Origin of the sequence: Caballeronia sp. LjRoot29, from assembly GCF_964252755.1 — a bacterium.
Classification (GTDB): Bacteria; Pseudomonadota; Gammaproteobacteria; order Burkholderiales; family Burkholderiaceae; genus Caballeronia.
Genome location: NZ_CAXUPU020000011.1, coordinates 57,672 through 115,342 on the forward strand (window position 1 = coordinate 57,672; position 57,671 = coordinate 115,342).

The following is a 57,671-nucleotide window of genomic DNA, read 5'->3' on the forward strand; positions in this document are numbered from 1 at the left end:
AAGCCGGTTATGTAGGCGAAGACGTTGAAAACATTATTCAGAAGCTGCTGCAGAATTGTAATTACGAAGTCGACAAGGCTCAGCGCGGCATCGTTTACATCGATGAAATCGACAAGATCAGCCGTAAGTCGGATAACCCGTCCATCACGCGCGACGTGTCGGGCGAGGGTGTTCAGCAAGCGCTGTTGAAGCTGGTCGAAGGCACCATGGCTTCGGTTCCGCCACAGGGTGGCCGCAAGCACCCGAACCAGGACTTCATCCAGGTCGACACCACCAATATTCTCTTCATCTGCGGCGGCGCGTTCGACGGCCTTGAAAAGGTCATCATCGATCGTACGGAAAAGACCGGCATCGGTTTTGGCGCGAGCGTGAAGAGCAAGAAGGATCGTGACGCGGGTGAAGTGCTGCGTGAAGTGGAACCGGAGGACTTGATCAAGTTTGGTCTGATTCCTGAGCTGATCGGCCGTCTGCCCGTGGTGGCGACGCTCGGCAAGCTCGATGAAGACGCGCTGATCAAGATCCTGACCGAGCCGAAGAATGCGCTGGTGAAGCAGTATCACAAGCTGTTCAACATGGAACGTGTGGACCTGGAGATTCGTCCGGGCGCCTTGAAGGCCATTGCGTTGAAAGCAATCCGTCGCAAGACGGGTGCGCGCGGTCTGCGGTCCATCTTGGAACAAGCGCTGCTGGATGTGATGTACGAACTGCCGGCAATGAAGGGTGTGAGCAAGGTTATCGTAGATGACAATACAATTGATGGCGACGGCAAGCCGCTCTTGATCTACGAAGACACGCCGAAGGTAGCAGGTTCTAACTGAGTTGGGCTGTGTGTCGGCGAAAAGCCGTTCATGGCAACGTGAACGGTTTTTTGTTTATTTTTCGGATATCTTGTGGACGTTACTGACACGTTACTGAGGCGAATTTTTTCGATTCATTGATCTTTTCCCACACGCTTAAGGCTTGCAATCCATTTTGACGGCCTTATTTACGACTGAACTGATTCCACTACTGGGGAAATGAAAATGTCAGGAACCCAACTCCTCCCGCAGGAACGTATTACTCTCCCGCTGCTTCCGCTGCGTGACGTAGTCGTTTTCCCGCACATGGTAATTCCGCTTTTTGTCGGACGACCCAAATCGATCAAGGCACTCGAAGCCGCGATGGAAGGTGGCAAGCACATCATGCTTGTCGCCCAGAAGACCGCTGCGAAAGACGAGCCGACCGAAAAAGACATGTACGAAGTGGGATGTATCGCAAACATCCTGCAAATGCTGAAGCTGCCGGACGGTACCGTGAAGGTGCTGGTCGAAGGCTTGCAACGTGCCAAGACGCTCACGATCGAAGAACAGGAAACTCAGTTTTCCTGCGACGTGATGCCGCTCGAACCCGACCACGCCGACAGCGCTGAAACCGAAGCGCTGCGCCGCGCGATTGTGTCGCAGTTCGATCAGTACGTGAAACTCAACAAGAAGATCCCTCCTGAGATCCTGACGTCGCTGTCGGGTATCGACGAAGCGGGTCGTCTGGCCGACACCATCGCGGCGCATTTGCCGTTGAAGCTCGACCAGAAGCAGCACATTCTCGAAATGTTCCCGGTTGTGGAACGCCTTGAGCATCTGCTTGCGCAACTCGAAGCCGAAATTGACATTCTTCAGGTCGAAAAGCGTATCCGTGGACGCGTGAAGCGTCAGATGGAAAAGAGCCAGCGCGAGTATTACCTGAACGAACAGGTCAAGGCGATCCAGAAGGAACTGGGCGAAGGCGAGGAAGGTGCGGATCTCGAAGAACTCGAGAAGCGCATCACGAACGCACGCATGCCCAAGGAAGCCAAGAAGAAGGCCGACGCGGAGTTGAAGAAGCTCAAGCTGATGTCGCCTATGTCGGCTGAAGCCACTGTTGTGCGCAATTACATTGACACGCTGATCGGCTTGCCGTGGCGCAAGAAGAGCAAGGTCAACAATGACCTCTCGAATGCGGAACGCGTGCTCGACGAAGATCACTTTGGCCTCGAGAAGGTCAAGGAACGGATTCTCGAGTATCTTGCGGTCCAACAACGGGTTGAAAAGGTCAAGGCGCCTATCCTGTGCCTCGTCGGGCCTCCGGGCGTCGGCAAGACCTCGCTGGGCCAGTCGATCGCACGCGCAACGAACCGCAAGTTCGTACGCATGGCGCTTGGCGGCGTGCATGACGAGTCCGAGATTCGCGGTCACCGTCGCACGTATATTGGGTCGATGCCCGGCAAGATCTTGCAGAGCCTGTCGAAGATCGGCGTGCGCAATCCGCTTTTCCTGCTCGACGAAGTCGACAAGATGGGCATGGATTTCCGCGGCGACCCGGCGTCTGCCTTGCTTGAAGTGCTCGATCCGGAACAGAACCATACCTTCGCCGATCACTACATTGAAGTGGACTTCGACTTGTCGGACGTGATGTTCGTGGCGACGTCGAACTCGCTGAACATTCCGCCGCCGTTGCTCGACCGGATGGAAGTGATTCGCCTCTCGGGTTACACCGAGGACGAGAAGGTCAACATCGCGCAGAAGTATTTGTTGCCCAAGCAGATCCGCAACAACGGCCTCAAGGCTGGCGAAATGGATCTGACCGAAGAAGCGATCCGCGACATCATTCGTTATTACACGCGTGAAGCCGGCGTTCGTTCGCTTGAGCGTGAAATGTCGAAGATCTGCCGCAAGGTCGTGAAGATGCTTCTGCTGAAAAAGGCGGAAGGCGCGGTTCGGATCGACGGCAGCAATATCGACACGTTCCTTGGCGTGCGCAAGACCGACTTTGGTCTGGCCGCGAAGGAGAACCAGGTCGGTCAGGTGACGGGTCTCGCGTGGACGGAAGTGGGCGGCGACTTGCTGACCATCGAAGCTGCTGTGATGCCGGGTAAGGGCAACATCATCCGCACGGGTTCGCTCGGCGACGTGATGAAGGAGTCGGTCGAGGCAGCGCGTTCAGTGGTGCGTTCGCGTTCGCGTCGTCTGGGTGTGTCGGATGAGGCGTTCGAGAAGAAGGACATCCACATCCACGTGCCCGAAGGCGCGACGCCGAAGGACGGTCCGTCTGCCGGTATCGCCATGACGACGGCGCTGGTATCCGTGCTGACCGGTATTCCGGTTCGTGCAGACGTTGCAATGACTGGCGAAATCACGTTGCGCGGCGAAGTGTTGCCTATCGGCGGATTGAAGGAGAAGTTGCTGGCGGCACATCGCGGCGGCATCAAGCTCGTCCTGATCCCGGAAGAGAACACGAAGGATCTGGCTGAGATTCCTGACAACGTGAAGAACTCGATCGAAATCGTTCCGGTTCGCTGGATCGACAAGGTGCTCGAGCTTGCGCTCGAACGTGTTCCTGCAGCTTTGCCGGAAGAAGAAGCCAAGCCGGCGACGCCCGCTGTCGCGGATAAGAAGGACACGCCAGCCGCTGGTGAGTTCGTGAAGCATTAAGCAACGCCCGGCGCCCGTCGAGGCGCGGCCCGGAAGGGTTGCGCCGGAGTCGAGCCGAAGTCGTGCAAAGCAAAACCCGCGTGGTCAGTGCGAACTGACCACGCGGGTTTTTTTATTTGGGCTTTGATTGGTGCTTTTTGCCGCTGTATCGAACGCACGCTCCCCAGCGTGTTTGCGCGTCAACGGTCAGGCAAAGGCGGCCTAATCAGGCTCAATCCCGGTTGACACCAGTCTTTCGGCTACTTCTAATGACCGCCGCACTTGGGGCTTCAGGGCCCGTGCTCTAGCAGCCTGTCGTGAATCAACTCTTTGCAGCGTCGCCCAACCACAAACCATTATTCGGGGGATCACAATGAACAAGACGGACCTGATCGACCATATTGCGCAGCAAGCTGATATCTCTAAAGCGGCGGCCGGCCGCGCACTCGAAGCCGTGATTGGCGGGGTCAAGACGACACTGAAGAAGGGCGGCTCGGTGACGCTCGTCGGCTTCGGCACATTCGCTGTGGGCAAGCGGACCGCACGCATTGGCCGTAATCCCCGTACGGGCGATGAAATCAAGATTGCAGCCGCGAAGGTTCCGAAATTTCGCCCTGGCAAAGCGCTAAAAGATGCGCTAAACTAGCGGACTCGCTGGATACGGACCGGTTTGAACAGTTCGGGTCTGGCGGAGCAGGTCACATACTCAGTTGCGTAACGAGCGAGTGTGAGGATCGCTCCAAAAGATCATCCAAGCAGATTGCATAAGATCGCGAAACGGGTGATTAGCTCAGTTGGTAGAGCGGCGCCCTTACAAGGCGTAGGTCGGCGGTTCGAGCCCGTCATCACCCACCAAACCGTCTCGTTGGTATGGTCCGAAGCAGTCTGAAGACACGCAGAGTAGTATCCGAAAACCCGCAAAGCTATTGGCTCTGCGGGTTTTTTATTGCCAAGTCGAATGAATAAGAACTTGACAGTGTGCGCCATTATCCGTATTGTCCGACAACCTGATAAAGAGATGAGCCCATGCTCGAGCTGGAACGCCCCGATTCGCTGGTCAAACGTGTCGTCGACGCCATTCGCGCGGAGATCGAATCGGGACGTCTGGCCGCAGAGGCACGCTTGCCGACGGAGCATCAACTGGCGGAGCGTCTCAACGTGAGCCGCTCGGTGATCCGCGAGGCAGTGGCGCAGTTGAAGTCAGACGGTGTGCTGGTGGCGCGGCGCGGTGCGGGTTCGTATATCTCGCAGACACCGGCAGGCACGGTGTTTCGTTTGCCGAGCGAGGCCGGACGCAAGCCCGACCTTGCACAACTGTTCGAGATGCGGTTGTGGATCGAGACGCAGGCGGCTACGAGTGCGGCTCAGCGCCGCTCGACAGGCGATCTCAAGCGCATGAGCGACGCGATCCGTGAGATGCAGAAAAAGCGCAACGATTTCGACTCGGCTGCTGCTGCCGACGTGGCGTTTCATCGTGCGATCGCTGCTGCAACGAAGAACGATTACTTCGTTGCATTCCACGATTTCCTGCGCGGCCAGCTTGCAGCGACACGTCGGAAAGCGTGGGAAAACTCGGCGTATCACGCGGGCGGCTCGACCGACGCGCAGCAAGAACACGGCGAGCTGTACGACGCGATTTCGCGTCGTGACCATCGCGCCGCAGCCGCAGCGGCAGAAAAGCATTTGCGAGCCGCGGCCAAGCGGCTGGGAATCGAGTTGCCCCCGACAGATTGAACCGGATGCTGCGATTCCGGATCCGCCTTCAGAGGTTGGTCCGAAATCGCAGCATCGTTTTTTTTGGCAAAAGTTAGTCTGACAACCTGATAAGTAAAAGACGGTTTTATCGATCGGCGACCTACACGAAAACATGACTTACGACTTCTGCATCATCGGTGGCGGCATTGTTGGGTTGGCGACTGCCATGGAACTGCTGCAACGCGAACCCGCCGCCTCGCTGCTCCTGCTGGAAAAAGAAGCGGCACTCGCCAAACATCAGACGGGGCACAACAGCGGCGTGATTCATGCCGGCATCTATTACCAGCCCGGAAGTCTCAAGGCCGAACTTTGCAAGCGCGGCGCACAAGCAACCAAGGACTTCTGCGTAGAACACGGTATCAACTTCGAGGTGTGCGGGAAGCTGCTGGTGGCGTCCAATCCGCTCGAAGTGCAGCGCATGGAGGCGCTTTTCGCGCGCTCGCAGCAAAACGGGCTGCGAGTCGAGCGTCTCGATGCAGCCGAGCTGCAGCGACGCGAGCCGAACATCGCAGGCGTGGGTGGCCTTTTCGTCGATACCACCGGCATCGTCGATTACCGCGCCGTGTGCGAGGCCATGGCACGCGTCATTCAGCGGTGGGGCGGAGTGATCCGCTTGTCGACCAAGGTGACATCGATCAAGGAGACCGGCGATCTCGTGAAGATCGGCGCAGAGGACGGCGAGTGGCAAGCGAAGAAACTGGTCGTCTGCGGCGGCCTTCAGTCGGACCGGCTGGCGCGAATGGCGGGTGTCTCCATCGATCATCAGATAGTGCCGTTTCGCGGCGAATACTTCCGGCTGCCGGCCTCAAAGAACAAGGTGGTCAGCCATCTGATCTATCCGATTCCCGACCCGGACCTGCCGTTTCTCGGCGTGCACCTGACCCGCATGATCGACGGCAGCGTGACGGTCGGCCCGAACGCCGTGCTTGGTTTTGGACGCGAGAGTTACCCGAAGCTGTCGGCTAATTTGCGCGACATTGCCGAGTTCACACGCTTCCCGGGCTTCTGGAAAACGATCTGGCGCAACCTGCGCTCGGGCACGACCGAGATGCGCAACTCGCTCTTCAAACGCGGGTATCTCGAACAATGCAGGAAGTATTGCCCGTCCTTGACGCTCGAGGACCTGCTGCCCTGTGAGGCCGGTATTCGCGCCCAGGCGGTGATGCGCGACGGCACGCTCGTGCATGACTTTCTCTTCGCCGATACCCCGCGCATGGTGCACGTCTGCAACGCACCATCGCCGGCTGCAACTTCCGCCATTCCGATTGGCTCGATGATCGCCGATCGGATTCTCAAGGCTGCCTGAACTCCCTGCCGGCCGTTTAAACCACGATGCACCCATGACGCACCCATGCGTCGACGATAACAACCAGGAGACTCAGTAGTGAACCCGCAACGCTTTATCCCCACCCGCCTTTCCGCTCCCAACGGCGCTCGCACTCGTGCCATGCGCACATCGCTCGTGCTGGCTGCTGCCAGTAGTGCTGCAAGTGTTGCTCATGCCCAGGGCAGCGTGACGCTGTACGGCATCATCGACGAAGGCATCAACTACACGAGCAATGTGCAGACAAGCGCCGGGCACGGCCACAACCTGTACAACCTTTCCAGCGGCATCCTGAGCGGCAGCCGCTGGGGTTTGAAGGGCAGCGAGGATCTCGGCGGCGGCATGAAAGCCATCTTCCAGCTGGAAAACGGTTTCGACGTCAACAACGGCAAGCTGGGGCAGGGCAATCTGGAGTTCGGGCGGCAAGCCTATATGGGCGTGTCCACGCCCTACGGCGTGGTGACGCTCGGGCGCCAGTACGACCCCGTGGTGGACTACATCCATCCGCTAATGCCGAGTGCCATGTTCTCGGGCAGCATCGGCGCGCATCCCGCCGACCTCGACAACCTCAACAACGCAAACCGCGTCAACAACTCGGTCAAGTACCGGAGCGCGAGCTATGCAGGCTTCTCTGCAGAAGGCCTCTACAGCTTCGGCGGCGTGCCGGGCGGCATGGGACAAAACCACATCTATTCGTTGGGCGTGGGTTATGGGAGAGGGCCGCTGACCATCGGTCTTGGTTATCTCAATGCCCGCAATCCGAATGCATCGTTCTTCGGCACTGCCGTTGGCGCAACCGCCGCGAGCAACAACTTCGGAACATCGCCGGTCATCAGCGGTTATGCGTCGGCACAGAGCGAGCAGATCGTTGCGGCAGGCGCGACTTATACGATAGGCGCGGCGACCATCGGCGGGATTTATTCGAACACGAAGTTCAAGAGTCTGAGCGGCGTGGTGTCTGCGCTCAATGTCACGGGCGCGTCGGGTACGCAGACGTTCAACAGCGGCGAAGTGAGTCTTCAGTACCAGCTGACGCCCGCGCTGCTCGTGGCGGCTGCCTACAACTACACAGACGGCAGCGGTGCCAACAACGCGCGTTACCAGCAGGGCTCGCTTGCAGCTGATTACTTACTCAGCAAACGAACCGACTTCTACGTCATTGGCGTGATGCAGCACGCGTCGGGCACCGACTCGACCGGCCGCGCCGCGCGAGCATCGCTCAATGGCCTCACGGCGTCGTCATCGGATCAGCAAATCGCGATCCGCTTTGCGATCCGCCATAAGTTCTGAGCTCGATCGCTTCTCCGAATTTCCTCTCGACAGGACGTTAACGTGACTACTTCTACTCCTCTAACCGCGTTGAATCGCGCCAGCCTGCTCAAGGTCAGCACGGCGACGCTTACCACGGCGCTCTTCAAACGCGGTCTTCGCAATGTCTGCGTGCAGGGCATATTGCCGTTCAATCCGGCCGCGTCCCGCATGGTCGGCGAAGCCTACACCATGCGCTATATCCCGGCGCGGGAAGACCTCGACCATATCGGCGTGTTCGCCGATCGCACTCATCCGCAACGCCGCGGGGTGGAAGAGATTCCGGCCGGCCACGTGATGGTCATCGATTCGCGCAAGGACCCGCGGGCTGCATCGGCGGGCGGCATCCTGATTACGCGCATGATGGTCCGCGGCGCGGCTGGTGTGGTGAGCGACGGCGGTTTTCGTGATTTTCCCGACCTGCAGAAGCTTGATTTTCCGGTCTACGCCATGCGGCCTTCCGCACCGACCAACCTGATCCATCATCACGCGGTGGACCTTAACGTGCCGATCGCGTGCGGCGACGTCGCGGTGTATCCGAGCGACATTATCGTCGGCGACGCGGAGGGTGTGGTCGTCATCCCGGCGGAGATTGCCAACGAGATCGCTGAAGAAGCCGCGAGCATGACCGAATTCGAGGACTGGGTCGAGACGCAGGTCCGCGGCGGGCGTTGTACCTTCGGACTCTATCCGCCCGATGCCGCGACTCGCGCCGAGTTCGAGGCATGGCAAGCCGAGTGCGCTGGACGGGGAGCGGCATCGTGAACGCGAAAACGCGGGTGCGCGTGCTGTATCTTGCACGCGGCACGGAGGATCTGTACAACACGGTCCGCGGTTATCTGCCGGCGGACTTCGAACTGGTGACGCTGGCTGGCGATACGCCGGAGGAGGTTTATCGCCATCTGCCAGAGTGCGAAGTAATTGTGGTGGCGACACGGCGTCTGGATGCCGCGATGATCGCCGCGGCGACGCAGTTGCGGCTGGTCGTGCATCAGGGCGTGGGTTATCACGATACCGTCGATGCCCCCGCGCTGCGCGAACGCGGCGTGGCGCTGGCAATCACACCCGACGGCACCGCGACGACCGTGGCCGAGCACGCGGTCATGCTCATGCTCGCGGCCTGCCGTCATCTCGCCTTCGCGGACTCGGAACTGAGGGCTGGGCGTTTCCATGTCAATGCGCTGCGCCTGAAGTCGCAGACGCTGGCGGGCAGGAAGATCGGTTACATCGGCATGGGACGCATCGGCCGTGCGACGGCGCTGCGTCTTCGCGAGTGGGGCACGAGCGGGTTGTACGTGGACCCGCTCGCGCTCCCGGGCACGAGCGAAGCGGAACTCGGAGTGCGGCGCGTGACACTCCACGAACTCCTTGCGCAAGCCGATATCGTGAGTCTGCATGTACCGCTGACACAGGACACCCGAACCATGATCGATGCGCGCGCCTTCGCGCGAATGAAGGCGGGCGCGGTGCTCGTGAACACGGCGCGCGGCCCGGTTGTCGATCAGGCGGCGCTCGTGTCCGCGCTCGACAGCGGCCATCTCGGCGCAGCAGGTTTCGACGTGTTCGAGCAGGAGCCGGTGACAGCGAACCATCCGCTTGCACGCTTCGAGAACGTCGTGCTGACACCGCATATCGCGGCCGCCACGCGCGATACCTTCGACGCAAAGATGAGCGGTGTTTTCGAAAGAATCCGGCGCTTCTATGCGGACGAACCGATGCAGGATCAGGTGTTTTAAAACTAGCCACAGGATCGCGCGAAAAGCGGCCGGCATGGAGACAAAAGTGATTAACCCGAGTATTGAAGCACAACTATTCAAACGCGTTTCGTGGCGGCTCGTGCCACTGCTGGTCGCGATTTATCTGGTCGCTTATATCGACCGGGCGAACATCGGTTTTGCGAAACTGCAGATGCTGAGCAGCCTCAAGATGAGCGAGACGTCGTATGGTTTCGCGTCATCATTGTTCTTTATCGGCTATCTGATTTTCGAGGTGCCGAGTAATCTTGCGATGCATCGCTACGGCGCGCGCCGCTGGATCGCCCGGATCATGCTGACCTGGGGCGTGGCGACGCTCGCGCTCGCATGGACACCGTCGCCGCTCGCGTTCCAGATCCTGCGCTTCATTCTCGGCGCAGCCGAAGCGGGGCTTTATCCGGGCATCATTTTGTATCTCGGCATGTGGTTTCCCGAGCGCCAGCGCACGGGCATTGTGGGCTTGCTGACCCTTGGAAGCAGCATGGGCAACATGCTTGGTTCGCTGATCGGCGGCATCTCGCTCGCCATGCACGGTCTCGCCGGCTTGCAAGGCTGGCAATGGGTGTTCCTCACCACGGGCGCACCGGCCGTATTGCTGACCTTCGTCACGCTGCTTTGCCTGCCTGACAATCCGCGATCGGCGCGTTTCTTGTCGAGTGGCGAGAAGCAGATGATCGAAGACACGCTGCGACGCGATCCGCCACCGCCACCGCGCGCGGCCACGGGCAAATGGTCCATCGCCGCGCTCGTCACGGTGGCGCTCTTCAGCGTTGGCTACGGCACGATCTCGATCGCCATCTACGGCATTGCGTACTGGCTGCCGACGCTCGTGCGTGGTTTCGGCGTGACCAGCACGGAGAACGGCTTGCTTAACATGATCCCGTGGCTCATCACGTCGCTGGTCCTGTTCTGGCTGCCGCGCCGCTTGCGTCACGTACGCGCCGTTCTTGTCGCCAGCATGTGCGCCGCGCTGCTAGGAATCCTGTGCTTCGTCATGAGTGTCGCGCCGATGTCGAACACATTGCGCTTCGCGGCGCTCTCGCTCGGTGCGCCGTGTCTTTATCTGATGATCCCGTGTTTCTGGTCGTTGCCGCCGCGGTTGCTGCCTGAGTCGTTCATGAAGGGCGCGGGCGGTGCTGCGGCGCTCGCCGTGATCGCGGCCGGATCGAGCGTTGGCGGTTTCATCGCGCAGAACCTGATGCCGTGGGTGGGCAAGGTGACCGGGAGCGCAGCCGCACCCATGCTCGTGCCCGCGGGCAGCCTGCTGTTCCTGGGCGGCGGCGCGGTCGTAGTCTGGATCGTGCTGGGTCTCGGACGCGGGCGAGGCGCGGGCCCGGTGACGGCAATTTAACAATACTCCTTATCATTTTTTAGAGCTGAGCAGCTATGACGGACACCATTCCACGCGTCGATGCAAACGTCGCAAGGCAGCAAATCGAAGTGATCCTGCAGGCCTGGGGCATGACGCGCTCGGCGTTCACGCTATCGGCGGATATCCTCATCGATTCGGACCTGAAGGGCATCGATTCCCATGGTATTTCGATGCTGATGTTCTACGACCAGCTTTTTCGCGCCGGTCAGATCGACATGCAGGCGAGCGCGGGCATCGTGCGTGAGACCGCGACGACCGCGTTAGTCGATGGTCAGGCGTCCATGGGCCATCCAACCTCGCACGTGGCGATGGAACTCGCGATCCAGAAGGCGCTCGCAAGCGATATCGGCGCGGTCTCCGTGTTTAATTCGCAGCATTTCGGCGCGGCCGGTTATTACGCGGAGATGGCGGCGAAACGCGGTCTCATGGCTATAGTCGCGTGTTCGACGCGGCTCGCGACCGTGGTGCCGACGTATGGCGCGCAACCCATGCTCGGCACCAACCCGTTCGCGTTCGCCGTGCCGGCGGGGCGCCATCCGGCGGTGATAGTGGATATGTCGACGAGCGTGGTTGCATCGAACAAGGTGAAGGTCTACGCGCTGCAGGGCAAGCCGTTGCCACCGGGCTGGGCGCTCGATGCAAACGGCGCTCCGCTCACCGATTCCGCTGAAGCATTCCGTCTGTTGTTCGGTCGTCTCGGTGGCGGCCTTGCGCCGCTCGGCGGCGACGGCATGGTGTTGGGCGGCCACAAGGGCTACGGGCTAGGACTGATGGCGCAATTGTTCGGCAGCACGCTCGCTGGCGGCTCATTCTCACCGATTCGCAACAAGACGCAGGCGAGCAACGAGCCCGACAACATCGGTCACTTCTTCCTCGCGATGAACCCCGCCGCCTTCCGGCCGTTCGATGAATACCAGTCCGATGTCGATGATGTCATCGATGCGTTACGAAGCTGCACGCCCGCGGACCCCGCGCGGCCGGTGCGGATCCCGGGCGATCCGGAGCGCCTTGCGCGCGATGAGCGCAGCAAGCTGGGCATACCGATGCCCGACAGTTTGCGTAGCCAGCTCCACGAGGTCGCGACCAGGGCAGGGGCGCCTTTTCTGCTGGGGGACCGAGGCTGTGCTTAACGAAGCGATGCAAGCTTAAGTACATTAAAGGAGGAGACAACGTCATGCAGGGACAAGAACACAGGGCGCAATACCGGTGGATACCGGTCATCCTGCTATTCGTCATCGGTGCTGTGAACATACTGGATCGCAGCACGCTTGCCATCGGCAACTCGCATATTCGCGCAGACCTGAAACTATCTGCTGGCGAGATGGGCTTGCTGCTTTCGGCGTTCTCGTGGGCGTACGCGTTCTCGCAACTGCCCCTGGGAGCGCTGCTTGACCGGACCGGGGCACGCCGCGTTCTTGGCATCGGGTTGTTCATCTGGTCGATTGCGCAGGTTTTCGGCGGACTGAGCACGTCGTTCAGGAATTTCGTGGTGTCGCGGATTTTGTTGGGGGTGGCGGAGTCCCCCACTTATCCGGCGGGCGCAAAGGTGATCGCCGAGTATTTCCCACGGCAGCGGCGAGGCAAACCCACGGCGGTTTTCCTCGCTTCGACCACGCTTGCTCCCGCCATCACGCCACCGCTGCTCACCTGGCTCATGCTCGCTTTCGGCTGGCGTCAGATGTTCGTGATCATGGGCGTGACCGGGATCCTGGTGTCGCTGCTGTGGATGCTTTATTGCCGCAGCAAGGCCGGGATTCCTCCGGCGGAAGCGGCTCACGATGCGTCCTTGTCCGACGCTGAAGCTGCGGACGAGGCGTCCTCAGCCAAGCTGAGTTGGGCCGACTTTCGCCATTTGTTCGCGCAGGCTACGACGTGGGGCATGATGATCGGCTTCGGCGGCGTGATCTATCTGGTCTGGTTTTATCTCACGTGGCTGCCGGGTTATCTCGAGCATGAACGTCATCTCGCGATAGGAACGACGGGCTGGGTACTTAGTATTCCCTATGTTTTTGCCTGCTTCGGCGGCCTGCTCTCCGGCTACTTGGGTGACAAACTCATGCAACGCGGGTTGACCCCGGTTAATAGCCGAAAATGGATGATCGCCATCGCACTTGTGGTGAGCGCGGGTTTTACCTTCCTGGCCGCCCGGGCCGAAAGCGCGAGCCTCGCCATCGGTTATCTCTGCGTGGTGATGTTCTTTCTCTACGTCGCGAGCAGTGGTGCATGGACGCTCGTCAATGTGGTCGTGCCGAAACGCATGATTGCGTCGGTGGGAGCGTTGCAGAACTTTGGCGGTTATTTCGGCGGTTCGTTCGCGCCGATCGTGACGGGTTATACGCTCCAATACACCAACTCGCTGAACAACGCATTTGTTGTTGCGGCGATGGTCGGCGTATTGGGCGCGGCGGCATATGTACTGCTGGTGCGCAAGCAGATAACGGGCCGCGAGACGCTCGGCGCGCCTTCCGGAACAAGCGTAATGACGTAATGCCGTAATGGCGGCTTGATCCGCCCGTCACAGCCGATTGGATCATTAACTTTGGGAGCCCAGTGTGAGTATTAATAGTACGAGCAGGACCGGTGGTCAAATCCTTGTCGATGCGCTTCGCATACACGGCGTCGAGCGGGTGTTCTGTGTGCCGGGTGAGAGTTATCTCGCGGTGCTCGATGCGTTCCATGATGCACGCGACGCCATCGACGTCACGGTGTGTCGACAGGAGGGCGGAGCGTCGTATATGGCCGAAGCGTACGGCAAGCTGACCGGCAAGCCGGGGATCTGTTTCGTGACACGCGGGCCGGGTGCGACCAATGCGTCCATCGGCGTTCACACGGCCTTCCAGGACTCCACGCCCATGCTGTTGTTCGTCGGACAGGTTGCGCGAGAGCAGACAGATCGCGAGGCGTTCCAGGAGATCGACTACCGGCAGATGTTTGGTCATGTCGCGAAGTGGGTAGTGCAGATCGATGATGCCGGCCGCATTCCTGAACTCGTCAGCCAGGCGTTTCATCGCGCCGTCAACGGGCGGCCCGGCCCCGTGGTGATTGCGTTACCGGAGGACATGCTGACCGAGGCCGTACGCGTGGCGGATGCGGGCGCCTATAAGCCGATCGTGCCAAGCCCGGACCGGGAGGATATGGCAGTGGTACGCACGCTGCTGGCGCACGCGCAGAGGCCGCTGATGATCATCGGCGGGGGTGGTTGGACTGCTCAGGCGGTTGCGGACATGCAGGCATTCGCGGAGCGTTTCGATCTTCCGGTGGCGGCGTCGTTCCGGTGCCAGGATTTGTTCGATAACACGCGTCCCAACTATGTGGGCGACCTGGGATTGGCGACGGGTCCGGACTTGTTTGCAGGCGTTCGCGGTGCCGACCTGTTGTTGGTGGTGGGTGCCCGCCTCGGCGAGTTGACGACTGCCGGCTACACGCTTGTGGATATTCCAGTGCCGAAGCAGAAGCTGGTGCATGTGCATCTGGGCATTGAAGAACTGGGCCGTGTGTATCAGCCGACCGTGGGGATCAACAGCGGCATGGCGCCATTTGCACGGGCGGCATATGCTCTCGAACCGGTCGCGCATGTGCCCTGGAAAACGCATACGGCGGCGCTGCGCGCAGCGTATGTTGTGGCACTTGAGCCGTTGCCATCGCCGGGTCCGGTGCAGATGAGCGAAGTCGTGCGATGGCTGAGCGAGCGTGTTCCTGCCGACACGATTCTGACCAACGGCGCGGGCAACTATTCCGGGTGGCTGCAGCGATATTTCCAATACAAGGGTTTTCGCACCCAGCTGGCGCCGACGAACGGTTCGATGGGATATGGGGTTCCTGCGGCCGTCGCAGCAAAGCTGACCGTGCCGGACCGTCTGGTAATCGCGTTTGCGGGGGACGGTTGTTTCCTGATGAACGGTCAGGAACTGGCGACTGCTGTTCAATACCGTGCGAACGTGATTTTCGTGGTGGTGAACAATGGCATGTACGGGACGATTCGAATGCATCAGGAGCGTGAGTATCCGGGGCGGGTGTCGGCGACAGATCTTGTCAATCCGGACTTTGTGATGTTCGCGCGTGCGTTTGGTTGCCACGGAGAGCTGGTGGAGAGCACGGCGCAGTTCGCGCCTGCGTTTGAGCGAGCGGTGGCCTCGGGCAAGCCGGCGCTGATTGAAGTGCGGGTGGACCCGGACGCCTTGACGCCGCGACTGAGTCTTAGCGAAATTCGTGCGCGGGCGCTAGCAAGCCTGAAGGGTTGAGAGGAAAAACGAGGAGCAGGTCTGCCGGGTTCGAGACAAGAAAGGCTTGGACTCGGCGATGCTACGCGTTGAGATATTCCAGACGGAGCGAGATTGAGTGGCACGGCACGCGCGGATGAAACGGGTCGATTGCGTAATCGCTTGCTCAAGATCGTCCGAAGCGCCAGACCTGGCGTGCGCCGGAAAACAGACGACATGGTGCGCTGTGTTGTCTCGGCGCTTCGGCCTCCTGGCAAGCCCGGTCATATCACTATCGTTGGATTCGACAGCACTCCGCTCGTGTTGAGCAAGATTCGGGGCGCGACACAATGCGTCAATCGGTCAGGATCCGATCATGCTGTTCTCCTCGCGCATCTGTATCCATCACTCCCATACCATTCGCCGCTCTCTGTCCTTCGTGCCGGACACCGCTCACTTCCGCGCGTCCTTATCGAACCAGGATGGGGCGCACGGTGCAATCCTCCTGTCCGCCACTTGGCGGTTGTCTCTGGCCGACCTGAACACGGTCCAGGAAACGTGACTCGAGCGTTCGAGCGAGTGTGAACTCTCCGGATTCGAGCCGTAAAACGCTTTGCGTAAATTGGCATAGTGGTAATACCAATATACCAATTGTTAACTGCTTACTACACTGCTCCCTCGTTCACAGATCACGCAAAAAACATGAAAGTATTGATCACGGACTACGACTTCCCAGATGTTGAACTTGAGAGGTCACTCTATGAAAAGGCGGGTATCGAGGTAGTCGTCGCTCAATGCCGTACCGAGCAAGATGTCATTGCAGCCGCCGAAGGCTGCCAGGGTCTTCTCGTTCAATACGCCCCAATCAACGACCGCGTTTTCGCCGCGAGGCCAGAGATCCGTATCGTCAGCCGTCTTGGTGCAGGCTTCGATACCGTCAATACCGCTGATGCTCGCAAGCATGGCGTATGGGTAGCAAATTCTCCCGACTACGGCGTAGGGGAAGTGGCAAGCCATGCGCTCGCGATGACCTTGGCGCTGGTGCGTCACGTGGTCCTGTATGACCGCGATGTCAAGGCGGGAAACTGGCACTACTCGAGCTCGGGGCGGCTTAACCGGGTCTCCGACATGACACTCGGCATTGTCGGACTTGGCCGTATCGGCAAACGTATGGCATACATTGCGCGCAACAGTTTCGCGCGTGTCATCGCCTTCGACCCCTATTTGATTGACGGCGATTTTCCCGCGTATGTAGAACGTGTCGACCTGGCGACGCTCTTTAGACAAGCCGACGCCGTGTCCGTGCACGTGCCGCTCAATGGCGAAACGACCGGCCTGGTGAACGCGGCGCTGCTCGACTTGATGAAGCCGGGAAGCTTTCTCGTCAATACCGCGCGCGGCGGGGTCGTGAACATCGACGATGTGCTGACGGCACTCGACGCCGGCAAGCTCGATGGCGCAGCGCTCGACGTGCTCCCGGTCGAACCGCCGGCAACGAACTCACGCATCGTGCAGCATCCCCGTGTGCTGGTCTCTCCCCACGCCGCCTTTTATTCGGTTGTCGCCGGCGCAGAGTTGCGGCGCAAGGCGGCACAGAACCTGATCGACTGGGCGCGCAATGGACGTCCGTCGTACGTAGTCGTGGAAGGAAGTTAGAAACAGGTCGCAACATCGCCAAACGCGAAAGAGCTGTGAATCACGCTCCATCAACTAAAAATAGGAATCCTATGAATACAAAAGAGACATCCACAAGCGTTGCGCGGGTTGTCGCCGCGCTTGCGTTTGGCATCGCGACGTCCACCGCGCATGCGCAAGTGGCGACTGGCAATACCTCGCAGGCCAAAATTGCGTTGTCCAACAACTACGCCGGCAACTCCTGGCGTCAAGCGATGCTCACGAGCTGGGACAACGCTTCGGGAGCGGCGATCAAGGCCGGGACCATTGCAGGAGCACCCGCTTTCACTACGTCGGGCAACCAGATTACCGAGCAGGCGCAGCAGGTCCAGAACCTGATCCTGCAGGGGTACAAGGCGATCGCAATCGACGCAGCGTCCCCGACTGCACTCAACGGTGTCATCAAACAGGCATGCGACGCGGGCATCGTGGTCGTGTCGTTCGACGGGATCGTGACCGAGCCGTGCGCATACCGGGTGGTCGTTGACTATAAGAAGATGGGTGAGATGCAGCTGGATTATCTCAATGAGCGGATCAAATCCAGAAATCTGCTCGAGATCCGGGGTATCGCTGGTTCATCGATCGATGAACAGATCCATGGGGGAATCGCGGCCGGGGTGCAGAAGCACAGCACGTTCAAGGTCGTTGGTTCGGTCTATGGCAACTGGACTCAAACGGTGGCGCAAAAAGAGGTGGCGGGTATTCTGCCGACGCTTCCCAAGATCGACGCCATCGTCACTCAGGGCGGCGACGGTTACGGTGCGGCGCAGGCGTTCAAGGCAGCTGGGCGACCGGTGCCGGTCATCATCATGGGCAACCGCTACGAAGAGCTCGAGTGGTGGAAGCAGCAATCGAAAGAGGGCTATCAGACGATGTCCGTTTCCATCGCACCGGGCATCTCGACTTTCGCGTTCTGGGTCGCACAGCAAGTGCTTGCAGGAAAGAAGATGCCGCACGACGTAATTGTCCCTCTGGTGATGGTCGAGCAGAACAACCTCGACGAGATGCTCAAGAAAACCCCGGCGGGCGGCGTCACGAACATCGAGTACACCCGGGACGATGTCGTGAAACTGGTCGACAGCATGCCGAAGCATTGATCGGACGGCCTGGCGAATTCCGCACCGCGCATGCGGTGCGCTCCTTCCCCGATTCCCCCGACGATTCATGAGATGAGCATGGCCGAGACGATCGTTTCACTGACAGACATTCACAAGCGCTTTGGCAGCAACCATGTGCTCGATGGTCTTGACTTCGCAGTCGAGAGCGGCGAATGCGTGGGACTGGTCGGGCACAACGGCGCCGGCAAATCAACGCTGATGAATATTCTTGCGGGCACGCTCGCAATAGACAGCGGAGAGATGCGCATCGGCGACCAGCAGGTCGCTGCGCATTCGGTGAACAATGCGCATTCGTCGGGTATTCGCTGCGTGTTCCAGGAGTTGTCGCTATGTCCCAACCTGACCGTAGCCGAAAACGTCCGCGTCCTGCACCATGGCCTGTCCGGGTGGGGCTGGCGCAGGCGCGCCACGCGCCTGATCGCGGACAAGCTCGACGAGATTTTTCCTGGCCATGGAGTCCGATCGGATGCGGTGACCAGCGACCTGACGCTCACGCAGCGTCAGATGGTCGAAATCGCGCGGGCGTTCACTGAAGTAGACGCACCGGTGAGGCTTGTACTGCTCGACGAACCGACCTCGAGCCTTGATTCGACATCGGCGGACCAGCTACTGAACTACGTACATACCGCAACCGCGCGGCAACAGTCGGTCATTCTGATCTCGCACATGCTAGGCGAGATCGTGCGCGCGGCCGATCGCAGCGTCGTGATGCGCGACGGCAATGTTGTCGCTACGTTTGGTCGGGGAGTGACCAAGAACGAGGTCGTTGCGGCGATGGGCAACGTTGCTGCCGAGACTCACGGTCGCGCTGCCACGCGTAAGAGCAACGCGGGCGAACTGCGCGTCGATCTCGCGGTCAAGGGGAAACACATTATCGCGCGCAAGGGCGAGATCATCGGGCTCGCGGGGCTTGCTGGTCACGGTCAGACAGAACTGCTACTCGAGGTGTACCAGCAGGCGCGGCGAAGATCGGCAAGCGTGAACGGCACCGTTGCTTTTGTAGCAGGGGATCGCGTGAAAGACGGTGTGTTCCCATCGTGGTCGATCGGCGCCAATCTTTCAATCGGCGCAATGCCGGGGCTGTCGCGCGCAGGGTTCATATCGCCGGAGGGGGAAGCAGCACTCGGACAAGCTTGGCGGGACCGTATTCGGATCAAGACGGCCGACATGGATCAGCCGATCCTGTCGCTATCCGGCGGTAATCAGCAGAAGGTGCTATTCGCACGGGCGCTCGCGGCCGACTCCCAAATCGTGCTGATGGACGATCCGCTGCGGGGCGTAGATCTCGGCACCAAGCTGGAGGTGTATCAGTTGATTCAGGCAGAAGCGGAGCAAGGGCGGACGTTCCTCTGGTACTCGACTGAACTCGAGGAGCTGGTCTATTGCGATCGCGTGTATGTCTTTCGCAGCGGCCACATGACCGGGTGTTTTTCTGCTGACGAGTTTTCGGAGGACAAGGTGATCAAGGCTTCATTCGATGAGGTGGCGGCATGAACGCATTGCTCCAACCCGCGCGAATGCGCGCAGCATTGCCGGTGATCTCGCTGCTGATTGTGGTGTTGCCGATCTTCTATCTACAACCGCAGACGCTGAGCTATTTCGGCATCAACATGCTGATGAATCTGGCCGTTCCGATCGTGCTCGCAACGATGGCTCAGATGTGCGTGATCACCGTCAACGACCTGGATCTGTCGATAGGCAGTTTTGTCGGCTTCGTGGCGTGCGTCGGCGCCTCGCTCCTGCAGCAGAACACTATGTCAGGCATTGCGGTGCTGGTCGGGTGCGTGCTGGTGTATGGCGTGGTCGGCATGCTGGTCGAGTGGCGCAACTTGCCCTCTATCGTCGTCACGCTGGGCATGTCGTTTGTCTGGCTTGGACTGGCTCTCCTGTTGATGCCGGCACCCGGCGGCAGCACGCCCGAGTGGTTGCAGCACCTGGTTCAGTGGCATATGCCGCTGATCCCGTTTCCGATCATGGCCGCCGTTGTCATCGCTGTCGCGACGCATTTTTTCCTGATGCGCTCAGCGTGGGGCACGCTCTTGCGTGGTGCCGGCGGTAACGGTCGCGCACTGGCTCGCGCCGGATGGTCGCTGCTCTGGGCGCGTAGCCTGATGTACGCGCTCGCGGGCGTTTTCGGCGTGCTGTCGGGGCTGACGCTAGTGGGTTTCACGACCTCGGCGGATGCCAACATTGCGCTGCGCTACACGATGATTTCTATTGCGGCGGTCATTCTCGGCGGCGGTGAATTCGTCGGGGGAAGAGTGTCGCCGTGTGGCGCGGTTATCGGAGCGCTCACGCTGACGCTCGCTGCATCGTTCCTTTCTTTTCTGGATATCTCACCGACATGGCAAATTGGAGCGCAAGGCGCAATCCTCATCGCAGTATTGTCGCTGCGGGCAGTGATCGGACGCACGCGAGCATGAGTTCGTTCACGGCGGCCCGGATGGTCCTGAGAAAACCCTGGCTCTGGTCGTATGCCGGCGCCTTGGTGGTGTGGCTCGTTACCCTCGGAGGCGTCCGGGGGCAGGGCGCCGGCGGCATCATCGCCGCAGCACTGACCTTCTCGGTATTCCTGGTCCTGGTCGGTTTCGGGCAGATGCTCGTGATCACCTCGGGCCCCGGCAACATTGACTTGTCCGTGCCCTCCACGATCACCTTCGCAGGCGTTGTCGCGATGCAGTTGATGGGCGGGCAAAACGACATGATCGTGACCGGCGCGCTGGCTGCCGTCGCTGTCGGCGTCGTGGTGGGGAGTCTTAATTACGGCCTGATCCGGTTGCTGCGGATCCCGCCGATCATCGCTACGATGTCGTCTAGCTTCCTGGTTCAGTCCATGGCTATCAGCTATGGCCGGGGGGCGCGCGCAATGCCGCCGTCCGATCTCGTCGCGTTCGCAAACGGCCGCGTGCTGGGCGTGCCCTATACGGCCATCTCAGCCGTCGCGCTGGCCATCGCGCTCGGCTACGTGACTGCCCGCAGCGTGTATGGCCGCTCTCTGTCGGCGCTCGGCCAGAACGCGGGGGCCGCGCGCCTGGCGGGCATCAGGGTCGAGCGCACGCGCTACTTCACCTATGCCTTTTGCGCCGTGCTCGCGGCCCTGACCGGATACCTGCTGGCTGCCTTCTCGGGCGGTGCAACACTCGACATGGGTGACGACTACATGCTGTCCTCGATCGCTGTGACGGTCATAGGCGGCACAGCCGTCGCGGGCGGCCGCGCAAGTGTCCCGGGCATCTGGGGGGCGGCGCTGTTCCTGTTCCTGATGGTGACCATGCTTAATGCGCTCGGCGTCGGCGCGGGTCTTCGCCTTGTCATGACGGGTGTACTGATCATCGGCATCATCATCTTCGCAAGTAATCGAAAAAACTGATAAGGAGTGCGAATGTCTGCAGAAGGCTGTGGTTACGAGATCATCGACCCGTCATTCCGTGAACTGGTCCTGCCCAATGCGTGGGTCGAGAAACTCTACGGCGGCTGCCGCTGGGCAGAGGGACCGGTGTATTTCACGGATGGTGATTTTCTCGTGTGGAGCGACATTCCGAACAACCGGATGATGCGCTGGGTGCCAGGTCTGGGCGTGTCGGTGTTTCGCCAGTTTTCGAATTACAGCAACGGCAATACGCGTGACCGGCAAGGGCGGCTTGTCTCGTGTGAGCAGGGCGGTCGGCGCGTCACGCGCACGCAACCGGACGGCACGATCGAGGTGATCGCTGACCACTATCAGGGCAAGCGGCTCAATTCTCCCAACGATGTCGTGGTCGCATCCGACGACAGCATCTGGTTCACCGATCCGACCTACGGCATTCACAGCGACTACGAAGGCTATAAGGCGCAAAGCGAAATTGGCGCCTGCTATGTGTACCGATGGGATGCGGATAGCGGCGAGTTGTCGGTTGTCGCGGACGACTTCCTGAAGCCCAACGGACTCGCTTTCTCTCCCGATGAAAGCCAGCTCTACATTGCCGACACGGGCGCTACGCACACGGAAAACGGCCCGCACCACATTCGCCTATTCGACGTGGTCGACGGAGCGACGCTCGCCAATGGGCGCGTATTCGCGGAAATCGATCCGGGACTCGCCGATGGATTTCGCCTCGATGTTCAGGGCAACGTCTGGACGTCGGCGGGCGATGGCGTGCACTGTTATTCCCCAGCGGGCAAGTTGCTCGGCAAGATCAGGATTCCTGAAGTCGTCGCGAATCTAACCTTTGGCGGACCGAAGCGGAATCAGCTTTTTATTGCTGCTACGAGTTCGATCTATGCAGTGTATGTCGGCGTAGCCGGGGCACAAAGGCCTTGACTCTTTCTCCGGCATTTTTTCTTGCAGCGAATTTCAGGTAGATTGAAGTGGAAAACATGCAAACACATAACGAGAACGCGGTGCGAGAACTCAGGATTTCCCCGGACGACCTACATGCCTACGTCAGTGCGATATGGGAGACCGCAGGCAGTGATGCAAGAGAGGCGCGGTTGGTCGCGGACCACCTGGTTCTCGCCAATCTTTCCGGTCACGATTCGCACGGCGTGGGGATGATCCCACGTTATATGCGTTCGCTGCACGAGGGAGAATTGAAACTGAACGGGCACGCACGGATTGTGCGCGACGCCGGTGCGGTCCTGACTATCGACGGTGCTTACGCGTTCGGTCAGACGGTGGCTTACGAAGCAATGGAGCACGCGATCGATCGAGCGAAAAGCTTCGGTGTCTGTGCGCTCGGTCTGAGAAACGCTCATCACATCGGCCGGATAGGACATTGGGCCGAACAGTGCGCCGCAGCCAATCTCGTCTCGTTTCATTTTGTCAACGTAGCGGGTGATCCGCTGGTTGCGCCCTTCGGTGGCAAGGATCGCCGCTTCGGCACGAACCCTTTCTGCGCCGGTTTTCCGCGCGCCGGCAAATCACCATTAGTGTTGGATTTCGCGACGGCACGCATCGCCTATGGGAAAACCCGAGTCGCGTATAACAAGGGAGTCAACGTGCCCGACGGTTGCCTGATCGATCACGAGGGACGGCCAACGAACGAGCCCCGAGTCATGCACGAACAGCCTTTTGGCTCGCTGTTGACGTTTGGCGAGCATAAGGGATCCGGGCTTGCCGCAATGTGCGAAATCTTCGCGGGCGCGCTGTCAGGCGGGTTCACGACTCACGAAAGCACGCTGGTGAAAACCAACGCTATTGTCAATAGCATGTTCTCTGTGGTCGTCGATCCTCGCGCGCTGGATGCGCCTTCGAGCGAGGCGGAGGCTGAGGCGTTCATTGGATGGGTCAAGGCGTCGCCGCTTGCCGAAGGAACCGAAAAAATCCTGGTGCCGGGTGAACCAGAAATGGCGTTGCGGGAAGAACGGCGCAAAAGGGGAATACCTGTCGACGCGACGACGTGGCTGCAGATTCGTGAAGCGGCGATCTCGGCGGGCATGTCACCAGCCATTGTCGACACATTCGCTTCGAGGGCACGTTAACTATTTGACGACGTGCCTGCGTGGCGCCGCTAGAGCGCGCCAGGTTCGTCTAAGCGGGCCGCTTTCGGGAGTTGCCCGTGTCGCCAGCCGGCGCCGCCACGGAGTCCGTGGTGGCCTCCTGCGTCAGGCTCGACGTCAGCCGTTTGAACGACACATCCATATGCTTGTGCATTGCAGCGCGCGCGGCAGTACTGTCCCTTGCGCGTAGCGCGCTCAAGATCGCCCTGTGCTCTGCGACCGCCTGGGCCCATACCGCAGTCGTATCGAAATGACTGTTTAACAAGTCAAAGAGCGGCCCCATCCGGGCATCGAACAAGCGCGCGACCAATCCGACCAGCACGCTGTTGCCCGTTGCCTCAGCAAGGCATACGTGAAACGCGCGGTCTGCCTCGAGCGGATTGACGCCCGCCGCGATCTGGGTCTCCATTGTGTTGATCGCTTCTTCCATGACATCGAACTGGGCCTTACGCCCGGTCTTCGCCGCGGTCGCCGCGACTTCACCTTCCACCATCTTGCGGGCGCGAATGAGCTCGAGCGGACCTTCTTCGCTCGACAGGTCGAGAACATCATTGTTGCGAGGCTGACGCAGTGCCCGTACGTAAATGCCTGAGCTGACGCGTACCTCGATCAGACCTTCCACTTCCAGCGCAATCAAGGCTTCTCGCAACGAAGGCCGGCTGACGCCGAGCTGTACTGCTAGATCTCGTTCCGCCGGCAGGCGAGTCCCCACTGCGAATTCCCCGTTCATGATGAGCGCGCGTAATTGATCGCTGATCTGCCGGTAAAGTCGTTGGGGTTCGATTGCCTTGATGGGCATAGGCTATTCCGTTGCTGTTACTGAATTTGGCTCGGGCACGAGCCAGTGAATGAGGGCGAGGCAGGCGGTTGAACCCCGCTTTAGCCTGCTGGCTCGCGCGATTCGGACTGTTGAATTATACCCGCCCGGAGACCCTGCGAACTCGCGGGGAAAGCTAATCAGGAGTCGACGCCAGGTGCAATGCGTCGCGCGAACGGATCGCTCGGTGTGCGTACCGTGCCCCCGGGATGTGTGCGCCGCGACTTCTCCCGGCGCCGCCCACGCGTCCTGTGACCGGCCCGGTATCTCAACAGCGTGGAGGTCTTGTTTGGGCGTTGCGAGAGATCGGTTCCGGGGCAGCGTTTGCGAGAGGCTTAACGTTGGCAGAAGCGCTGGGAGAAGCGCTGAACCCTGCCGCTAAACCTCGCTCTCAATACGGCTGCCCATCGCGTTGTTCGGAATGAACGTTTCGTTCAGGAAGTCGCGTGTGTACGAGCTTGGGGTCTTCCCTGTGAACGAAGAAAAGGCCAGCGTAAAAGCGGCCACGCTATTGAAGCCCACTTCCAGCGCCGTTTGTGTGACGGACAGACGTTTGCGCGTCATCAGTTCTATCGCGCGCGCCATGCGCAACTCTTGCAAGAAGCGGCGCCAGCTCATTCCCAGCTCGTCCTGGAAGTATCGACGTAGCGTGCGCACCGACGTGCCGGCCGCTTGCGCCGCCAGTTCGATCGTCGCCGAGTCCAGCCGCGTACGCGTATAAGCGATGGCACGCTTAAGCGCCGGCGACTCGCCAAACGGAATCCACATCATGCGCGAGCACTCGAACCAGTCCTTGCATAAGAGGCCGAGCGCCTGGAAATAGGCGTTGGCGATGGTGTCATCGGCGGCGCGTTCACGGCCCCAGCGCAGCGCATAACCGAACATCTCGCGCGCCAGCCCGCTGACCGGTGCTGCCCAGCAGCCTTCGTGCTGCCACACCGTATGTTGCGCGCCAACGTGAGTCACCACCACTACGGCATCGGCACTGGTGTAAAGCCGGTATGGCCGGCTATGTGGAATAAAAACCATATGCGCGGGCAGCAGCAACCACTCACCGTGCGGCCCTTCAAGTTTCAGGCGCCCCTGCTCGACATACAAAATCTTGTTCTTCGGATCGCCGCGCGAGCCGATAACCGCCTTGCCCGGTTCCACGCGTTCGACACATTCCGGCAGCGGATCGCCGCATCGAAACGGGTTGACAGGATCGTCCTCCGGCAGGGTCCAGTCGATCAATTCGTCGCTCTCTTTCATGGTGTCTCGCTCCGTTCTTCCGGCTTTTACGTCGTATCCGCGCTGGCCGATTTTCGATGTTGAGCTGGCCGGTTTTCGATGGGCGGCCGCGAATGCCTCGTCCAATAATAGTAAAAACAAAAAAACTGTGTGACAAACACTAAATTCGGCCAACGGGCTAACGATGGAGTGAGACATGTCTGCAACGATGCAACACGCGGCCGAGCCACGTGCAGCACCGCGTATCCCGGTGCTCGAAGTTCGCGGTGTCGGCAAGCGCTTCAACGGCGTGAGCGCGCTCGAGGACGTCAGCTTCGACGTCGCCGCCGGCGAAATCGTCGCGTTGCTTGGCGAGAACGGCGCCGGCAAATCCACGCTCATCAAGATATTGGCCGGTGTTCACGCACCGTCGAGCGGCACGCTGCTGTTTCGCGGCGCGCCGACGGATGCGCGCACCATGCGCGGCCGTGTCGCGTTCGTGCACCAGGATCTGGGGCTCGTCGACTGGATGACGGTTGCCGAGAACATTGCGCTCGCGACCACCTATGCGAAGCGGCGCGGCCTGATCTCGTGGGGCGCAGTGCGCGCGTCTGCTGAAGCGGCGCTGTCGCTGGTGGGCGGAGACATCGATCCTGAACAGCGCGTCTTCACGCTGTCGCGCGCGGAGAAGTCACTGGTGGCCATAGCGCGTGGCTTGTCGAGCCGCGCTGATCTGCTGGTGCTCGATGAACCCACGGCAAGCCTGCCCGAAAGCGAAGTGCAGCGCCTGCATCGGGTGTTGCTGGGTCTGCGCGAGCAAGGCGTTGCGATGATCTATGTATCGCACCGGCTGGACGAGGTGTTTGCGCTGTCCGATCGAATTGTGGTGCTGCGCGATGGCCGGCGCGTCGCGCAGCAGAACACGGCAGACACCGCGCCCGCTGAACTGATTCGCCATATTGTCGGACGTGAACCTGACTCGGTATTCGTGCGGCCGCCCGCGCCGGTTGCTGCGCCCATCGCGTTGTCGGTGCGCAGGTTGCATACCGAAGAAGCGGGTCCGCTTAACTTCGATGTCCGCCGCGGCGAGATCCTCGGACTGGTCGGCTTGCGCGGCGCGGGCCACGATTCGCTTGGCAAGGCGCTGTTCGGCGCGGAGCCGATCCTCTCCGGCACCGTGCTGCTCAACGGCGAGCAAGTGGACCTGTCATCGCCCGGAGCGGCTGTGGCGAACGGCTTGTGCCTGGTCGCCGGCGACCGTTACGGCGAGTCGATAGGACTTGGCCTCAGCGTCCGCGAAAACCTCTTTCTCAACCCTCGCGCCAGCGGCCGCAAGGGGCTGCATATGCGCTCGGCGGCCAGCGAAACCGTCGAAGCGCTGGCGCTGGGACGACGTGTTGCGTTGCGCCCGAACGATCCGGCGGCGTTGATCGAAACGCTCTCGGGCGGCAATCAGCAGAAGGTCGTGATTGCACGCTGGCTGCGGATTGGCGCGCATGTGCTGATTCTCGAAGACCCCACCGCAGGCGTCGATATTGGCGCGAAGGCCGAGATTTATCGGCTGCTTGGGGAAGCGGTGCGCACCGGCATGGCGGTAGTGCTGATCTCGTCGGACTTCGAGGAGACCGCCCAGATCTGCCATCGCGCACTGGTGTTCCGGACGGGCACGATTGCTCGCGAGTTGCCCGTCGACCAGCTCAGCGTGTCGGAGTTGCTGCATTGCGCGTCGCTGGATTATGGCGTGAGCCCAGCCGATGTTGTTCCACTTACTGCCTGAGGCACCCCTATGCAATCGCTCAAATCCAACGCGCTCGAACCCACGCGCCGTGAACTCGCCGGCCTCTCGCCGATCTCCCGATTCGTGCGTCTGTTGCCTGTGTTCGGCTTGCCGGTCCTCACGCTCGCACTGATCGTGCTGTTCTCGCTGATCCTGCCTGACACGTTTCCCACCTTGCTGAATGTACGTTCGATCGTCGGCGACAAGTCGATCATCGCGATCCTCGCACTCGCCGCGATGATCCCGATGGCAACCGGCCGCATCGACCTGACAGTCGGCTACGGGATTGTGCTTTGGCACATCCTCGCCATCAGCTTGCAGACGTCCTACGGGATTGACTGGCGGGTCGCGGTGGTCATTGTTCTTGCACTTGGCGCGCTGCTGGGCCTGCTCAACGGGCTGCTGGTCGAAGTCGCGCAAATCGATTCATTCATTGCCACGCTGGGAACAGGCACCGTGCTTTACGCCATTGCGATGTGGCATACCGGCGGACGTCAGGTCATTGGTACCTTGCCCGACGCTTTCACGTCAATCTTTACCACGTCATTGTTCGGACTGCCGATCGCTGCAACGTATGTGGTGGTGATCGCGGTCGCGTTATGGATCGCGGCGGACTATCTGCCGATCGGCCGCTACCTCTACGCAATCGGCGCGAACCCGCGTGCTGCCGCACTCAACGGTATTCCGGCCCGTCGCTACGTGATTCTTGCCTTTGTCAGCTCGGGCGTGCTGACGGCCTTTGCGGGGATCGTGCTCGCGGCCAAGCTGCGCATCGGCCAGGCGAGCGTCGGACTTGACTACTTGCTGCCCGCGCTGGTTGGCGCGTTCCTCGGCTCGACCACGATCAAGCCCGGGCGGGTCAATGTGTGGGGCACGGTAGTCGGTGTGTCCATCCTGGCGGTCGGCATAGCGGGGATCCAGCAGCTTGGCGGCGACTTCTACATCGAACCGCTTTTCAACGGCGCGACGTTGCTGGTTGCTATCGGCATTGCCGGGTACACCCAGCGGCGGCGCCGCAGCCCGCGCAAGTCCATTCAGACCCCTGTGCCGGGCGAAACCGATGGATCGGCGCACACGCTGCCGGGTACCGGGCGCAGCGAGTAACCACACGTACCGCACTGATAAAACTAACAGGAGACACCATGAAGCAGCGTCTTATCATCACCTTTTGTGCCGCGCTGGCCGCATCGTCCGCATTGAACGCACGCGCAGATGACACGTTCCTGGCCGAAGCGAAGGCCTACACGGCGCAGGCGACGAAGTCGGGTCAGGCGTGGAGCGGACCGACTACCGGACCTGCCGCGCAGCATGGAAAAACGATCGTGTTCGTATCGGCGGATCAACGCGACAGCGGACCACGCGGGGTGGCGGAAGGCGTCAAGGAAGCGACGAGTGCGATCGGCTGGAACTTTCGTTTGATCGATGGCCAGGGTTCGATCTCGGGACGTTCCGCCGCGATGAACCAGGCCATTGCGCTCAAGCCCGACGGTATCGTGCTTGGCAGCGTTGACGCGAGGGAGCAGGCTTCGCTGATCCACCAGGCCGTTGCGCGCGGTATCAAGGTGGTGGGCTGGCATTCGTTGCCCAAGCCCGGACCCGCCCTGAAGGATGGGTTCGTCACCAACCTCGCGACGGATCCGCTCGACGTGGCGAAGGCCTCCGTCATGTACGTGATCGCGCAGTCGAACGGCAAGGCGGGTGTGGTTATCTTCACGGACTCGACCTACGAGATCGCAACGGCCAAGTCGAACGCAATGGCGGATCTCGTCAGGAAGTGCACGGGTTGCCAGTTGCTGAAGATAGAGGATACGCCGCTGTCCGATACCGCGACGCGCATTCCGCAACTCACCTCCACCATGTTGCAGCGCTACGGCGCGAAGTGGACGTGGGCGCTGACCATCAACGACCTGCCGTTCGATTTCATGTCGCCCGCGTTGCAGCAAGCCGGCTACAAAGGTACCGGGCCGCTGCTCGGGGTCTCGGCGGGCAATGGCAGCGAGTCGGCGTTCCAGCGCATTCGCAATGGTGAATATCAGGCGGCCACCGTTGCCGAGCCGGTGTCGCTGCACGGCTGGCAGGCGGTGGACGAGCTGAACCGCGCGTTTGCCGGTACGCCGGTGAGCGGCTACACGGCGCCGGTGCACCTGGTGACGGCAACCGATATTCCCTACGACGGCGGGAGGATGAACCGCTATGACCCGGACAATCATTATCGCGATGTGTATCGACACATTTGGGGCGTTAAATAACCGACGGCGTCATCTTGTTTTCGATGACGCCAATCACATAATTTGGATTCCGTATTAAACACCATTCCCGCTATCCGGTTCATGCACCGGCGCGGGGGCCGAACACGTCGGATTTCCCGGACCCAGGTCTCATCATGACTGACATTCAATTACCCACTCCTGATTTTTCGCGAAACATGCGCCTGATTGGTCACAGCGACCAAGGAGGTCGTGCCGACGGTGTGCAACTGATGGTGCATCGCGGTTACGCCTACATTGGCCATATGTTCTCGAAGGGTTTCAGTGTCGTGGATGTGCGTGATCCGCGCCGTCCCGCCACGGTCGCTTACGTGCCGGCGCCACCGAACACATGGAACATTCACTTGCAGACGCATGACGACCTGCTGCTCGTCATCAACGCAAAGGACATGTTTGCGGCCGCGGAGTTTCAGGATGAACGTGCGTACTACGAGGGCGCACTCGGCAAGAAGGTCGGCACCGCGCAACGCTCGACCGGCAATCGAAACTGGCGCGCGGGCCTGGCTGTGTATGACATTTCGAAGGGGGATACGCCGCGTGAAATTGGCTTTATGCCGGTCGAAGGCGGGGGCATCCACCGCGTCTGGTACACGGGCGGACGCTGGGCGTACGCATCGGCGCTGCTTGACGGTTTTTCGGATTACATCTTCATCACAATCGATATGTCCGACCCGAGCCATCCGCGCGAAGCGGGGCGTTTCTGGCTCCCCGGCATGCATGTTGCCGCCGATGAAACGCCATCATGGCCGGCGACTCGGCGTTACGGCTTGCATCATCCGATCGTTCATGGCGATACCGCTTACTGCGCATGGCGGGATGCCGGACTTGTCGTGCTCGACGTCGCCGAGCGCAGCGCGCCGAAGCTGATCACACACCGCAACTGGTCGCCGCCCTTCGGCGGCGGTACCCACAACTGCCTGCCCTTGCCCGAGCGTGATCTGCTGGTCGTGCTCGACGAGGCGGTGCTCGATCATCAGGAGGACGGCGAGAAATTCATCTGGCTATTCGATGTCCGCGAGCAGTCGAATCCGGTCAGCATCTCGACTTTTCCATCGCCCAGCGAGATCGGGTACCGGCAGAAACCAGGGCACTTCGGCCCGCATAACCTGCATGAGAACCGGCCGAGCAGTTTTGTCAGTTCGCGGCTGATCTTTGCGACTTATCAGAACGCGGGAGTACGAGTATTCGACATAAGCGATCCGTACCGGCCAGTCGAAGTCGGGGCGTTCGTGCCACCGCAACCGGCACAACTGATGGATCATCGTCCAAACCGGCCTAACGTGATCCAGTCTTCCGATGTATTCGTTGATGCCGAAGGGCTGGTGTATTCGACCGACTACAACGGGGGGCTCTACATCCTTGAGTTCCAGGGTTAGGACATGACGCTGCTTGAAGCGGAATGCCGCCTGGAATTTCATCGCATTTGTCGGCGCTTATCCGGATTAGCGACTAGACTTAAAGCATCGTCGGCGCATGCTCACGCAAGAGGAATATGCGCCATTCAGTGATGATACGGACGTGCGACCAATCGAGGCACAACGATGCCGAAGACCGTTCAAACCGCTGAGCAGATTCGCGACGAACTGCAGAGGCGCATGGCTAACATTGCCGCTGACGCGCCCGGAGTTTCGCGCGTACGCATACCATTACCAGAGCGTCATCCGCCGGACGCATCCGGCCGCAACTGGAATATCGTGCCACTCAATGAGCCCGGCGCAGATTACGTCCATCATGTCCAGAAGGTGATCGAAGACATGCGTACTGAGTTCGTGCTTCCAGATTGACGCCTGGGTGCGAAACCGGAGCGGCTCATGCAAACGCACGTGTTTGAACATCGAGGCTACGAGATCGTAGTGCAGCCGGAGCAGAACGCGTACAACGCGTGGCAGGCGAAAGTGAGTGTGCGTAATGTCGATAGCACCGTGGCCGAATTCCGCCCGGAGACGGTTCAGCCGGAATGGCTGACGCAGGAGGAGGCAGTGCGCGATGGCATCGAATGGGGCACGCGTTTTGTCGATCACGCGCTGAAAGAATCGCACGACCGGATGTGATTGAACGATCAGCGGAAACCGGAAAAAACCCGCAGGATCGCGAAAGACACCGCCCTGCGATGGATTTACGATGCACGGATACGGCTAACTGTCGCTACGCCGTTACGTCGTTAGGTCGTTTCCCGGCGCCTGCCTGCCGGTGACGTGCGTGAAACCAAACACACTCCTGAACGTCTTCAAAGGTGGATGCCATGTCTGTCGTCAGGATCTATGGACGCATGGGCAGCGCTAACGGATACGTGATACGCGACTTCCTGCATCGCAGCGACATACCGTTTGAATGGATCGAACTGGGCAGCGATAAAGAAGCGAAGGAACTGGCGCACGTACAGCATCTTTCTGATTCACGCTTGCCGGTCTGCGTCTTCCATGACGGCACGCGGTTCGAATGTCCCACCATCCGGCAAATTACCGAGAAGCTCGGCTGGTTCGCGAGTCCATCCCGCGAGGCCTACGATCTGGCGATTTACGGCGCCGGACCGGCGGGATTGAGCGCGGCGGTGTACGGCGCATCGGAAGGGCTGCATACCGTACTGGTGGAGCGTTGGGCACTGGGCGGCCAGGCAGGCAGCAGTTCGAAAATCGAGAACTATCTGGGCTTCCCGGAAGGCACGAGCGGCGCGGAGCTGGCAGAACGGGCGCGCGTCCAGGCCATCAAGTTCGGCGCTGAGATCCTGCTGGCGCGCGCCGGCGTGCGCGCGGAATTTCCACCCGGCAACGGCATCGTGTATCTGGAGGACGGCACACGTATCACGGCGCGCACGTCGATCTGTGCGACGGGCGTCGCATATCGCACGCTAGGCCTGGAAGGTGAAGAGCGCTTTGTCGGCGCGGGCCTTTATTACGGCGCCGGCGCGAGTGAGGCTGCGCTGATCCATGGCGAAGACGTCTATGTGGTGGGCGGCGGCAACTCGGCGGGACAGGCCGCCATGCATTTTTCGCAGTCCGCCAACCGCGTTGATTTGCTCGTGCGTGACCCATCGCTTAAGAACACGTTGTCCCAATACCTGGTGGATCGCATCACGTCGGCGCCGAACATTGAAATGTGCCCGTGCACCGAAGTCACCGCGCTCGCAGGCAGTGATGTGTTGCAGGAAATCACGCTGACCGATGTTCACAGCGGCCGGCAACGCAAGGTCAAGACGAGTTGGCTATTCGTCTGCATTGGCGGCGTGCCGCAGACCGAATGGGCGCAGGAGGTCGGCATTGTCCGCGATGAGGGCGGCTATCTCGTGACAGGTCCCGACCTGCAGGAATATCGGTCGGACCTCGCATGGCCGCTCCAACGCGCGCCGTTGCATCTGGAGACCTGCGTGCCCGGCGTATTCGCAGCGGGCGACGTGCGTCACGGTTCGATCAAGCGTGTGGCGTCGGCAGTCGGCGAGGGTGCAATGGCTGTCGCGCTGGTGCATCGCTATCTGAATGGCGCGTGAAGGTAGGCACTGGTAAGCGCTGCCTTGATGCGTGCAGCTATCCGAGGAGTACGATCATGATCCGTGGTTGCACGCACCTGGGCGAGGCCCGCATTCTCCACACGCACATCAACTATTGCGAGGACTGCGTGAAGCTTGGCCAACCCTGGCTACATTTGAGGCTTTGTCTTTCGTGCGGGCACGTCGGCTGCTGCGATTCGTCGCCCAACCGGCATGCAAGCAAGCATTCTCACGCGACCGGCCATCCTCTGGTGCGATCAATCGAACCGGGCGAGACGTGGATCTGGTGCTATCGCGATGAGATCGTCGTAGGTGAAATCGGATTGTGACGATTGTGACGGCACGCCGCCTGCACGTGCGGGCGGCGTCGTCTTGATGCGTGCCAGCGTCACGTATGCGCCGGTTCTTGCGTCGGCGCCTCGCGGGGCGCTTCTGTGGGCGTTGCTCCCTTCTGCACACGCACAGAGCGCGTACCCGGGTCGTAGGTCATGGTGACCTTGTCACCGTCACGCACGTCGCCGCGCAGCAGCGCATCGGCTAGTTGCGATTCCACTTCCGCCCGGATCTTGCGCTTGAGCATCCGTGCGCCGAACTCCGGGTCATAGCCGATCTCCGCGAGATGTTCGCGCAGCGAATCCTCGAACGACAACTCAATGTTTTGCCCGGCCGCGGTGCGCTGCACGCGCGCGAGTTGCAGATCGACAATCCTGCGGATCTGCTCCTTGCCGAGCGCACGGAACACGACTACTTCATCCACCCGGTTCAGGAACTCGGGCCTGAAATGATGCCGCAATACTTCCATCAGGCGGTCGCGCAGCTCGGGGTAGTCGAGCTGCTTCTTGTCGGAGCGCATGTTGTCCTGGATCATCTGCGAACCAATGTTGCTCGTCGCGATGATGATCGTATTCGTGAAATCGACGAGACGTCCCTTGCCGTCGGTGAGACGGCCTTCGTCGAAGAGTTGCAGCAGCATGTTGTGCACGTCAGAATGCGCCTTCTCGATCTCGTCGAGCAGCACCACGCAATACGGGCGGCGGCGCACCCGCTCGGTCAACTGGCCGCCTTCGTCATAGCCGACATAACCTGGAGGCGCGCCCACCAGCCGCGCCACGGTATGCCGCTCCGAGTACTCGCTCATGTCAATGCGCACCAGCGCATTCTCGTCGCCGAACACCGATGCGGCGAGCGCTTTGGCGAGTTCGGTCTTGCCCACGCCAGTCGGTCCGAGAAAGAGGAAGCTCGCGGTCGGCTTACCGCCTTCGGTGAGACCGGCGCGTGAGAGCCGGACCGCCTTCGCGACGGCGCTGACCGCCTCGTCCTGACCGACCACGCGCTCCTTCAGACGGTCCTCGAGACGCAGGAGCTTCTCGCGGTCCTCGGCCGTGAGTTCGGACACCGGCACGCCGGTAAGCGACGCCACGATCTGCGCGATGTCCTCCGCGGTCACCTCTTGCGAACTGGTGCCGCGTTCTTTCTTCCACACCTCGGTCTCATCGTTGAGACGCTTCTGTTCGGAGACGAGCTTGTCTTCCAGTTGCTTCGCCTTGTCGAACTGCTTGGCGGCGCTCGCCGCGTCCTGTTCCTGGCGTGTGCGGCGGATGGTCGCCTCGATGTCATGCAGTTGCGACGGCCGGGAATTCGACGAGATGCGCACGCGGGCGGCTGCCTGGTCGAGCAGGTCGATAGCTTTGTCCGGCAGGAAGCGCGCGGCGATATAGCGGTCAGACAGCTTCGCCGCGGCCGTGATGGCCTCTTCGGTGATCTTCACCTTGTGATGCGCTTCAAGGCGGTCGCGCAGTCCGCGCAGGATTTCGATGGTTTCCGCGACGCTCGGCTCGGGCACGTTCACCGGCTGGAAGCGCCGTTCGAGCGCCGAGTCCTTCTCGATGTACTTCTGGTATTCGTTAAGCGTCGTGGCTCCCACGAGATGCAGTTCGCCGCGTGCGAGCGCCGGCTTGAACACGTTGCCGATGTCGAGCCCGCCTTCGCCGCCGCCCTGGCCGGCACCGACGATCGTATGCAGTTCATCGATGAAGATGATCAGCCGGTCCTGGTTTTCCACGATCTCGTCGAGAACCTGCTTCACGCGCTCTTCGAACTCGCCACGATACTTGGCGCCCGCCACCACGCTGTTGATATTCAACTCGACGACGCGCTTGCCGCGCAGCACTTCGGGCACCTGGTCCTGGGCGATGCGCTGCGCGAGTCCTTCGACGATCGCCGTCTTGCCCACGCCCGGTTCGCCGATCAGCACCGGGTTGTTCTTGCGGCGGCGCGCAAGAACTTCGATAGTCGTTTCGATTTCCTTGTCGCGGCCGATCACCGGATCGAGCTTGCCGCGCCGCGCGAGATCGCTGAGATCTCGCGCGTACTTGTCGAGCGTCGGGGTAGTGGAGCGGCCCTCGACAGTGCCTTCCTCGGCGCCCTTGCCGACCACCTTGACCGTCTTCTGCCGGAGCGCATGCGACGACAGGCCGTACTTGCGCAGCAACTCGCCCGCGAAGCCGTCTTCCTCTTCGACGAGCCCGACCAGGATATGTTCCGGTCCGACGTAGCTGTGACCGAGTTCCCTCGACGCGGTGAGCGCGTTCTCCAGCGCGCTTTTCGCGCGCGGCGATACGCCGATGCGTTCTTCGTCCGTCTTCCCGGCGCGGGTGCCGCGCGGTGCGTTCTGATCGATGTTCTTCTTGATCTCTTCAGGATCGAGCTTGAATTCGCGAAAGATCTCCTGAACCACGTTGTTGTCGGCGAGTGCCAGCAGCAGGTGCTCGGTATCGACTTCAGACTTGCCGAACTCGACGGCCTTTTGCGCAGCCGCCTGCAAGCGGTCCAGGCCGCTTTCGCTCAGGAACGTCTGCAGGTCGACGGCTTCACGCGCACGGCGATGCCTGCGCGGCCGGCCGCCTGTCCGGCCCTGGCCTTCCCCTGCGCTCGCGCGCGTCGTCTCCTCCGGTTGGTCGAGAGCTTGCCAGCCGCCGCGCCTGCCTTCGAGCGGCGACCGCATATCGTCGAAGAGACTTTCGAACAGACCGCCGTGAAAGAGCGATTCGAGCGGCGAGAGGCTGGACTGCCTGCGCGCCATAAACGCCATGTAGTGCTCGTCGCACAGCGTCAACAGACGGCGCTGGCCGTTCTCGGTGATCGTAATCTGTGAGGTCGCCGGTTTTCCGCAAACGCTGCAAGTGGCCATGATGTTATCCATTGGGTGGGCAGGGGAGGACAGGGAAGCTCACGCGCTGTTTCACGAGTGTCGCCGGGCGCATTGCGCTATTTGATCTCGAGTCGCCGCTTCGCCGCGGGTTCACTGGCCGCTTTGGGCAACCGCACGGTGAGCACGCCGTTCTCAAAATTTGCCTCGGCCCGTTCGAGATCGACGCCAGAGGGAAGCGGAATCGCGCGCTGGAACTGTCCGAACGCCCGCTCCACCCGGTAGCAACCCTTCTCATCGCTCTTCGATTCGATACGCTTTTCGCCAGTCAGCACCAGCATGTCTTCGACGACTTCGAGTTCCACGTCCTCGCGCGACATGCCTGGCAATTCGATGACGATGCGCAGCGCGTCGCCGTCGTCGACCACGTCGAGGCGCGGGTGAAAGCGGCTGGAACTGAAGTCGCCGAACCAGTTGCCGAGCGGACCCGTCCCGCCGAACGGATCGCGTATCAGGTCGGTGAGAAGGTGCAGGGGATCGGGCAGCGGCCAGCGCGCCGTATCGAACAATGCCGGCAACGCGGCCGCGGCCCCATCTGGAGTCGACGGCGAGGGCGCCTGCTGTGAGGCCGCGGGCGCGACGTTCGGTTTCGCGCCCGCGCCCTTTTCCTCAGGGCTCTTGCGCAGGAAACGGAAGGGATTCCACTTATCGAGGTCCAATAGCATCGCCATGCTCCTTGTTCTGGTGAGCCGCCAGAGCGGCCGGGATCTTCAGTGACTCGCGCCGCGGCGTTCGCGGCTGACGTCAGCCCTTGATTCAGCCCTTGACGTCAGCTCTTGGCATATTCGAACTCCGGCAGTTTTTTCAGTGCGTCCTTGTTTGCGCCGGTCAGGATTGCCTTCGGCGCCATCTGTTTGAACTGCTGAATGGGGATGGCGACGCGGTGCGCGGCCATCCCGAGAAAGCCGCCCACGTCGATAATCGCGGCGGAGAGCGAGCCATCGGGTGCAACGATCAGGTCGTCGACGCGGCCGATCTTTTCGTTCTTTTCGTTGTAGACGTCGGTGTGGATCATTTTCGATGCGCGCCAACCCGTTGCGACCAGTTGCGCTTCGGTGACCGTCACGCCGAGCGTCGCCTTGCCGGCAATTGGTGCGTCCTGCGCGGTCGCGCCGCCGGCCACGAAGCTGGCAGCGGATAGCGCCAGCACGATTGTCGACAGCCTTGCGGCCGATGCGGGGATAGTCTTCATGACGTTCTCCAGAATGCACAACGAGAGACGCGGGCGCAGGTGCAAGATGGGCTCAAGAATTGGGCTCACGATGGGCTCAGGAATGCAGCGGCGACTTTTGCTCGTCGCGAAGGACGGTGTCGCGGCCGTTCCGTGCGGCGAGGCTGAGGACGACCAGAAGCGCGCCGGTCACGAACGCGTAGGTGCTGATGATCCAGACGAGGGCGAGCGCTCCAGCACCCGGGAACAGCAGCACGAAGATGCCGAACAGCATCGACACGATTCCGATGACGAAGAGCAGCCACTCCGTGCGTCCACGCCTGTTCAGCCGAATCCCGGTGATGACATCGAGCACGCCGGTGACGATGGCGTTCGCGCCCATCACGGCGATCAGCACGAGCGCCGTGATGCCCGGCGCCACGGCGGCGATCAGGCCCGCGGCGATCGTGCACAGTCCGAGCAGCAACGGGATCCACCAGTCCTTGTGGATCGAACGATGTCGTATCGCTGCGCTGACCGCCGCGATGCCTCCGATGAGTGCATACGCCGCGAACATCCCGACGAGAAGCAGCAGCGTGAGGCCAGGCCACAAGAGCGCGAGGAGCCCGAACAGGATTCCCGCGGCACCGCGCAGCGTGAGCATCCACCATGCGCGTCCGAGCAGTTCGTCCATCGTTGGGCTCCTCGGTCGGATCGCCGAATTCCGGCTGATACAGCGGGCCTCATCTCCATGCGGCACGTAGAGTCAAGCCTACGTCCGCCAGGCGCGCGCTTCTTTCGAGTTCCTGCCCAAAGGTGTCGGATTTCTGTGTTTGTTGATCGCTCACCGATCCAGTCGTAAGCGCATCAACGGACCGTCGGGCGGTGGTGCGCCACGCGGAAAGCGCGGGGCGTGCAGCCCGTATATCGATGAAACACTTCGGTGAAATGCTGCTGCGTCTGAAAGCCCGCGCGTGCAGCGACATCGATCAGCGGGAGGCTTCCTTCCGACAGCATCGACTGCGCTAATCTCAACCTTTCGGTTGTCAGGTAGAAGTGCGGCGGATGCCCGGTCGCGTTCTTGAAAGCCCGTGCGAAATGCGACGGGCTCATGTGCACGAGCGCGGCGAGGTGCTCGATCTGGATGCTCTCCGCGATGTGCTCGCGTATGAAGTGTTCCACCACACTCAGCTTTGGCTGGGAGAGACTCGTACCCGCGTCGCACTTATCGGCGTTGTGTCCGTACCGGAGGGCGAGATGGAGTGCGAATACGTCGGCGAACGCGGTAAGGCACATCGGGTCCGGGCTTCCGCCGACGTGCAACGCAATGAGCGTGACGGCCGCTTCGCGCAGGAAAGGGTCCCACGCTGTGAACCAGCACGGGATATTGCACGCGGTGGTGCCTAGCGCCTTTCGAGCGGTTTCCCTGAGCTTGGACAAATTGAGCGCCACGACAAGGCCGCACGGATCGTCGTCATTGTCGAGTTCGACGCTTGCCCGTGCCGGCACGATAGCGATGAACGGCGCACTGACGCTTATATGCCGGCAGGGGCGCGCGTTGTCGCCGACATCGCTCGCATGCGCGGTGGTCCGGTCCGCCGGGATGACACACAAGATCCTTCGTGCCGACTGAACGGCACCATCCGCGCACGCCACGCCGATCGAATGGCAGTGAAGATCTTGCACATGTGGAGAACATGGTAATTGCTGCATGGGGGCGCATTGCCAGGCGTGAATGGAAGCCGCGAACTCCGAATCCTGGTATCCAGTTAATTCTAGTGTTCAGGTTTCGTCTAAGTATCTTTTGCCTTGTTATGTGGATGTGGAAGACGCTGCATACCCGACGGCGGGAATGCAGCGTCAGGCAATGCACGCGTGGCGCAGAGGCCGAACGTCGAAAATATTCTGGTTCACAATGGTCTGGTTTCGGACATATCATCGCGGGCGTTGAGCGGGTCGCGCTCGTCCGGGACCCGCACCTTGCTGGAATACTTGCGGTCAGGCGAGCGTCATACCATCCCGCCAAACCACCATTTACTTCACCGCACTGACGTCTAACCCGCTTGCATAGTCGTGCACCGCATGCCGCTGGTTCAGAATGTCGTCGCTACCCAATTGCAACGGCACGAAGTTAGTCGAACGGACGTAATCCGGACGCGGCCTCTCGACATTGGCGGGACGGTTCGCGACCGGGTTGTACACGATATACGCCTGCCAGCGGTCGTCGCCGGAAAGATTATGGCCCGACGAATGCACGATGTTGGCATCGAAGAACACGACCGTTCCTGGGGAGCCCATGACCGGCACCGCTTTGGGATGCGTCGATAAAACTTCGAGCATCGTCGGCTTCGGCACGACGTAAAAGCGGTATCCGGTCGCGTCATCGAATGCGGGTTGCAGCGAGCCGAGCTCGTGACTTCCGGGAATGAAGTACAGGCAGCCGCCCATTTCGGTCGGTTCATCGAGCATGACGAGCGCGGTGGTCATCGCCGGATTCGGCACGCCGTCGAGGTGCCACGTGCCGAAGTCCTGATGCCATTGCCATACCGAACCATCGATGGCGGTTTTCAGGTTGCACTTGGTGTGATGAATGTAAAGCGCCGGGTCGTTCAATAACTGCTGCGCCGGCTCGAGCAGACGCGGCGCGCGCGATAGCGCATGAAACACCGGCGATGCCGTCGGACTATGCGTTTCGTGCACCTTATAGATCGTCTTCGCAATGCCACCGGTTTTTTCGCGCACCAGATGATCGGTATCGATTTGCTGGATGCGCTTCAGGTCGCGCTTCATTTCCTGCACTTCCTCGCTGGACAGCAAGGACGGCAGAACGACGAAGCCATCGCGCGCATAAGCGGCCAGTTGGGCGTCACTGAGTTTCACGATGCATATCTCCTTGTTGATGTGTTTGAAGATCGATCGTAGTGGCATCGGGAAGCGATGTAAAAGATATAATAAGTTCGCTTTCAGTACCTTAAAGGTATGACATGGAGCTTCGTCATCTGCGCTATTTTCTGGCGGTCGCGCAAACCCTGAACTTCACCAAAGCGGCCGAGCGTCTGCACATGGCGCAGCCGCCGCTGAGCCGCCAGATTCGCGAACTCGAAGAAGAATTGGGCGTGGAACTGTTCGACCGGCGCGGCAAGCGCGTGGCATTATCGTCGGCAGGAATGGTGTTCGCGGATCGCGCCCAGCGCATTCTGGCATCGGCGGATGCTGCCGTGATCGACTCACAGCGCGCGGCGCGCGGAGAGATTGGACGCCTGGCGGTCGGCTTCTTCGAACATATTGCGTACACGCTGTTGCCCGCGCTCATTCGCGAGTTCCAGCAGCGTTTCCCCGATGTATCCGTCGAGTTGCGCTGGTTCACGGCCGCCGAGCAGGTCAACGCGCTCGCGCGCGGTGAAGTCGATGTCGCGTTCGTGCGCGCCGTGCCGCTCGAGACGAACCTGGCATCCACCATGATCCTCCGCGAGCCGTTCGTCATTGCCATTGCAAAGGACAATCCGCTTGCCGCGAGACACACCATTTCGATCGTCGATTGCGCGAACATGCGCGTCATCAACTATCGCAAGGATGTCGCGCCCGACTATCACGCGATGATCAATCAGCTCTGCGCGCTGGGCGGCTTCACGCCATCGCCGCTATTCGAAATGGGACAGATCTATGCATCGCTTGGACTCGTGAGCTCGGGATTCGGCATTGCGCTGGTGCCCGCTTCGGTCCAGCGAGTGCACATGGATAACGTGGTGTATCGGCCGCTTCGCGAACGCCATGCAGTGAGCGAATTGCTGCTCGCGTGGACGAATCCATCGCCGCCTGCGGTGTTGAGCGCGTTCGTGGAGCTCGCGCGCGAGATTGCCGCGCGGCCCTGAAATACGACCGCCCTCAACCTGTCCCACTAGATCCGTCCGCCGTTGCGCGCAGCCACCGCGACGGTGGTCGGCGAAGCAGCTAGCGGAACGAAGCTTCGCGTCGTGCCGTCGAGCGCATCGATGTTACCCGTCTCGATGTCGTAGACCCAGCCGTGCAGGTTCATGCGCCCCTGTTCGAGCGCGAGGGCCACCGAAGGATGCGTGCGCAGGTTCGCCAGTTGCGCGATCACGTTTTCGCGCACGAGGCCGTCGAGCTTCGCGCGCGGCGTGTCGAACTGATGCGCCGCATTGATCGCTTTCGCGGCGTCCGAGTGACGCAGCCAGTTCGCGACCGCCGGCAAATGATCCAGACACGTGCAGCGCGAAATCGCACCCATCGCTCCGCAGTCAGAGTGGCCGCAGACCACGATGTCCTGCACGCCCAGCACCGCGACTGCATATTCGACCGTGGCCGACACGCCGCCCGGTTCCGGACCGTACGACGGCACGATGTTGCCCGCGTTGCGGATCACGAACAGCTCGCCCGGCTCGCGCTGTGTGAGCAGTTCGGGCACGACGCGGCTGTCCGAGCAGGTGACGAACAGCGCCTTCGGATTTTGCGTCGTTGCTAGCTGCCTGAAAAGCTCGGCGCGTTGCGGATAGACCTCGCGCTGGAAGCGCAGAAAGCCGTCGACAATGTCACGCATGGCGTCCTCCCAATTCGATTGCCGGATGCTGGCACGACCGTTTGATACGCCGTCGCGCCGCTGTGGCCGACATTATCGCCGACATCGCGCGTTGGCTGAACTTCGATCGACAAGGATCATCGTCGTATCCCGTTCAGACACAACAGGATCGTCCTATCAGCGAAGCGGTGGAAGATACCAAAATCGTAGCCATTATCTGCGGATGGACATCGCGCTTCGGGCGCGCATTTCCGAAGGTCTTGATTGCAGCAACCCAACGAGAAGCGGCATAAACGGCTATGACATGCTAAGGATCGACGAAGTCACGGATAGCGAAGGTTTTCCCGAACGATGCGATGTCGCGGTGATAGGCGGCGGTATCGTTGGCGTCAGCACCGCGTACGAACTGGCGCGACGTGGCGTCCAGGTGACCCTGCTCGAAAAGGGCGTAATCGGCTGCGAGCAGTCGGGGCGCAACTGGGGCTGGGTGCGTCAGCAAAACCGCGACCTCTATGAGTTGCCACTGGCGATGCAGAGCCTCAAGCGCTGGAGCGAACTAAGCGAAGAACTGGGCGAGGACATTGGGTTTTGTAAAGCAGGCATCCTGTACGGCACGGAGCATCAATCTGACGTCGCGCAATGGGAATCGTGGCTTGCCCGCGCCCGGGAAGTCGGCTTTAACAGCGAAATCCTCAGTGCGCGCGAACTGGCAGCGCGCATTCCGTCCGGACGCGCAAAGTGGGCTGGAGGTCTGTGGTCAGCCTCGGACGGCCGCGCCGAGCCGTCGAAAGCAGCGCCTGCGATCGCTCGCGGCGCGCAAGGTCTCGGCGCGAAGGTGTATCAGAACTGTGCGGTACGAAGTCTCGATACGAGTGCGGGGCGTGTCTCCGGCATCTGGACGGAGCGCGGCCGCCTCGCCGCCGACACGGTCGTTCTCGCGGGAGGCGCCTGGAGCGCGCTGTTCTGCCGGCATCACGGCATTGATCTGCCCACCATCAACGTGATGGGAACGGCGTTGCGAACCGCCGAGGCGCCGGGGGTTATCGAAGGCTGTTTCTCCGGGCCTGACTTCGCGTTGAGGCGACGGCTGGACGGCGGCTATACCATCGCTGTGCCCGGACATGGACGCGTGGAACTCGCGCCGCAAAACCTGCGGCACTCGGTGAAGTTCGGCAGCATGTTCCGCAGCAAGCTGAAGAAAAAACTGAAGATTCGTGTTGGCGCCAGCTTTTTCCACGGGCCGGAGGCAAGCGCGGCCTGGCGCGACGATGACGTCTCGCCGTTCGAAGAAATACGGGTGTTGGATCCCCGGCCTGATTCCGAATGGCTCGATCGAGCCCTGCAAAACGTGGCGAGCGTGTTTCCCGAGCTGTCGGGCTTGCGGATCGCTCACGCATGGGCGGGCGCGATCGACACGACGCCGGACCTCGTCCCCGTCATCTCGAAGGTCAATGCGAAACCCGGTCTCGTCATCGCATCAGGCTTTAGCGGACACGGCTTCGGACTAGGGCCAGGCGCAGGCGTGCTCGTGAGCCGGCTGGTAATGGACGAGGCGCCGCAGTTCGACATCGGTCCCTACAAACTGGCCCGCTTTTCCGATGGAACGAAACTGAGCAGCCCCGAAATGATGTGAGTTGAGGCGGTGGGCGAGCTATCGCGGTAGCCCACTTCGGGAGATTGAACCTCCAGTACGATTACTGTATTGATCAACGGCCGTTGCAATTCTAAGAGCGTCCAATCGCGTTGCTCTAATGACAAACGGTTAGTCAGGCCCGAAGCCACATCATCAGGATGAACTGCCGCTCGGGCGGTCCAACATTAATCGGCGGCTGGATCGTCCGGGATGAGTCCGGCTCCCGCGCCCTTCTGGATTGACGTGGGTCGTTGGCTGACGTCCGCCGGAGGCATCTGAGGCTGGGAATCTCGCTGAAGCAGGGCGAGCAGCTCCGGGCGTAATCCGTCCCCTCGATGCGCAACCAACGCATGAAAAGAAAGCAATGGCAACATGATTGGACTCCTGTGGATGATATCTGCCTTCGTTGACCTTGCCGGTAGCAACTCGCTTTTCGCTTGACGGGATGCGTCCTCTGCAGTGACTTCAACTTATCGTCGCGCGCATCCAAAAAAACTCCGTTTCTTGCGGTTTAATCCCGCTGTGCGCTGTGCGCTGGACGCGTCGTAGTCGACCGCATCGTTGCGTCGGCTAGCCAGCTACGTGCCACCCCGCCCCGGGACAAGCCGCCGGTCGAAACGATTCGTGCTGCTTTTCGTCCTGCTTCCGCGGCTGCTTCCAACTGCGCCGCACAACGCCCGTCGTCGTGCACGGTGGTCCCAACGAAGATGTCGTATGCCTTTCTTGGTCCCGATAAACGGCCTCTACGAGTCGCGCACGCGCGCTCATGTTGTCTCGATTGCAAGACGCGCGACGTCAGCTACTGTATTCAGCAACTCAGCGGGGCACCCACGCGTCGCGTGCAGTCGTGCCCGATGTTTGCCTGGAGTTTTCCACTCGGCGTCGAATTCCACAGAGCTTTCCCGTTGATTTGAGCACCCGCCGGCGCTGCGATCGCCGGCGGGCGCCCCTCGACATTTATTCAACGCTCACTTCTACCCGCCGCGGTTTCGCCTCCTCTCGACGCGGGATGTTCACCTTCAACACTCCATCGGCGAGATTGGCTTCGATCTTCGACGAGTCGAAGTCTGAGCTCAGCGAAAACGCCCGCGCAAACCGCGGTTCACGAATCTCTGCATGGTGCAGGCGCAGACCGTCCGGCGTATCGATCAGTGCCTCGCCTTCGATGAAGAGCGTCCGATCCTGCACGTGTACATTCAAGCGATCGCGCGACACCCCCGGGAGATCGGCCCACAACGTAATGCCATGAGCGTCTTCATGGATATCGACGGCTGGCGCGATGGTGGGTCCCTTTCGCGCATTTTCGTCATTGAACTGCGCAAGGGAGCCGGGCTTGCGTTCTGCAAGTTGAGTTGACGTGTTCATGCTGTCCTCCTCGAATGCTTCAGCGGTTAATTACTGGATCGCGATGGTGCGCGGCCGCGAGGATTCCCGTTTGCCCACGCTGATGGCAAGGCATCCATTCGCATAGCGCGCCTTCACCTTGTCGGGATCGGCGTCGCGCGGCAACTCGATAGCACGGCGAAAGCTCCCGGCGAAGCGCTCTTGCGCATAAGCGCGGCCCTCGGCAGGGGCTTCGACGCCGGCACGCTCGCCGCTGATGGTGAGCAGTCCCTTGTCTATCGTCACTTCGATTTTGCCCGGATCAATGCCCGGAGCGAACGCAACGATCTCGACCGAATCGTCGGTGCTGCCGAGGTTGATCTGAGGGAAGGTGCTCAAACGCGTGGCCCGGATACTCGTTGGCAGGCCACCAAACACCGACGACATCTGGCGTTGCAGACGGTCGAACTCGTCGAACAGGCTGGTATTAAAAAGAAGGTCACTCATGGCTGCAATCTCCCATAGGCGGCAGGAGACGAACCGGCACACGCGCTCCAGTTCGTCTGCCAGGTTTCTGACAAACCAATCGAAACACGCAGCGCGAAAACCGCGGCTGCTTTCGAATCCAAAATAGGAAATGCCTAAAAATTTTCAAGGGGGCTGAATGAAATATTTTTGCTTCTGAATGCGACCGGTGACATGTGGCCAAAAATGGCAGCTTCCCGTGAAATTCTGCGGCTGACTACCCGACCGACTACCGGGCCGAGCGTACGGATGACATCGCAAGTCACAGCTCAGGGTTAGCGATATCGGCTTGTACTATTTTGGCGCCGAGTTCCGCCGCCGCGTTGAGCGCTTGCTCCTTTGAGTCAAAGGGCCCAATTGTGCCGGACCCGTCAAAGGGGAACAGGCGCCGGCCATCAGTTTTTCTAATGGAGCCGACAAAGCGGCCGTGATCTACTCGATAGGTCGCGTAGACCGCGAAGTCGTCAAGGTATTCGCCCGCACGCGCCGGCGTAAATGCGTTTCGCGGAGCAAATACATTTTTTGGTTTTCTTCCAGCTTGTCCCATTGGTTCCTCCCGCGGACGAACTGAGGCATACATGTGTGTAAACAAAAGTCGGAAAAATCGCAATGTGGCGACCTTGAAGCGTCATGACCTGCCCGTCTAGGCAGAGTCGCGCGCCTCGTGCGAAGCGTGCACAAAGGCGCTATTCATTGGATGGATTGTCCGGGTCGTCAGCACCTTTGTCGACGTTGTCCTTGAAGTCGGCCAAATCTTTTTTGTTCGAGCCGTTTGTGATTTCCACCTGGCCGCGAAGCTCAAGATCTTCGTTGCCAGTGAGCTTGCCCAACGTAAGATCGATTACACCTTTCACCTGTTCCTTCACACCGCTAAGCTTTTCTTTATCCATTAGTGACTCCAGTACGAAATGTACGAAACGGCCAGCCGCGTGCCGGAATACGACACGCGGCACCCTGGCTAGGTTGCTTGACCTGAGCCAAGGTCAGCGCCGGTTTTAGGATCGGCTGTCGGATCAGATGCAGTACGCGACGCCATCGCTTGCAGAACAGCCACGTCTGCCTCAGTGACACCAACGATTGCCAGTCCGTCTCCACCGTCGACCGCGGGTTGCGGGTCTTCAACGAACTTCCAGTCGCCGCCTTCATTCCACGGTCCGCGAGCATCCTCGCCCTTTGACATGTTGAAGTAGACGCTGGTGAATTCCGGGTCGCCCGGCAGCTTGCCTTGCGGGAAGTTCGGTTGAATGGAGTGCAGCGCCTTCTCAAAAGACTTTTGATGCGCGATTTCCCGCGTCATCAAAAAGCCTAGCGCGTCCTTGATACCAGGATCGTCGGTCACGTTGATGAGACGCTCATAGACAATCTTCGCCCGCGCTTCTGCAGCGATGTTGGAGCGCAGGTCGGCCGTCGGCTCGCCGATCGTGTCGATGTAAGCGGCCGTCCATGGAACACCGGCCGAATTGGTCAGAGCCGGGCCGCCACCGTACAACAAAGCCGTAGTGTGGGAGTCGTTGCCGCCACCAGTGAGCGAACGGTAAAGCTCAGCTTCGGATTCGACTGCTTCCGCGAGCTGCCCCTTCGCACCCTTGTTCAACATTGCAACGATAGAGCCAATAATTTCGAGGTGACTCAGCTCTTCCGTCGCGATGTCGAAGAGCATGTCTTTTCGGCCCGGATCGTCTTCACTGACAGCCTGCGTGAAATAGCGGCATGCCGCGGCAAGCTCGCCCTGTGGACCCCCGAACTGCTCAAGCAGCAAATTGGCAAGGCCGGGGTTCGGAGCCGCCACACGAACGGTGTATTGCAGGCGTTTGTTATGAACGAACATAAATTTCCTCCATTAAAGACGGGCTAGGTTAGAGCCAGTTGAGTGAGCAAACCAAGTAGCCCGGACAAACCGATGCGAAGAACGGACAAGGTCCGCTGTCCAGGTCTCGGGAAAGAGAGCTCCCCCGGCGACGTGGCGGAGAACCCGCCGATAAGATGAACCGCAACTCTCGCTGTGCATTCGCCGTGCCAGAGGGAGGCGTTAGCGAATGCAAGTCTCCTTTCTTGATTGGAAACACAATGTGAAGGAGCACTGCATATCCGGAGTCCGTGACGACTCGAGACCGTGTCGTTGTCCAGGGTCGTATGTTGCCGTTCGTTGCTTGTTGATCCACCGGGGGATCGACCCTGGAACGGCACCCTTTACCCGGCAGTCGAGCCTGGAGGGACGGGATTCTTGTCCTGAGCAGGCCCCAAGGCGTTTTCCGATGCCGGGTGCTTGCAGTGTTCCACCTTGTCTCGCGCAGCTTGCTCTGAGAACAATCGCGAGCTACGAGTCGTGGTATGCAATCAAACCTGCTTCAACTCGTCTAGGTCGACGACGCCAGACTGGCTCGTGAACGCCAGCGAGTGTCCGTGGCTCTGCTGCTGAGATACCCCGTTAATTCGATGATCGCCACTGTCATAGGTACGAAGCTCGCCATTCTCTTCGATCAGCAAGCGCTGTTTGTCCGGGAAAAACGCGTAGCGCACGCCGTTTTGCGAACCGCTAGCAGACGCGTGACCCAATTCGTCAGGCCACCATTTTTCCATGGCGGGCATGGGCTCCATCGGTTTCATAGGTTGCATGGGCTTCATCGGTTCCATTTCTCTCTCCTTGCAGATAAAGACGGCAGATCGCCGCCGTCCATGTCTTTACGATGAGTGCAAACGGCGTACCAGTTACCGGGAGAACACCAGGCCAGATGATGGCTCCAGGGAGAAAATCAGCTTTTGGACGCTTGCAGTGGCTCGCGGGCTGCTTGACTTGACCCTTTTTAGATTCGCAGCGCATATGCAAGCGGGCGGGGCGGTGAAGCGCCCCTGATAAGAAAACTTCATTTGCACTGCACTCCTGGCGCGCGCCCATCCCCGACCGGGTCTGGTCATCGCTACCGAATGTCAACGGGGGTATCGGCCACACATTCCTTCCGGCCCCATGCCACAGGGTTGTTCCCCGGTTGAACTTTTAGCTTGTGCCGAGGCGTGATGTCTTCTACGACATGGCTCGGCCGAGCACTCGCCGGTCACCACGGCAGCACGATTGATCGTTGTACTTTAAGAGGCCATCGACTGCCTTTCTGATCATGTGCATTCATTCGATCCCACTTAAATGGCGCGCGCAGTGGAAATCCTTGAACCCTGGCATCGGCTGGTTGATCCGTTCGATGGGCCGATACATAACGCGTCTCGTCCGAAACGGCCGCAGCCTGGAGAAGAGCGTTCGATCCTTATCGTTCTAACCGTTGGTCTGCTGGAAGGCGGTACGCTGTCCTGACGATGAGCCGGCACGGCAGGCCAGTGCTCCCAGCGTGCGCATGGCGGTCTCGATAGCAGGTGTCCACGGATGCCCGTAGTTGAGCCTGATGTAGCGCCGCAAATCTCCCGTCGCTGAAAAAATGGGTCCGGGCGCGATCGCAATGCCGTGTGCCGCAGCGGCTTCGAACAGATGTACTGAGTCGACATGCGGAGGCAATTCAACCCACAAAAAATAACCTCCGTCCGGTCTCACAAGCGACGTGCCCCGCGGGAAATAGTCGCGTATGGCTCGCAGCATCTGAGCCTGAAGACGCATGAGATCCACACGCAGCTTGCGCAAGAAACGGTCATAGCCGCCGTGTTCGAGATAGTCTGCGATGGCGAGCTGCGCCGGCACCGATGCCGACAGTGCGGCGGTCGATCGTGCGCGCGCGATCCACGGGGCAAAGCGACCCGCTGCCACCCAGCCGATCCGGTATCTTGGGGCGAGACATTTGGAGAACGAGCCGCAGTGCAACACAAGATTGTTGCGGTCAAATCGTTTGACGGGATGAGTGGGGGTCGACCCGAAATTCAGTTCGCTATACACGTCGTCCTCGATCAATGGCACGTCATGTGCAGCGAGCAATTCGATCAGCGCTTGTTTCTTGTCATCCGGCAAGGACACACCGGTTGGGTTTTGAAGCGACGTCATGAACCAACAGACGCGGATGGGATCCCGCCCAAGGGCCTCAGCCAGTACGTCGAGATCGAGCCCTTCGTGCGCGTCGACAGGTATCTCCACGACCTTCAGGTGAAGGCGCTCGATCGCGCTAAGCGCGCCATAAAAGGTCGGGTGTCCTATAGCGACGATATCGCCGGGGCGGGTGAGTGTTTGCAGGCTTAGCGTCAATGCATCGAGCGCGCCGCTCGTGATGATGATTTCGTCGATGGGTACCACCATGCCCATGGTGAGATAGCGCCGTGCGATCTGGCGGCGCAGGCATTCTTCACCAATCGGCACGGGCGCGGTATTTTCGCCGCGATCCATGTTTCGGGCCGCCCTGTTCAGCGAGCGGGCCAACCGGCCCAACGGAAAGAGCTCCGGGTTCGGCCAAGGGGAGGCAAGGGCAGCATTGTCGCAATCTTGCAGTGCCTGCATGAAGCGATGCGTCAGGCTGGAGGTTTGAGCGGCTGCGCTGTGCGCGAGGATGGGCGCCGGGCGGAGGTCTGATGGCTGCCGGCAATTGACAAAATAGCCTGAGCGGGGCCGCGCCACGACCAGGCCGCGTCGCTCCAGTGCGTAATACGCCTGGAATACCGTTGACGGACTGATGCCGTATGAACGGCTTGCCTGACGCACGGACGGCAGCCGCATGCGTGGCTTCAGCACTCCACTTTCTATCAGTCCTTCGATCTGAGACGCGAGTTCTTGATAGCGCTTCATGCCAGAAGCGGTCCTTGTATTGCTTGCGTACCTATCATGCTGCGCCTTCGTGAGTCATGCTATTTGCGCGCTTGCCAACATCGCGTGAGCAACGGGGGGTGCCGTACGCTGCAGATGCGGTACGCGGATTCTTTTGCGCCGCGTTTGTTGTGACGCCGTGCGAGCAGCCGACCGGTTGTCGGCGTCTGATTCAGGCCGTTCCCTCGAATGCCTAAACTGTCCCTTTGGTGAACAAAACCCAGACAATGCCCGTGCGTGAGGAAATTTAGAAGGATCAGTTGAGCCAAGAATCGGCGGATCAGATTATTTGTGCCGAGCGCCGGGCTTGTTTCATCAAGCTCCCCGGCCCGGGAATGGCGTGGTTGGAATCCCCCACGACAACGCGTTGCGACTGACATCGGCCTCACGCGCCGGGCGCTCGCTCTACGAATATTTCCTGATGCGCCATGCAAGGATGGCGGCGCCACCGCCGTCGGCAAGAAATGCCGCGAGACGGGCAATCTTGAGCGCTCGGCCATAAAAGAATCCCTGACCGAATTCCGCTTGTGTCGTGCGCACGGCGGCATGCTGCGCTGCCGTTTCCACGCCCTCCACTACGACCATCACATCAAGACGGTGCGCCATGCCGATAATCGATTCAAAGTAACGCGATCGCTCGTAGGGAGTGAGCTCGAAGATGCCCTGGCTTACCTTGACCATCTCGAAGTTCATTTGTGAATACGAGCGAAGATCGGTGAAAGGCGCACCGATTCCTGCGAGTGCGAATTGCACGCCTAGTGCGCGAGCACTTGTCATGACTCGCGCCAGTTGCGGTCCCATTTCCGTGACCTCGTCTTTATCGAGTTCGAGTATCACCGTGGGCTCGCTGGCACGAATCGTATTGCGGAGATCTTCCATGAACTCCACGCTTAGCAGTTGCGCCGCGGACATGTTGATGCTCACATAAAGCGACCTCGCGTCCGGGATCGCGCTTATCTCACGCGTAGCAGTCGACAGTACGAATTGCGTCAACCGCCCGACCAGACTGCTTTTCTCGAGGTATGGCATGTAGTGGTCGGGGCCCAGTGAGCCGAATGCCGAGTTGTCCCATCGCAGCAACGCCTCGGTGCCCACGCACCTGCCTTGTCTCAAGCTCACCACGGGTTGATATTCGAGATGAAACTCGTGACGCTTGAGTCCAGCTCGCGCTGCGCGTATCAGCGCCAAGTCGTAGCGGGTCCAGCGTTTGAACAGCAGCCATCCCACGGCAGCAATGAGCGCCAGCAGAAGCGGCCAGCGCAGACGACTCCAGACGCGCACCAACGCATTAGACCCGGCTGTGACGGAAGGCGTGGCGAACCCGATGCGCTCAGCCGTGGGGGCTTTGTTCTGGCTAATCGACGGGGAAGGACGGGCATTGCATGGCGGGCTCGTCGAGCAAGTGCTGTCATCCGCTGTCGACGTGTCTTCGGCGAGCTCAACTGTCCGGTCCTCTGGCCGGCCCTCTGCATGGGCGACGGCGTTCTCATTGTCGCCGGGCGACCATCCGGAGTCGGAAGAGTCAAGGGGGGACTCTAGCTTGAAGAGAAAGGTCTGCGACGGAGCGCTCCATTCGAGCCTTGCAAGCGACGGTTCGCTAGCGCTGCTTACCATGTTTTCGCTGCCCTCGTCGAACGCATCAAGCAGCGAGTCGCACACACGGGTGAGGGGAAATAGCGGACTCGCGTCAGGACCCGCAAGCGAGGCCGGAATCAGGGGAAGCGAGATTGGAAGTGCGCACGCCGCGCCAAACCGGACGGACGTCTCGACTGCGGGCGCGGGTTCGCCGAACGTCTTCGGCAGTTGGCCAATGATGCTGGAATAGCTGTGTTCGGCGTTCGTGCCGGTGTAAGACCCCGCGCCGGTGTCCGCGTGTGCGAGCGATAGCCTTGCGGCGGCCAGCAGAAGGATGACTGTCCAGCGAATGAAATCGAAACGTCGCGGCTCGACAGCGCGACGCTTCGAATGTTTCCCTACAAGACCCAACGACATGAATGTCTCTTCTTCGCAAATTACGTGGGCCTGGAACGGTCGAAGCGCGACTGCGCCTGATAAGCGCTAGCGACTCCTCCGATAAAATTCGATGATGGGAATGGAAGCGCACTTTGCCAGTGAACGGCTTTCAGCGACAGGGGCAGATTCGTCCAAAAAAGACGTATCAGACGCTTTCTGGAAAGCGCTACCGGCGAGCGTTGACAACGGGTTGCATCAGGTAGAGCCTGTCGATTAAGTCATGCAGCACGTCTTGCATGGGAGCCGAAGATGAAACGTTATGAGCGGCTGGCCTCGCAAATCGGCGACCTGATAAAGCGCGGCGACCTGCCGCCGGGCGCGCGCATCCCCGCGGTTCGCGCTGCGTGCGACGCTTATGGCGTCAGTCCATCCACCGTGTTTCGCGCGTATTACATGCTCGAAAGGCAGGGCTTGATCGTGGCGCGGCCACGCTCGGGCTATTTCGTCTCGGCGGCCGCTCCTGGCGCTCCCCTGCATGGAGCAGCCTCGACGCCGAATGAACCATCGAAATCCGTCAACATCAGTGAGCTCGTGTTCGAAGTGCTCCACTCGACCAGGGACACGCGTACCGTGGCACTCGGCTCGGCATTCATGAGTCCCGCGGTCCTTCCGATGCAACGTCTTGGAAAGTCGTGCGCATTGGTCAATCGTTCGACTGATCTCGCAAAAATGGTGGCCGCGCTGCCGCCTGGCGATGACGCATTGCGTCGTCAGATAGCACTGCGCTACCTGATGGCCGGGATGGTGGTGCATGTCGATGAAATCATCATCACGAGCGGCGCACTCGATGCGTTGACGCTGAGCCTTCAGGTTCTTACTCGCGCAGGCGATGAAATCGTCATCGAAAAGCCTACGTTTTATGCGGCGCTCCAGGCGATCCAGCGGCTTCAGCTGAAGGTGGTGGAAATCCCTGTCGACCCTGTGGAAGGTCACGACATGGAGGCGCTCGCGCAGGCGCTCGACCGCCATCCGATCCGCGCGTGCTGGTTCATGACCGCGTTTCAGAACCCGACAGGCGCGACGCTCTCCGACACAAAAAAGCAGGCGCTGGTCGCCTTGCTCGCGAAGTACGAAGTACCGCTTATCGAAGACGACGTGTACAGCGAGCTGCGTTTTGGACCGTTGCCGAACCGCCCGGCGAAATTTTTCGACCGGCGAGGACTTGTGCTGCATTGTGGATCGTTCTCGAAGAGCCTCGCACCCGGTTATCGAATCGGCTGGGCGGCGGCGGGACGATTCGCGGAACGGCTCGAGCGCGCGAAGTGGATGACGACGCTATCGGCTAGCGTCCCGGCGCAACGCGCGATAGCCGACTACCTCGAGCATGGCGGCTACGACCGGTTCCTGCGCAAGCTTCGCCGCGACCTGGCGGCTCAGCAGGCGGCCATGCTGAGTGCCATCGACCGGTATTTTCCCGCGCAAAGCATGGCGACTCACCCAGACGGCGGTTACTTCACGTGGGTAGAGCTGCCGCGCCAGGTCGATTCGCTACGCCTGTTCGAAGCGGCGCTCGAGCGGGGGATCAGCGTCGCGCCCGGGCCCATGTTTTCAGCCAGCGGTGAATTTCGTCATCACATCCGGCTGAACTACGGGTATCCGTGGTCCCCGGAAATAGAGCGCGCGATGGCCACCCTCGGCGAGCTCGCTCAGGACGAGGCGCTTGTATCCGCGAGCCTCGCCGGACCCGCACAGCCGTTCTAGCGGCCGGACGATGCGGCAGCCAAAGGCGCGTCCAGCGCGGAAATCTCCTGCATGACGAAACGTCCTTTACCTGCCTGCTTGGCGCGATACATCGCATCGTCCGCAGCCTTCAGCAGGACTTCGCTCGACAGCGTCGCGCTCGATTCGGGTACGAGGACGCCAATGCTGGCTGACAACTGGATGGCCCTTCCGTCGATTCGCATCGGCTGGCCGATCGTTTGCAAAATGACTTGTGCAATGCCCGCGATCGCGTGTTTGTCGGACCCGCTGCCGGTGAGCAGGACGGTGAATTCATCACCGGCAAGACGCGCGACCACATCGCTGTCACGCACGCAGTGGCGAATGCGCGCCGCGACTTCGACCAGCACTCTGTCGCCGGACAGATGCCCGTAGGTGTCGTTGACTGCCTTGAATCCGTCGAGATCGATGAACATCACGGCGGCGAGACAGTCGCGGCACTCGCGCAACGCAGTATCGAGTTTCGACAGGAACGCACGCCGGTTGTGGAGCCCGGTCAGGGCGTCATGAAAGGCGAGATCCCGGAGGCGATCGACCAGGGCCTGCCGCTCGGTTACGTCCTGCACAAGGAGGTAGTAGCCGCCGGCGGAGCGTCCTTGAATGTGGGTTGGGACCAGCAGTCCGCGCAACACGCGCCGGGTTCCGTTGATGGTTGCGCTGATCTCATACTCGACGCGCTCTCCCGCGAGCGCACGCTGCACGTACGGCTCGATAGTCGCCACATACTCGGGGTCGAGCACTTCACGCACGGTGCGCCCGAGGATTGCTTCGGGATCCAGCCCGAACCAGTCACGGTAAGTGGAGTTGGCAAACCGGAAGCGCCGCTCGCTATCAACGTAGGCTACCAGCACCGGCAAATTGTCTGCGAAGGCGCGCAGATCGAAGCGACGGCTGACCAGCTGCTGCGCGGTGTCCGCGAGCTGCCCATAGGAATTTCGCAGATCGTCCGAAGCCGATTGCGCGGCCTGATGAAGGCCAGCTTCACGTTCCTGTTGCTCGGCGTGGGCGTCGTGAAAGACGAACAGAAGCTCGTCGTCGGGGGATTGGGTATCACGCTGCAGTGCGATCTGCACCCGCGCACCCTTCTTGCGGCCGTCAGGCAGGCGCAGCGTGACTTCCACCATAGTCAGGCCGGCGTGATACGGTTCATCGAAGGCGGTAAGGGCGTGCTGCAGGGCGTTGCGTTCCGTTTCATCGAGGAGTTCGGGCAGCGTCGTCCCTGTCAGGCTTTCACGCGAGTTGCCGAACAGTTTGACGCAGGCCGCGTTCATGCGCCGCCACGTCCAGTCGCGTCCAATATGGGCGATTGCGACCGGGGCCTGGTAGAACGTATCGAAATAGAGCGCGTGCTGATTTCGAAGCCGCTCGATAATCTGTTGAATGGGCAGGCCCGAAGGTTCTTCCAGCTCCCGAAGCCGCAGTTCGTGTTCGATCATCCTGCCGAGATCCATCAACATCTCGCGCTGTTCGAATGAGAAGCGGCGTGGCACGCGGTCCATCACGCACAGCGTACCGATCGCGATGCCAGAGAGCGTTCGCAACGGAATGCCCGCGTAAAAGCGGATTCGCGGCGCGCCCGTCACGAGCGGGTTGGCGGTGAAGTCCGGATGGGCGCGTGCGTCGCGAACGACCAGCAGGCGATCGAAGTCAAGCGCCCGCTGGCAGAACGCGATATGACGCGGCGTGCTCTGGATGTCGAGTCCGACCGATGCCTTGAATGTCTGAGTTTGCTCGTGCAGAACCGACACCGCGGCAATCGGCATTCTCAGCGCGCGCGATGCAATGCGGGTGATCCGGTCCAGGACCTCCTCCGCGCCGCTCTCGAGCAGCCGCGTCGCACCGATGACCGATTCCCGATATCGTTCATCGGCGGCGCTCGCGGTATTTTCCGGTACGACGGGCACGCCGTTCTCCTGCGTCGCCACGAGCTGGCGCTGCATCGTTTCGGCGGATGCAAACTCCCGCAATTGTTTGATAGTCATTGGCATTCCATACCGATACCCCTGTGCCAGATCGATGCCCGACTGTCGCACGGAGCGATGTTGTTCGGCGGTCTCCACGCCTTCCACTACCACCTTCGCGCCGAGCGAGTGCACGAGGTTGGCGACCGCCTTAAGAAAAGCTGGGCGATTCTCGTCGTCGGTCACGAGGTACCGACGGTCCACCTTGACGAGATCAAAATTGAAATCGCCGAGAAGGTCCAGGTTACTAAAGCCGGTGCCGAAATCGTCGAGAGACAGGAGTACACCGGCCTGCTTCAGAGTATGCAATACCGCGCGGACTTGCGGCGTGCGCGCGGCGCAACTGCGCTCGGTGATTTCCAGAACGGTGCGGTTAAGCATCGTTCCCGCGGCCTGCCGGATGTCATCGACAAAACCCCTGCTCGCCAAATGTCGCGCGCAGATATTCACGGAAATGTGCCAGTGATCGACGCCCGGCGTCTGCCTGATATCGATGCTTGCCTGGCGCAGTACAAAGCGGGTCAACGGACCGATCAGCGAGGTGCGCTCGAGATGCACGATGAAATGATCAGGGCCTGCTCCGCCGAAGGTATCGTTACGCCATCGGACCAATGCCTCGACACCGACGCACGCGGAGGTGTTGACGTCGAAGATGGGCTGGTACACGACGTAGAACTCGCCGCGACGCAGGCCCCTTCGCGCGGCGCGCAGGAGCTTTGCTCGCGATAGAAAGTGGACCGCCCGCTCGATAGTGGCATGCTTGACGCCAGATTCTGCTGCGAGCGTAGCAATGAGGCGTCTCATGAGCATGACGAAGATCTGTTCAAACGAAAACGGGCGGGGAACGAGCAGGAACGCGTCTGCGCTGCAGCGAGTGTTTGCGGCCTGGGGTTTCGCCGAGGAAGCGCACGGTCGGCGAAGGGGGGACTATGACTGAGATCTTTTCAGGAAACGAGTATCACATCCACCGAAAAAAAGCGGATCAGTGCGTTCCGTTCACGTGCGCGGTCCAAACCTGCCGGAACGTGTGACGGAACATAGGCGGCGGGGATAAGACAAAAGCCCGGCAGTTAGCTGGGCCGGAGGGGGAGATATGGGTCATTCCGATGGCGAACCGTCTTGGCCGAATACTGCCAGGCAGCCTATCCGGTTCACCGGCGATCATCTCGACCGCCTTTACTCGTCGTCGCAGCTTAAGTCCTGGCGCTTTTGCCGTTTACTTGTTTGAATAAATCGATTCAACAGTAGGGCACTGGCCGTTTTTCCGGAGGCGGTCGATGTGAGCTTGACCCTAACGGGGCGTGTCGGCAACGACTGGATTTGTCAGCGTTCCGATCCCTTCGATATAAACTTCGATTGTATCGCCGGGCTTCAGAAAGACGGGCGGCTGGCGCTTGAATCCGACGCCGCCAGGCGTGCCGGTCAAGATCACGTCACCTGGCGTCAATGTCGCGAAACGTGAGATGTACGAGATCAGATACGGAATGTTGAAGATCATCATATGCGTCGTGCCGCGCTGCATTTCTTCGCCGTTCAGTCGCGTGACGACGCTGATTTCCGCGTCATCGGGGACCTCGTCACGCGTCACGAGCCACGGTCCAAAGGCGGCCGTGGCATCGAAGTTTTTACCAGGTGTCCATTGCGTTGTATGCTGCTGCCACTCGCGTACCGAACCATCGTTGTAAGCAGCATAACCGGCGATAAATGACCAGGCATCGGCTTCAGCGATCCTGCGCCCGCTACGGCCGCCGCTGTTGCCGATTACGATCGCCAGTTCTCCTTCGTAATCCAGAGAAGCTGACTCGTCCGGGACGATCAGCGGCTCGCCGTGCCCGACTTGCGACGTTGGGGTGCGTACAAAAATCGCCGGCTGTCCAGTCTTCGTCCGGTTCGCCTCGACGCGATGCGCTTC

At 60.6% G+C, this 57,671-nt stretch carries 51 protein-coding genes, 1 tRNA gene and 1 pseudogene (2 of these 53 cut by a window edge); 33 read left to right on the forward strand and 20 right to left on the reverse strand.

What is annotated here, in order from left to right; translation table 11 throughout:
• The 21 genes from clpX to ACSQ83_RS14810 form a co-directional block, all read left to right on the forward strand.
• Positions 1-818, forward strand: the 3' portion of a protein-coding gene (gene clpX, locus ACSQ83_RS14710; RefSeq protein ID WP_089159577.1) for an ATP-dependent Clp protease ATP-binding subunit ClpX. Its footprint begins 454 nt before the window's first position; 818 of the gene's 1,272 nt are visible here — the last part of the coding sequence; the start codon falls outside the window, past its left edge; the stop codon is at positions 816-818.
• A 204-nt stretch (positions 819-1,022) separates the two neighbouring features.
• Positions 1,023-3,446 (forward strand): endopeptidase La, encoded by a 2,424-nt coding sequence (gene lon, locus ACSQ83_RS14715; RefSeq protein WP_414969193.1) that lies wholly within the window; start codon positions 1,023-1,025, stop codon positions 3,444-3,446.
• Positions 3,447-3,798: 352 nt separating this feature from the next.
• The gene (locus tag ACSQ83_RS14720) at positions 3,799-4,071 is read left to right on the forward strand and encodes an HU family DNA-binding protein (protein ID WP_414948528.1); all 273 of its coding nucleotides are present in this window, start codon (positions 3,799-3,801) and stop codon (positions 4,069-4,071) included.
• A gap of 133 nt (positions 4,072-4,204) precedes the next feature.
• Positions 4,205-4,280: transfer RNA gene (locus ACSQ83_RS14725), tRNA-Val, on the forward strand.
• 171 nt (positions 4,281-4,451) lie between these two features.
• A complete protein-coding gene (locus ACSQ83_RS14730; RefSeq protein WP_436228643.1) occupies positions 4,452-5,159 on the forward strand; it encodes a FadR/GntR family transcriptional regulator in 708 nt (235 codons plus the stop codon).
• Positions 5,160-5,292: 133 nt separating this feature from the next.
• Positions 5,293-6,486, forward strand: a complete 1,194-nt coding sequence (gene lhgO / locus ACSQ83_RS14735) for an L-2-hydroxyglutarate oxidase (RefSeq protein WP_436228644.1) — start codon at positions 5,293-5,295, stop codon at positions 6,484-6,486.
• Positions 6,487-6,627: 141 nt separating this feature from the next.
• Positions 6,628-7,794 carry a porin gene (locus ACSQ83_RS14740; protein WP_436228729.1) on the forward strand — a complete coding sequence of 389 codons (1,167 nt, stop codon included), beginning with the start codon at positions 6,628-6,630 and terminating at the stop codon, positions 7,792-7,794.
• Between the two features lie 42 nt (positions 7,795-7,836).
• Positions 7,837-8,577 (forward strand): ribonuclease activity regulator RraA, encoded by a 741-nt coding sequence (locus ACSQ83_RS14745; RefSeq protein ID WP_436228645.1) that lies wholly within the window; start codon positions 7,837-7,839, stop codon positions 8,575-8,577.
• The gene (locus tag ACSQ83_RS14750) at positions 8,538-9,548 is read left to right on the forward strand and encodes a 2-hydroxyacid dehydrogenase (protein ID WP_436228646.1); all 1,011 of its coding nucleotides are present in this window, start codon (positions 8,538-8,540) and stop codon (positions 9,546-9,548) included. Before ACSQ83_RS14745 ends, ACSQ83_RS14750 begins: the two co-directional genes overlap by 40 nt.
• A 34-nt stretch (positions 9,549-9,582) precedes the next feature.
• A complete protein-coding gene (locus ACSQ83_RS14755) occupies positions 9,583-10,917 on the forward strand; it encodes an MFS transporter (protein ID WP_414969189.1) in 1,335 nt (444 codons plus the stop codon).
• Between the two features lie 35 nt (positions 10,918-10,952).
• The gene (locus tag ACSQ83_RS14760; protein WP_436228647.1) at positions 10,953-12,068 is read left to right on the forward strand and encodes an Ldh family oxidoreductase; all 1,116 of its coding nucleotides are present in this window, start codon (positions 10,953-10,955) and stop codon (positions 12,066-12,068) included.
• Positions 12,069-12,112: 44 nt separating this feature from the next.
• A complete protein-coding gene (locus tag ACSQ83_RS14765; protein ID WP_436228648.1) occupies positions 12,113-13,426 on the forward strand; it encodes an MFS transporter in 1,314 nt (437 codons plus the stop codon).
• A gap of 64 nt (positions 13,427-13,490) precedes the next feature.
• Positions 13,491-15,179, forward strand: a complete 1,689-nt coding sequence (locus ACSQ83_RS14770; RefSeq protein WP_436228649.1) for a thiamine pyrophosphate-binding protein — start codon at positions 13,491-13,493, stop codon at positions 15,177-15,179.
• 334 nt (positions 15,180-15,513) lie between these two features.
• Complete coding sequence (locus ACSQ83_RS14775; protein WP_436228650.1) at positions 15,514-15,699, forward strand: hypothetical protein; 186 nt, start codon at positions 15,514-15,516, stop codon at positions 15,697-15,699.
• A 140-nt stretch (positions 15,700-15,839) separates the two neighbouring features.
• The gene (locus tag ACSQ83_RS14780; protein WP_414969184.1) at positions 15,840-16,793 is read left to right on the forward strand and encodes a C-terminal binding protein; all 954 of its coding nucleotides are present in this window, start codon (positions 15,840-15,842) and stop codon (positions 16,791-16,793) included.
• A gap of 71 nt (positions 16,794-16,864) precedes the next feature.
• A complete protein-coding gene (locus tag ACSQ83_RS14785) occupies positions 16,865-17,908 on the forward strand; it encodes an ABC transporter substrate-binding protein (RefSeq protein WP_414969183.1) in 1,044 nt (347 codons plus the stop codon).
• A gap of 78 nt (positions 17,909-17,986) precedes the next feature.
• Positions 17,987-19,423, forward strand: a complete 1,437-nt coding sequence (locus ACSQ83_RS14790) for a sugar ABC transporter ATP-binding protein (RefSeq protein ID WP_414969182.1) — start codon at positions 17,987-17,989, stop codon at positions 19,421-19,423.
• A complete protein-coding gene (locus ACSQ83_RS14795; RefSeq protein ID WP_436228651.1) occupies positions 19,420-20,352 on the forward strand; it encodes an ABC transporter permease in 933 nt (310 codons plus the stop codon). Before ACSQ83_RS14790 ends, ACSQ83_RS14795 begins: the two co-directional genes overlap by 4 nt.
• A complete protein-coding gene (locus ACSQ83_RS14800) occupies positions 20,349-21,299 on the forward strand; it encodes an ABC transporter permease (RefSeq protein WP_436228652.1) in 951 nt (316 codons plus the stop codon). Before ACSQ83_RS14795 ends, ACSQ83_RS14800 begins: the two co-directional genes overlap by 4 nt.
• A gap of 12 nt (positions 21,300-21,311) precedes the next feature.
• The gene (locus ACSQ83_RS14805) at positions 21,312-22,229 is read left to right on the forward strand and encodes an SMP-30/gluconolactonase/LRE family protein (protein ID WP_436228653.1); all 918 of its coding nucleotides are present in this window, start codon (positions 21,312-21,314) and stop codon (positions 22,227-22,229) included.
• 56 nt (positions 22,230-22,285) lie between these two features.
• A complete protein-coding gene (locus tag ACSQ83_RS14810) occupies positions 22,286-23,389 on the forward strand; it encodes a malate/lactate/ureidoglycolate dehydrogenase (protein ID WP_436228654.1) in 1,104 nt (367 codons plus the stop codon).
• Positions 23,390-23,438: 49 nt separating this feature from the next.
• On the opposite strand, the gene ACSQ83_RS14815 is transcribed toward ACSQ83_RS14810, so the two are convergent.
• Together ACSQ83_RS14815 and ACSQ83_RS14820 are read right to left on the reverse strand one after the other, a co-directional pair.
• The gene (locus tag ACSQ83_RS14815; RefSeq protein ID WP_414969177.1) at positions 23,439-24,206 is read right to left on the reverse strand and encodes a FadR/GntR family transcriptional regulator; all 768 of its coding nucleotides are present in this window, start codon (positions 24,204-24,206) and stop codon (positions 23,439-23,441) included.
• A 396-nt stretch (positions 24,207-24,602) separates the two neighbouring features.
• Positions 24,603-25,475 carry a helix-turn-helix domain-containing protein gene (locus ACSQ83_RS14820; protein ID WP_414948530.1) on the reverse strand — a complete coding sequence of 291 codons (873 nt, stop codon included), beginning with the start codon at positions 25,473-25,475 and terminating at the stop codon, positions 24,603-24,605.
• Between the two features lie 175 nt (positions 25,476-25,650).
• Between ACSQ83_RS14820 and ACSQ83_RS14825 the strand changes: the two genes are divergently transcribed.
• The 8 genes from ACSQ83_RS14825 to ACSQ83_RS14860 all read left to right on the forward strand — a co-directional run bounded on the left by ACSQ83_RS14825 (position 25,651) and on the right by ACSQ83_RS14860 (position 33,290).
• Complete coding sequence (locus ACSQ83_RS14825) at positions 25,651-27,210, forward strand: sugar ABC transporter ATP-binding protein (RefSeq protein WP_436228655.1); 1,560 nt, start codon at positions 25,651-25,653, stop codon at positions 27,208-27,210.
• Positions 27,211-27,219: 9 nt separating this feature from the next.
• Positions 27,220-28,314, forward strand: a complete 1,095-nt coding sequence (locus ACSQ83_RS14830) for an ABC transporter permease (protein ID WP_414948532.1) — start codon at positions 27,220-27,222, stop codon at positions 28,312-28,314.
• A gap of 38 nt (positions 28,315-28,352) precedes the next feature.
• Positions 28,353-29,459 (forward strand): substrate-binding domain-containing protein, encoded by a 1,107-nt coding sequence (locus ACSQ83_RS14835; RefSeq protein ID WP_414948533.1) that lies wholly within the window; start codon positions 28,353-28,355, stop codon positions 29,457-29,459.
• 134 nt (positions 29,460-29,593) lie between these two features.
• Entirely contained in the window at positions 29,594-30,853 is a 1,260-nt protein-coding gene (locus ACSQ83_RS14840) for an LVIVD repeat-containing protein (protein WP_414948534.1), read from the forward strand.
• A 165-nt stretch (positions 30,854-31,018) separates the two neighbouring features.
• Entirely contained in the window at positions 31,019-31,261 is a 243-nt protein-coding gene (locus ACSQ83_RS14845) for a hypothetical protein (RefSeq protein WP_414948535.1), read from the forward strand.
• A 27-nt stretch (positions 31,262-31,288) separates the two neighbouring features.
• Entirely contained in the window at positions 31,289-31,528 is a 240-nt protein-coding gene (locus tag ACSQ83_RS14850; RefSeq protein WP_436228656.1) for a DUF6566 family protein, read from the forward strand.
• Positions 31,529-31,719: 191 nt separating this feature from the next.
• Positions 31,720-32,961, forward strand: coding sequence for an NAD(P)/FAD-dependent oxidoreductase (locus tag ACSQ83_RS14855; RefSeq protein WP_436228657.1), 1,242 nt, complete (start codon positions 31,720-31,722; stop codon positions 32,959-32,961).
• Positions 32,962-33,017: 56 nt separating this feature from the next.
• Positions 33,018-33,290 (forward strand): UBP-type zinc finger domain-containing protein, encoded by a 273-nt coding sequence (locus ACSQ83_RS14860; RefSeq protein ID WP_436228658.1) that lies wholly within the window; start codon positions 33,018-33,020, stop codon positions 33,288-33,290.
• A 59-nt stretch (positions 33,291-33,349) separates the two neighbouring features.
• Here ACSQ83_RS14860 and ACSQ83_RS14865 read toward each other — a convergent pair whose 3' ends face one another.
• From ACSQ83_RS14865 to ACSQ83_RS14890, 6 genes are all read right to left on the reverse strand, one after another.
• On the reverse strand, positions 33,350-36,151 hold the full coding sequence (locus tag ACSQ83_RS14865) for an ATP-dependent Clp protease ATP-binding subunit (protein ID WP_436228659.1): 2,802 nt from the start codon (positions 36,149-36,151) through the stop codon (positions 33,350-33,352).
• A gap of 77 nt (positions 36,152-36,228) precedes the next feature.
• Positions 36,229-36,834 carry an Hsp20/alpha crystallin family protein gene (locus tag ACSQ83_RS14870; protein WP_436228660.1) on the reverse strand — a complete coding sequence of 202 codons (606 nt, stop codon included), beginning with the start codon at positions 36,832-36,834 and terminating at the stop codon, positions 36,229-36,231.
• Positions 36,835-36,938: 104 nt separating this feature from the next.
• Positions 36,939-37,361, reverse strand: coding sequence for a PRC-barrel domain-containing protein (locus ACSQ83_RS14875; protein ID WP_436228661.1), 423 nt, complete (start codon positions 37,359-37,361; stop codon positions 36,939-36,941).
• Positions 37,362-37,437: 76 nt separating this feature from the next.
• Positions 37,438-38,013, reverse strand: a complete 576-nt coding sequence (locus ACSQ83_RS14880) for an HdeD family acid-resistance protein (RefSeq protein WP_436228662.1) — start codon at positions 38,011-38,013, stop codon at positions 37,438-37,440.
• 173 nt (positions 38,014-38,186) lie between these two features.
• On the reverse strand, positions 38,187-38,933 hold the full coding sequence (locus tag ACSQ83_RS14885; RefSeq protein WP_414948542.1) for a helix-turn-helix domain-containing protein: 747 nt from the start codon (positions 38,931-38,933) through the stop codon (positions 38,187-38,189).
• 420 nt (positions 38,934-39,353) lie between these two features.
• Positions 39,354-40,199 carry a phytanoyl-CoA dioxygenase family protein gene (locus ACSQ83_RS14890; protein ID WP_436228663.1) on the reverse strand — a complete coding sequence of 282 codons (846 nt, stop codon included), beginning with the start codon at positions 40,197-40,199 and terminating at the stop codon, positions 39,354-39,356.
• Between the two features lie 104 nt (positions 40,200-40,303).
• Between ACSQ83_RS14890 and ACSQ83_RS14895 the strand changes: the two genes are divergently transcribed.
• Positions 40,304-41,191, forward strand: a complete 888-nt coding sequence (locus ACSQ83_RS14895) for a LysR substrate-binding domain-containing protein (RefSeq protein ID WP_436228664.1) — start codon at positions 40,304-40,306, stop codon at positions 41,189-41,191.
• A 26-nt stretch (positions 41,192-41,217) separates the two neighbouring features.
• On the opposite strand, the gene ACSQ83_RS14900 is transcribed toward ACSQ83_RS14895, so the two are convergent.
• Positions 41,218-41,877 carry a carbonic anhydrase gene (locus tag ACSQ83_RS14900; RefSeq protein WP_414948545.1) on the reverse strand — a complete coding sequence of 220 codons (660 nt, stop codon included), beginning with the start codon at positions 41,875-41,877 and terminating at the stop codon, positions 41,218-41,220.
• A 283-nt stretch (positions 41,878-42,160) separates the two neighbouring features.
• Between ACSQ83_RS14900 and ACSQ83_RS14905 the strand changes: the two genes are divergently transcribed.
• Positions 42,161-43,489 carry an NAD(P)/FAD-dependent oxidoreductase gene (locus ACSQ83_RS14905; RefSeq protein WP_436228665.1) on the forward strand — a complete coding sequence of 443 codons (1,329 nt, stop codon included), beginning with the start codon at positions 42,161-42,163 and terminating at the stop codon, positions 43,487-43,489.
• A gap of 957 nt (positions 43,490-44,446) precedes the next feature.
• Here ACSQ83_RS14905 and ACSQ83_RS14910 read toward each other — a convergent pair.
• From ACSQ83_RS14910 to ACSQ83_RS14950, 9 genes and pseudogenes are all read right to left on the reverse strand, one after another.
• A complete protein-coding gene (locus ACSQ83_RS14910; RefSeq protein ID WP_436228666.1) occupies positions 44,447-44,854 on the reverse strand; it encodes an Hsp20/alpha crystallin family protein in 408 nt (135 codons plus the stop codon).
• A gap of 30 nt (positions 44,855-44,884) precedes the next feature.
• A complete protein-coding gene (locus tag ACSQ83_RS14915; protein ID WP_436228667.1) occupies positions 44,885-45,319 on the reverse strand; it encodes an Hsp20/alpha crystallin family protein in 435 nt (144 codons plus the stop codon).
• 280 nt (positions 45,320-45,599) lie between these two features.
• A complete protein-coding gene (locus tag ACSQ83_RS14920) occupies positions 45,600-45,884 on the reverse strand; it encodes a DUF6723 family protein (RefSeq protein ID WP_414948550.1) in 285 nt (94 codons plus the stop codon).
• A 139-nt stretch (positions 45,885-46,023) separates the two neighbouring features.
• Positions 46,024-46,227, reverse strand: a complete 204-nt coding sequence (locus ACSQ83_RS14925; protein ID WP_436228668.1) for a CsbD family protein — start codon at positions 46,225-46,227, stop codon at positions 46,024-46,026.
• A 68-nt stretch (positions 46,228-46,295) separates the two neighbouring features.
• Positions 46,296-47,165, reverse strand: a complete 870-nt coding sequence (locus tag ACSQ83_RS14930) for a manganese catalase family protein (protein WP_436228669.1) — start codon at positions 47,163-47,165, stop codon at positions 46,296-46,298.
• A 509-nt stretch (positions 47,166-47,674) separates the two neighbouring features.
• Complete coding sequence (locus tag ACSQ83_RS14935; RefSeq protein WP_436228670.1) at positions 47,675-47,971, reverse strand: hypothetical protein; 297 nt, start codon at positions 47,969-47,971, stop codon at positions 47,675-47,677.
• Between the two features lie 388 nt (positions 47,972-48,359).
• Positions 48,360-48,575 (reverse strand): annotated as a pseudogene (locus ACSQ83_RS14940) (hypothetical protein); the annotation flags it as partial.
• A gap of 27 nt (positions 48,576-48,602) precedes the next feature.
• Positions 48,603-50,048 (reverse strand): PLP-dependent aminotransferase family protein, encoded by a 1,446-nt coding sequence (locus ACSQ83_RS14945; RefSeq protein WP_436228671.1) that lies wholly within the window; start codon positions 50,046-50,048, stop codon positions 48,603-48,605.
• Between the two features lie 423 nt (positions 50,049-50,471).
• On the reverse strand, positions 50,472-52,058 hold the full coding sequence (locus tag ACSQ83_RS14950; RefSeq protein ID WP_436228672.1) for an EAL domain-containing protein: 1,587 nt from the start codon (positions 52,056-52,058) through the stop codon (positions 50,472-50,474).
• Between the two features lie 270 nt (positions 52,059-52,328).
• On the opposite strand from ACSQ83_RS14950, the gene ACSQ83_RS14955 reads away from it, so the two are divergent.
• On the forward strand, positions 52,329-53,780 hold the full coding sequence (locus ACSQ83_RS14955; RefSeq protein ID WP_436228673.1) for a PLP-dependent aminotransferase family protein: 1,452 nt from the start codon (positions 52,329-52,331) through the stop codon (positions 53,778-53,780).
• Here ACSQ83_RS14955 and ACSQ83_RS14960 read toward each other — a convergent pair.
• Both ACSQ83_RS14960 and ACSQ83_RS14965 read right to left on the reverse strand, forming a co-directional pair.
• Positions 53,777-56,569 carry an EAL domain-containing protein gene (locus ACSQ83_RS14960; protein ID WP_436228674.1) on the reverse strand — a complete coding sequence of 931 codons (2,793 nt, stop codon included), beginning with the start codon at positions 56,567-56,569 and terminating at the stop codon, positions 53,777-53,779. The two genes, ACSQ83_RS14955 and ACSQ83_RS14960, sit on opposite strands and share 4 nt — an antisense overlap.
• Before the next feature lie 481 nt (positions 56,570-57,050).
• A complete protein-coding gene (locus ACSQ83_RS14965) occupies positions 57,051-57,623 on the reverse strand; it encodes a fumarylacetoacetate hydrolase family protein (RefSeq protein WP_436228730.1) in 573 nt (190 codons plus the stop codon).
• Between ACSQ83_RS14965 and ACSQ83_RS14970 the strand changes: the two genes are divergently transcribed.
• Positions 57,605-57,671: the beginning of a hypothetical protein gene (locus ACSQ83_RS14970; protein ID WP_436228675.1), read on the forward strand. It continues 173 nt past the right edge of the window; the window shows 67 of its 240 coding nt (coding positions 1-67); its start codon is at positions 57,605-57,607; the stop codon falls past the right edge of the window. The genes ACSQ83_RS14965 and ACSQ83_RS14970 overlap by 19 nt on opposite strands.

Coding starts and splice junctions, on each gene's coding strand:
- lon (WP_414969193.1), top strand. CDS start 1,023: ATGTCAGGAACCCAACTCCTCCCGCAGGAACGTATTACTCTCCCGCTG.
- ACSQ83_RS14720 (WP_414948528.1), top strand. CDS start 3,799: ATGAACAAGACGGACCTGATCGACCATATTGCGCAGCAAGCTGATATC.
- ACSQ83_RS14730 (WP_436228643.1), top strand. CDS start 4,452: ATGCTCGAGCTGGAACGCCCCGATTCGCTGGTCAAACGTGTCGTCGAC.
- lhgO (WP_436228644.1), top strand. CDS start 5,293: ATGACTTACGACTTCTGCATCATCGGTGGCGGCATTGTTGGGTTGGCG.
- ACSQ83_RS14740 (WP_436228729.1), top strand. CDS start 6,628: ATGCGCACATCGCTCGTGCTGGCTGCTGCCAGTAGTGCTGCAAGTGTT.
- ACSQ83_RS14750 (WP_436228646.1), top strand. CDS start 8,538: ATGGCAAGCCGAGTGCGCTGGACGGGGAGCGGCATCGTGAACGCGAAA.
- ACSQ83_RS14755 (WP_414969189.1), top strand. CDS start 9,583: ATGGAGACAAAAGTGATTAACCCGAGTATTGAAGCACAACTATTCAAA.
- ACSQ83_RS14760 (WP_436228647.1), top strand. CDS start 10,953: ATGACGGACACCATTCCACGCGTCGATGCAAACGTCGCAAGGCAGCAA.
- ACSQ83_RS14765 (WP_436228648.1), top strand. CDS start 12,113: ATGCAGGGACAAGAACACAGGGCGCAATACCGGTGGATACCGGTCATC.
- ACSQ83_RS14775 (WP_436228650.1), top strand. CDS start 15,514: ATGCTGTTCTCCTCGCGCATCTGTATCCATCACTCCCATACCATTCGC.
- ACSQ83_RS14780 (WP_414969184.1), top strand. CDS start 15,840: ATGAAAGTATTGATCACGGACTACGACTTCCCAGATGTTGAACTTGAG.
- ACSQ83_RS14785 (WP_414969183.1), top strand. CDS start 16,865: ATGAATACAAAAGAGACATCCACAAGCGTTGCGCGGGTTGTCGCCGCG.
- ACSQ83_RS14790 (WP_414969182.1), top strand. CDS start 17,987: ATGGCCGAGACGATCGTTTCACTGACAGACATTCACAAGCGCTTTGGC.
- ACSQ83_RS14795 (WP_436228651.1), top strand. CDS start 19,420: ATGAACGCATTGCTCCAACCCGCGCGAATGCGCGCAGCATTGCCGGTG.
- ACSQ83_RS14800 (WP_436228652.1), top strand. CDS start 20,349: ATGAGTTCGTTCACGGCGGCCCGGATGGTCCTGAGAAAACCCTGGCTC.
- ACSQ83_RS14805 (WP_436228653.1), top strand. CDS start 21,312: ATGTCTGCAGAAGGCTGTGGTTACGAGATCATCGACCCGTCATTCCGT.
- ACSQ83_RS14810 (WP_436228654.1), top strand. CDS start 22,286: ATGCAAACACATAACGAGAACGCGGTGCGAGAACTCAGGATTTCCCCG.
- ACSQ83_RS14815 (WP_414969177.1), bottom strand. CDS start 24,206: ATGCCCATCAAGGCAATCGAACCCCAACGACTTTACCGGCAGATCAGC.
- ACSQ83_RS14820 (WP_414948530.1), bottom strand. CDS start 25,475: ATGAAAGAGAGCGACGAATTGATCGACTGGACCCTGCCGGAGGACGAT.
- ACSQ83_RS14825 (WP_436228655.1), top strand. CDS start 25,651: ATGTCTGCAACGATGCAACACGCGGCCGAGCCACGTGCAGCACCGCGT.
- ACSQ83_RS14830 (WP_414948532.1), top strand. CDS start 27,220: ATGCAATCGCTCAAATCCAACGCGCTCGAACCCACGCGCCGTGAACTC.
- ACSQ83_RS14835 (WP_414948533.1), top strand. CDS start 28,353: ATGAAGCAGCGTCTTATCATCACCTTTTGTGCCGCGCTGGCCGCATCG.
- ACSQ83_RS14840 (WP_414948534.1), top strand. CDS start 29,594: ATGACTGACATTCAATTACCCACTCCTGATTTTTCGCGAAACATGCGC.
- ACSQ83_RS14845 (WP_414948535.1), top strand. CDS start 31,019: ATGCCGAAGACCGTTCAAACCGCTGAGCAGATTCGCGACGAACTGCAG.
- ACSQ83_RS14850 (WP_436228656.1), top strand. CDS start 31,289: ATGCAAACGCACGTGTTTGAACATCGAGGCTACGAGATCGTAGTGCAG.
- ACSQ83_RS14855 (WP_436228657.1), top strand. CDS start 31,720: ATGTCTGTCGTCAGGATCTATGGACGCATGGGCAGCGCTAACGGATAC.
- ACSQ83_RS14860 (WP_436228658.1), top strand. CDS start 33,018: ATGATCCGTGGTTGCACGCACCTGGGCGAGGCCCGCATTCTCCACACG.
- ACSQ83_RS14865 (WP_436228659.1), bottom strand. CDS start 36,151: ATGGCCACTTGCAGCGTTTGCGGAAAACCGGCGACCTCACAGATTACG.
- ACSQ83_RS14870 (WP_436228660.1), bottom strand. CDS start 36,834: ATGCTATTGGACCTCGATAAGTGGAATCCCTTCCGTTTCCTGCGCAAG.
- ACSQ83_RS14875 (WP_436228661.1), bottom strand. CDS start 37,361: ATGAAGACTATCCCCGCATCGGCCGCAAGGCTGTCGACAATCGTGCTG.
- ACSQ83_RS14880 (WP_436228662.1), bottom strand. CDS start 38,013: ATGGACGAACTGCTCGGACGCGCATGGTGGATGCTCACGCTGCGCGGT.
- ACSQ83_RS14895 (WP_436228664.1), top strand. CDS start 40,304: ATGGAGCTTCGTCATCTGCGCTATTTTCTGGCGGTCGCGCAAACCCTG.
- ACSQ83_RS14900 (WP_414948545.1), bottom strand. CDS start 41,877: ATGCGTGACATTGTCGACGGCTTTCTGCGCTTCCAGCGCGAGGTCTAT.
- ACSQ83_RS14905 (WP_436228665.1), top strand. CDS start 42,161: ATGCTAAGGATCGACGAAGTCACGGATAGCGAAGGTTTTCCCGAACGA.
- ACSQ83_RS14910 (WP_436228666.1), bottom strand. CDS start 44,854: ATGAACACGTCAACTCAACTTGCAGAACGCAAGCCCGGCTCCCTTGCG.
- ACSQ83_RS14915 (WP_436228667.1), bottom strand. CDS start 45,319: ATGAGTGACCTTCTTTTTAATACCAGCCTGTTCGACGAGTTCGACCGT.
- ACSQ83_RS14920 (WP_414948550.1), bottom strand. CDS start 45,884: ATGGGACAAGCTGGAAGAAAACCAAAAAATGTATTTGCTCCGCGAAAC.
- ACSQ83_RS14925 (WP_436228668.1), bottom strand. CDS start 46,227: ATGGATAAAGAAAAGCTTAGCGGTGTGAAGGAACAGGTGAAAGGTGTA.
- ACSQ83_RS14930 (WP_436228669.1), bottom strand. CDS start 47,165: ATGTTCGTTCATAACAAACGCCTGCAATACACCGTTCGTGTGGCGGCT.
- ACSQ83_RS14935 (WP_436228670.1), bottom strand. CDS start 47,971: ATGGAACCGATGAAGCCCATGCAACCTATGAAACCGATGGAGCCCATG.
- ACSQ83_RS14945 (WP_436228671.1), bottom strand. CDS start 50,048: ATGAAGCGCTATCAAGAACTCGCGTCTCAGATCGAAGGACTGATAGAA.
- ACSQ83_RS14950 (WP_436228672.1), bottom strand. CDS start 52,058: ATGTCGTTGGGTCTTGTAGGGAAACATTCGAAGCGTCGCGCTGTCGAG.
- ACSQ83_RS14955 (WP_436228673.1), top strand. CDS start 52,329: ATGAAACGTTATGAGCGGCTGGCCTCGCAAATCGGCGACCTGATAAAG.
- ACSQ83_RS14960 (WP_436228674.1), bottom strand. CDS start 56,569: ATGCTCATGAGACGCCTCATTGCTACGCTCGCAGCAGAATCTGGCGTC.